The sequence below is a fragment of the Rhizobium leguminosarum genome (assembly GCF_010668065.1).
GTDB lineage: Bacteria > Pseudomonadota > Alphaproteobacteria > Rhizobiales > Rhizobiaceae > Rhizobium > Rhizobium leguminosarum_S.
The window spans coordinates 169,702-227,372 of the sequence record NZ_WUEN01000006.1 but is presented as its reverse complement, the minus strand read 5'-3'; the positions used below and the strand labels follow the sequence as shown (position 1 = coordinate 227,372).

Sequence of the window (57,671 nt, the reverse complement as noted above, 5' to 3'; positions counted from 1 at the left end):
GCTCGTCGTCATGCCAGGGACGTTGATGATCCTGGTCGTCATCGGGATGACAGGGGTAGAGCAGTGGCTTTCCGGTTTTGGCAAGACCGAGGCCGCGCGACTGGCATGGGGGCGGGCGGGCATCGCATTGCCCTATGTGGCCAGTGCGGCGATCGGAATTCTGTTGCTGTTTTCGAGCGCCGGTTCGATCAATATCAAGCAGGCAGGTTGGGGCGTCGTCGCGGGATGCAGTGGGACGATCTTGATCGCAGCCATTCGCGAAACAATGCGCCTTTCCGCTTTCATGACAGTACCCGCCGACAAGACGGTCTGGGCCTTTCTCGATCCAGCGACGTCGATCGGCGCGAGTGCGGCGCTCTTATGTGCCTGCTTCGCGCTTCGCGTCGCGCTCATCGGCAATGCGGCATTCGCAAGGGCCGAGCCAAAACGCATTCAGGGCAAGCGGGCGCTCCATGGCGAAGCGGATTGGATGAAACTGACGGAGGCAGCAAAGCTGTTTCCCGATGCCGGTGGTATCGTCATCGGCGAGCGCTATCGGGTCGACAAGGACAGTGTCGGGAGCCAAGCGTTTCGCGCCGACAGCGCTGAGACGTGGGGCGCCGGCGGCAAGTCGCCGTTGCTGTGCTTCGATGGCTCGTTCGGCTCGTCGCACGGGATCGTCTTTGCCGGTTCCGGTGGCTTCAAGACGACGTCGGTGACGATCCCGACGGCACTGAAATGGGGCGGCACGCTGATCGTGCTCGATCCTTCGAACGAGGTCGCACCGATGGTCTCCGTGCATCGCGGCGGAGCCGGAAGGGATGTATTCGTCCTCGATCCAAGGAAGCCTGACATCGGTTTTAACGTGCTGGACTGGGTCGGTCGTTTCGGCGGGACGAAGGAAGAGGATATTGCCTCGGTCGCCTCATGGATCATGAGCGACGGCGGAGGCGTGCGTGGTGTCCGTGACGACTTCTTTCGCGCATCGGCGCTGCAACTGCTGACGGCGCTGATCGCCGATGTCTGCCTGTCCGGCCGCACGGACGAGCACGACCAGACGCTTCGGCAGGTGCGCATGAACCTCTCGGAGCCGGAGCCGACATTGCGCAAACGGCTGCAAGACATCTACGACAATTCGGGCTCGGATTTTGTGAAGGAAAACGTCGCAGCCTTCGTCAACATGACGCCGGAAACTTTCTCCGGCGTCTACGCCAACGCGGTCAAGGAAACACACTGGCTTTCCTATCCGAACTACGCAGCACTCGTGTCTGGAAAGAAGTTCGCGACCAACGAGATCGCGGCCGGCAATACGGACGTCTTCATCAACATAGACCTCAAGACATTGGAGACCCATTCCGGTCTTGCGCGCGTCATCATCGGCTCGTTTCTGAATGCGATCTACAATCGCGACGGACAGATCAAGGGGCGCGCCCTGTTTCTCCTCGACGAGGTCGCGCGCCTCGGCTACATGCGGATCATAGAGACCGCTCGCGACGCCGGTCGCAAATACGGCATCACGCTGACGATGATCTATCAGTCGATCGGCCAGATGCGCGAAACCTATGGCGGCCGCGACGCGGCAAGTAAGTGGTTCGAGAGTGCCAGCTGGATTTCGTTTGCCGCGATCAACGATCCCGAAACCGCCGATTACATCTCCCGGCGCTGCGGCATGACCACGGTCGAGATCGACCAGGTGAGCCGGAGTTTCCAGGCAAAGGGATCATCGCGCACGCGCTCGAAACAGCTTGCCGCCAGACCGCTCATCCAGCCGCATGAAGTTTTGCGCATGCGCGCCGACGAACAGATCGTCTTCACCGCAGGAAACGCCCCACTCCGATGCGGACGAGCCATCTGGTTCCGGCGCGACGACATGAAAGCATGCGTCGGCACAAACAGGTTTCACATGGTCGGGGATACGCCAAAGCCTGCATGATCCAAGCCGGCGCGCGGTGCAACCGAGCAAGGCTGATCCAGAAAAATGAAGAGTATCGGAGAAATCAGCATAGCGACGCCCGGCGGGCGGGATTTCGGGAATTCTCGTTGCGTGACGGGAGGAAAACAGGGCAGCCGCAGGAGCCTCAACATAGTGGCCCGAAGGGGAGGCGGGATCGACTGCCCCCGCCCGTCGCGCACCATTTTGCCGGCCACACCGCAGCCCGGAGCCAAGCTCCTCCGTAAACGCAGATGAAACCGGGTCCGACATAGGTTGAGACGAAACGAGGGGATCGGAAAGTGGCGAAATCAAATGTGATTCCGTTTAGAAAGCCGCCGAAGGCCGGAGGCGGTCGCGACCGGCAGCGCGCGGGTGGAGGACTGCTGAGATCTGGCCGGAACAGATGGCGTAAACGCTCGACGGCAGTTCTATGCACCGTGATCATTGCTGTTGGGGGTTGGCTTGCCTATGGCGGCGCCGACGTTCTTCCCGATCTCGCCACTTTGACCAAGAAACCGACGACGGATTCATTGTCGACCGCATTTTCCGATCTGCGACGGAAGCCATCGAGCGAACTGCGTCGTCGACGGCGACACATTCTGGTTCAACGGCGAGAAAATCCGCATCGCCGATATCGATACGCCCGAACTCGGCCCGCCCCGCTGCGAGGCCGAACGGATAAAGGGTGAGGCGGCAAAATCCCGCCTGCTGACGCTGCTCAACGCTGGAAAATTCTCGCTAGCGGCCGGGTTCCGTGACGAAAACAAATATGGACGCAAACTGCGAACCGTATTTCGTGCAGGCAATTCGCTGGGCGATGCCTTGATCAAGGAAGGGTTTGCCCGATCATGGGATGGTGCCCGACACGGCTGGTGCCAGGGCGGGTGACAGCCATCATCACCTTCCCTGCACGGGAGAGGGAGAGGGATAGGGGCTTGGGGAAAGGGAGGAGGGAACCGTCCCCTTTCTCCATGGGAGGAAGTTTGAAGGAGGGGCATTGCCCTTCCTTCATGGGGTGAGATTGAGAGGGGCGGCAGAGCCCCCTTTCATAGCCGCTCGGCTCGGTCGATCCGGCTGGAGGGGCTCATGTGAATAGGCAAAGACCAGAGGCGACAAGCCGCCTCTGGTCTCGACCTCAGTCGCTCGGATCGAAAGGCTCTTTGTCCTCAAGGCCGATGTGCCATCGTTTGTCGGACCACCGCGACGGGAGGTAGATCTCATCACCGCCGAAGTGCGCAATGATGATCTCGCTGGCCTCGTGGAACAAACCGAAATCGACCTTGTTGTCGACTGCCCAAAGCAGCGCTGCAGACAGAAACTCCCGCGAGATATCGGCGGGAAGATGCACTTCCGCATCAAAATTTCGGCGCAGTCGTTCAAGCCAATCCGGCTGTTGATCCGGCCGCTTCTGATCTTCTTCCACCACACGAGCGAATTGATGCTTTGTCATCAGAGTCTCCTTTTCGTTTTCTGACGAAAGGTGTCGGCACCGTAGTCCGTGAGGGGTCAGGGACCGCGGAACGCGGCCGCCCTGCGGCGAGCGGAGGAACCGATTTTCTCTGTGCCGCTTGCGGCGTTGGGAAAATTGGAGGGGCCGCGATGTCCTTGACGCCGGAACGGCGGGTGCAAAATGGGACGTTAGAGAGAGATAGAACTGCGTCCTGAAGGGACGCGACCGCTTGCCATCTCCGATGGCGACGGGAGGCTCCGGCTGTCTCCGGACAATGAGATTTCGCAGAGGCATGCTTCTTGCTGCGAGAGGATCGTAACCCGGCGGGGCGGAGACCGCGTGCGGGCTCCGGTCGCGGTGCGACCACAGCCGTGCGCCATCGGCGCCTCGCCCAAGCCCCATTCTTCACGAAAATGAATCGGTCGCATCTGTAGGATTCACATATGTCGTTGGACGTAGCGGCGCCGTGTGACGATCATGCCGGCATGATTTCGCAACCATACCAGCTCTATGTCGAACGAACGGATCCAGCCAAGAACATGGCGCGGTATTATGCCATGGAGATCGAGCAGACGATGTTCGGAGAGGCCTGCCTGACCCGGCGATGGGGACGGATCGGCAAGCGTGGACAGGAAAAGCAGCATGTGTTCGAACGGGAGGAGGAAGCGGTTCGCTTGTTCCTTGAGCTGTTGAAGCAAAAACGTGGTCGCGGCTATCGGCCAAAAACAACCTGCCGATATTCGCCGAGCTGACGATGATTGTGTTCCGCGTTCCAGCTGGTAGAGGAGGGGCCGCTGAAGCGGCCCGCGGCGTGTTATTCGCGCCGGTTCCAGTCGGTCTCGAACGACGCCTCGATCTCGACGAAGAACGGAATCTTGATGGCCAGTTTCAGGCCGAGTTTCCCCTTGCGGAAGTAGTGACAGATCACCCTGCCGAGGGTGCGGAGCCGACGGCCGGTGGCGGTGAGGAACTGAGCGAGCTGTTGCACGGTATTTTCTCCTTTCGAAATGCGGATATCGCGGGGATAGGCCGCATGGCGGACAAGGAGGGACGCACCTGAAAGGACGAAACGAGAGTGAAGGACCTGCCGGCGCCAAGAATTTGGCACGCGAGGAGCCGCAATACGGCGGGGAAAATTCTGGCGCCGGCAGGTTGCGGGCGACGGACGGGATGCAGCATCCCCGATGTCGATGACGGTAGATCGAAAGGAGAGTCGCAGCGGATCGCCCCTCTCGGGATCCTGGATGCCGGCGGTCCCCCAGTGCTGGTGGTATGCCGCCCTCAGAAGGGCGGCTCGGCGTCGATGGAACCATCCTGTTCGCCAAGCATCATGATCAGCTCGGCCTGGGCGATTTCGAGCTCGGCTTCGATCTCGCGACGCTCGGCGGGCTCGATGCAAGCGTTCAGCTCGGCGCGCAGTTCTTCGATTTGTTGTTCGATCATCGTCATCTCCTTGATGTTTGAGAAAGATGACGCCCGCCGGCGTGGCGGTGGGTCAGGGTCAAGGATCGCGCATGCGACCGCCAGCGGCGGTGAGTGGGGGAGCCGAAATGCGCCGGCATTTTGGGGGAACCGCTCGTCCTTGAGGCTGTCCCGGCTCCACGGCACGATAGGCCCGATATGAGCAGACCCCCACTTCTCCGTATGGCACCCTAAAAGTCGGCCGCGGGCTCGACGCCCGTTGCCGGCTTTCTTAAAGCGGCCAGTTGGCCCCGCCTCGGTGGCGGGGCCTTGTTGGGATCTCAATCCCGATTGGGGCGGGACCAGATCAACTGGTAGCCGTCCTCGCCTTCGACCTCGGAGAGCGTTGCGTAGATCGGGGCGGGGAAGCTCGGGTCGTCCAGCTTGACCGAGAGATAGTCGCGGTCGCTCTCGCCGGAGCGCTTCTGCCAAGCCGCACCCAGCTCGACATTGCCGGCGTAGATGCGGAAGTGCGGGCCCTTGTCGGAGGGGCTGTCGACGCGGGCGATGCGGGCCTTGACGTTGAGTGCGAGGGTGCGGATCGAGCCGGTGAAGCCGTTTTCGTTTGCGGTGAAAGTGCCGATGGTAGCCATTGTCTGTTCCTTTCGGTTGTTTCGGGCCGCGCCCTTCGCGGCCTCGATGGCTGTCGCAAGGATCGGGGACGATCGGACCGCACCTGGAAGGCCGTAATGAAATGGAGGGCGGTCGGGAGAAACTTTGTTGTCGCGCGAGGAATGCGAACGCAGTTCGCTGGGGAAGAAAGTTGCGGACGGCCGTTGCGGGAGAACGATCGAGGCGAAGCCGGTCTCCGATCAGACATGCCTCATCGAGCCCGCGGAGGGCGTGGCCTATGACAGCGGTGGAAGGAACTTGGTCATGGCCCTCGCCGTGCGTTGCCCCGGCAGAACAGCCCGGCCGCGAAGCCGTTCCCCAGGTCTCTAAAGCATAGCGTCGGCTTCGGATGCGACAAACTCGGCCGTCCGGGCAGTTGTCTCCTCTCATCAACGCAATATTGTCGGGCCGCGATTCGTCGCCTGGAGGATCTATGCGTCAGCAGACAAAGCCGTTTACCGTCGAAATCAAGCAGTCCCGAAAGCTGAAAGCCAACGATCGGAGACCATCGATCTGGGGGAGGCTGGACCTCACGTCCGATGAGCACGCGCTCGCGGAGAGAGCGCCGAAAGAGCTGTCGGCCGTTGCGGGTGACAATGACCGACCTTGACGTCTCCTACGCGGCCGCTCTCTCGTCGGCCTGAATGGGCTGGAGACCGTGCAGGAAGCTGACAGCACGCTGGGCATGCGCCGCGGCTTGGAAGATAGCCCGCTTGTCGTCAGATAGAACCTTCAGCCACGAGTCCAGATAAGACGCATGGTCCAGCCGTGGCTCCAGCTCCGGTGCGATCCCGAGATCGGCGCATAGGAAGCAACTCCCGAGCTCCGCAATCAACTCTTCGCGAGCCCGCTCGGTCTTGTCCTTCGCATAGCGGCTAAGATCGCGATCGACGCGATCGGGGCGCGCAGTCCAATGGCAACTTTCGTGACTGAGCGTGGCCACGTAGGACGCCGCGTCTCGGAATGTCTCGAACGGCGGCATCTGGATGTGATCCGTGACCGGAGAGTAATAAGCCTGCGAGCCGCCATGCCGAATGACGGCGGCCGTGTTCCTGAAAAAGTGATCTGCGTGCTCGACGCGCTCGACAGGATCGAGCACCTGTGTCGGTCGGTGATGGTAGTGTTCGGGCAGCCTGTCGATCTGTTCGATGTTGAAGACCGTGTAAGCCTTCAGAAACGGGATCTCCCGGTCGACTTCTTCACCATCGCCGTCCGCCTCGGACTTGGTGAAGCGGCCGGCGAAGACGACCGTCGAACCGGTCTCGCCCTTGCGCACCGCCGCTCCCAGTTCGAGCGCCTGCTTGAACGTCATCCACGTGGGTGACGTGAAGCCGCGCGCCATTCCCTCCGACCATAACAGAAGAATGTTCATGCCCGAATAGGGCTGACCGTTGTGGCGCAGCGGCCGGGTAATCCGGCCATCCGTGTTGGCCGCGTGCCAGGGTTTCATCCAGGGTTTTACGCCCTTTTCGAGATCGGCAACAATTCTATCCGTGATCCGCGCATAGATGTCGGCGCGTTCGCCTTCGGCTTTCCTGCTCATGTCGTGATCCTCCGTTTGGAGGCCGCCCCGATCGCGGCCCCGTCGCGGAGGTCCGAAGGCAGGAGCGATCAGGTGGTCGGCCGCACCGGAACGGCCGGAACGGAGTGAAGGACGGCAAAGCCGTTGTGGCAGACCGGCGGCTCCTGCAGGACCGCCGACAAGGACGAGGCCGCGTGGCGGGCAGGGCTCTTGTTTTTCCTTCCGTTGACATGGAAAAGGCCGGTCCCAAAGGAACCGGCCCAAGGATCAGTGAGAGGGAGATGGCGGAGCCGAAGCTCCGCCGGAAGCGCCTCAACCGAGAGCCGCCATCTGTGCCTCGGCCGCCTTGCGGTCGAGCGACTGGCCTGGATTGTCGACCGGGCGGTCGAAAGGCTTCCAGGCTTCGCCGATGACGTGGCGATAGGCTGCGACTGCGCCCTCGGCGGCCATCCGCAGCGCGTGGGACTGTATGCCCATGTCGGCAGCGAATTCGCGTTTGCGCTGGGCGGCGCTGTCGTAACCCACCGGGCCATCGAGATCCTCGTCGCGGGGATCGTTTGCCGATTTGGCGGTCGCGTCTCGGGCTTCGGAGACTGCTCGACTGTAGAACTGGCCGGCGCCGTGCGCCGAGCCGACATACGCACCGACGATACGCTGGAGATGGATCTGCATCGCCTTCTCACCGAGACCGTCCGAGAGGCTGTCGGCGGTCTCAATGATCAGGCGCTCGTGGAGTTCACGGATGCCATCGCTGTCGACTACAGCGGTTCCGAAACTCTCAGCGATCAGCATTGCCTGCGCAGTGTCCGGGCATGTGAGCCTGACCATTTCGAGGGTGGTACCCTTGCGGAGCGGCACGACGCGGGCGGCAGGTCGATTGGTTGCGGGCTTGGCCATGGGATCTTCCTTTCGTGGTTTCACCGAAGCGGCTCCGGCCCCTGCCGGTCTGCCCTTCGATGCGGTCGACAGGAACCGGCTAAGGACGGGCGCTTTCACAGGTCCGGGACGGCCGGGCGAGCGAAACGGGTTTGCGGACAAGCGGGGTAAAGCCCTGCGAAGGACGCGAACCCGTTTTGCGAGGGAGGCTGCACCGGCCGCTTCGCGGCGCGCCAGCGGCCTTTAAACGACCGGCCGCCGGTTCAGACCGCAGCGAAAACGAAGGGCAGACCGGCGGGGACGGGTTATGGCTCCGAACCCCCGGAGGAGAGAACCTCTTGCGAGCGACAGCCCGCATCCCTTCCTCCAGCTCGGACCAGCCGCCACGAAAGCCCCCATACGGTCGGACTCACGCCGCCGCACGCCCTGCGACGGTCCCCATGGCGTCGAGCAGTTCATCCGAACAGTCTGCCGGTGAAGTGCCCGGAGCTCGCGGCTGTGCTCGGCCTGTTCGAACATCCGTCCTTGAAATTCCGTCTCATCCGCAACGGCGCCATGATGCGAGTAGAAGTCGTCGCGCTTAAGCTCGGAAAGCGGCCGTGACACGCGCCAGGCGCTGATAGAGCCGATTGGGGCGAGGTCGTAAATCAAAGACGCGGACATGCGTATTCTCCTGTTTTGAGGTGAGGAAACAAAGCCGCCGCCGGTGATGGCCGGCGGCGGTATCGATCAGTACGGAGTTGTGGGGCAGGGTTACTCGGCCGCAATTCCGTAAGCGGTATCGGAATCCTCAGTGCCGGTGTCAGCGTCGGCTTCATCCAGCTCTTCGAGCTCGGTGTCGGCTGCGTTGCCTCCGACCTCGCCTTCCGGATCATGGGGTTTGTCGACCAATTCGGCTTCGATCGAGGGATCAGACTCACCGTCGGCACCGTCCTCGATGCCGCCCATCGGCCCGTCGGCGGGTGCATCGTCGTCATCGCCCCCATGCTCCATGTTCTTGGCCAACCATTCGCCCATCTTCACGTCATCGGGTGCGAAGAGGCCAGACGGATGCACGAAACGCTCTTCCTTGAAGTGCTCGACAAGGGCAGCCCGGGTGTCCCTGACGCGCGGGCGGGGAGCGACACTCCTACCGCCGCAGGACGCTTCCAGTGCCGGACGCGATAGGCACGCGAGGAATTGCTCCGTGCCCATGTTCGGAAGATAGGTGTCGGCGCCTATGGCATCGCCGGCGATCCGGGCGACAATGCCGCTGTCCGTGCGGTTGGTCCGCGCCGACAGTGCGTCGATCAGGGTCGACCTGGCCACGACACGAAGCGTATCTGTATCGAACTGCAGCTTGCCGCTTTCACCGATCAGCCGGACGGCGTGCCGGGCGAAGCGCTTGGAGCCGTAGAGATGGTTGGAGGTTTCGGAGTCGGAATCGACCGAGACGTTCTGCCCGGCGAATGCGAGGACGAGCAGCGCCAAGAGGGTATCGTCTTCGATCGGCGCTCGTGCCAGTGCCTCGTGCAGAGCGTCTGTGCGGAAATCGCCGATCATGTCGAGGCCGTTTCGGGTCACGTCGGGACGGGTCTTCCCTGCAACGTCGATGGCCTCGTTCGTGTCCTCGCCGCCGGGCGCGGTCGGATCGCCCTTTCGCTTCGCCTTCTTGATCTCCGGCAACCGGAAATGGGCGGACTGCACCTTGCCCTCACGATCGAGATACATGGCGGTGCAATCGCCTTTGCCGGGCTTGCCGTAGATACGCTCCGCCTTCGGCGGCAATTGGGGTTGGCCCCAATTGTTGAGCTCGACGATGGAACCCTCCTTGGGAAGATTGCTACTCATCCATTCCTGCTGCGCACCGAGGAATGCTTCGACGTTGGTGGTGTAGCGGTTATCCTCGTCGGCCGGTCCGAACAGGTCTTCTGCCCACTCGATGCCGTAGGCCCGGCGGAGATCATCGCCGAAACTCGCATCGCGCGCGAACATGCGGGTCTTGGTGAGGCCGTTGGCGATCGCCCACCAGGATGCTGTCTCACCCTTCTTCGGCTTGTGTGCCTTCCAGACTTCCTTCTGCTCGTCGAGTGACGCTGCGGAAATCGGGCGAAGCTGCTGCTCGCTCGGCATGTCGCCCTTGGCCATGTGATCGAGCATCGCAGGCAGCACATTGGCGAGCAGACGAAGCTTGCGGATCTGTCTGACCGGCAGGGCCAGCGCAATCGCAATAGCTTCCTCGGTCCAGCCGAGAGCAACGAGGCGCTCGATGCCGCGCCATTGATCGACGGGGTTGAGCGGTTCGCGCGCGATGTTTTCGATCATCGAACGCATCGCGCCATTATCGTTGGCCGCCTCGACGACGATAACATCGATTTCCTCGATGCCGGCGGCGATGGCCATGCGGGTGCGCCGGTGACCGGCTTCGATGACATAGCCGTTGCCGCCGGCTTCGGCGAAAATGACGGGTGGCTGGATGACCCCGACGGCCTTGATGGTCGCAAGCAGCAGCGCGTCGGCCTGGGGCGTCGACTGCGACTGGCGCGTATTGTCGGGATTGTCCTTCAGCGCACGCGGATCGACCTTCATGAGTTGCATGGGAGTGTTCCTTTCCGGGGATGCGGACGCGGCCTTCTGCCGGTCCTTCCTGTCTTCATTTTTTCCTGAAGACATCTCCCGGAGCGCAAAGCGGCCTGACCGGCGCAACTGCGGGCGAGCTGCCCTGCCGCGAAGGACAAGCGGGGCTAACAGCCTTGCGAAGTACGAGTGGCCGGGCTGCGTAGGCCGCGGTTGAGCGCCAGCGGCGACGGGAGGACCGATCTGCGACCGGTTTTTCTTTCACCCTCTTTCCTGTTTTTTCAGACGGGCGATCCCATGCGAAGGTCAGAATTCGGGTTGAGCGGGAACAAAAAAATGGGCCGTCGGAAGAACCGAGGCCCATGAAGTGTGAAGGTTATTTAACCTCCAGAGGGGAACAGCCGTTGCGGCGGCACTGGGAGGAGACCGCCATGTGCATCAGCTGTGTGCACTATGATGATATTTTGATCAGATGGAAAACATTTATTGTGCAATGCACCTATGCACATGCTGCACTGCTTCCAAAATCAGGCTGACTCCCTGGCAGAGGCCCCTGCCTCGCGCGCCTCGGCCGCGAGTTCCGCCTCAACCTCCCGGAGCTGGCGACGCTTTTCGGCCAGCTCACTCGCGAAGGTAAAATCGCCACCCTGACGGGACTGGTAGGAAGCAAGACGCCGGCGCGCATCCTCCAGCCGCTGGCGATAGCGTTCCCGCTCCCCGTCGAAATCATCCAGCGCATGCTCGAGGCGGAAGACGGCGCCGATCGGCGTCACCGTGACGGCGAGATCGATCTCGTAGTCCGCGCCCGTGCGCTGAAGCATGGTGGTGTAGCGATAACCGTCAGACTTGCCGAAGCGCTCGCCATCGTAGACGAAATCGAAGCCACCAATGGAGGCGACGACGATCTCGCTCTCCTGTTGAAGCTGGACGAGGGTGAGGATTTCCTTCATCAGCGCGCGGCCGGCTTCCTTTCGCTCGTCGTATGAAACGCCTGTGACGGTCATCGTAAAGGCATCTCCCGCAGTCGGAACCAGCCGCGCGATGTCCTTGCCGATCTCGCCGATCCGCCGGAGCGATACCTCGATGTCGCGTTCGGCGTCCCGGACCTGGCGGCGCACCGCGAACAGGTCGTCATCATGGGCGGCGCGCAGCCGTTCGAGCCGAGCGATATCGGCTTCGAGCCCGGCCTTCTGCATCAGGCGCTCGTCGCCCGAGGCAATCGCCTTGGCCATGGCAAACTGGTTGGCCTGGCCCTCCCCAAGGTCGTCCAACCTGCGGATCGAGGTGTCGCCGGAAAGGGCGGCGGCGATGAAGCGAGCCTTGCGCTCGTTGTTCTGCCACATCGCAGCATCAAGTGACCCTCGCGTGGCGTAGGCGAAGACGTCGACGACATCGTGCTGATTGCCCTGGCGTACGATCCTGCCCTCGCGCTGCTCGATCTGCGATGGGAGCCACGGCACGTCGAGGTGATGCAGCGCCTTCAACCTGAGCTGGGCGTTGACGCCAGTGCCCATGGTCTCAGACGAGCCGATCAGGAAGCGAACCTTGCCCGAACGGACGTCACCGAACAGTCGCTGCTTGGCCTCGGTCTTCTTGAAGTCCTGCATAAAGGCGATTTCCGACGCGGGCACGCCTAGGCGGATCAGTTCGTCACGAATCCAGCGGTAAGCGGAGAAGCCGCGCGTCTTCTCGACATTGATGGTGCCGAGATCGGAGAAGATCATCTGCGCCGCGCCTGGAAGTTCATAGGGCTTGCCGTCCGGACGAAGATAGGTGTTTTCGCTCGTTTCCGTCCAGATGCGAAAGGCGTTCTCGATGAGGAGATTGAGCTTGTTGTCCGGCTCGTCGTCGTTTGCCTGAATGACCAGGCGCAGGTCGATCGCCGCGTGTCGGCCGTCGGTGATGACGGACAGCAGGATATCGTCGCCGGGCTGCGCTGGCCCCTCTCGCATCTCAATCGCCTTGATGCGGCTGTCGAGGATCTGCTGATAGAGTTTGAAGGCCGGCGTCGGTTGCGCCGTCAGGATCTGCCGCCGTCCGGTCGAGACGTCCGGAACCTTGACATATTGCTTCAGGTCCTCCGGCATCACGACGTCGGCGAACGAGCGGAACATCGCGATCAGCTCCGGCACGTTGACGAAGCTCGCGAACCGGCTCACCGGCTTGTATTTGCCCGACGGCTGGATTTCGAGTTCGGTCGTCGTGTCGCCGAAGGTCGAGGCCCAGGCGTCGAATTCGTGAAGCCCGCGTTCGCGCAGCGCCTCGTGGCCGAGCAGGCGCTGGATCGAGAACATCTCACCGAGAGTGTTGGTGATTGGCGTGCCGGAGGCCAGCACGAGCGCGCGGCCGGGATTCTTGGTCTCGATATAGCGGGACTTGATATAAAGGTCCCAGGCCCGCTGCGATCCGTTCGGGTCGATGCCTTTCAGTGTCGACATATTGGTCGCAAAAGAGAGTTTGCGGAATTCCTGCGCCTCGTCGACAATGATCTGATCGACGCCAATTTCCGAGATCGTGAGAAAGTCGTCCTTGCGGGTTGAGAGCGCTTCCAACCGCTCTTGCAAGCCTTCCTTCAGGCGCTCGAGCCGCTTGCGCGACACCCGATCCTCGCTGTCCACCTTGGTCAAAAGCTCCTCGTAGAGCTCCAACTCTTCTTGGATCATGTGGCTTTCGAACGCCGACGGCACGGCGATGAACCTGAAGGCCGAATGGGTGATGATAACAGCATCCCAGTTGGCCGTGGCGGCTCGCGACAGGAAACGTGCCCGCTTGTCTTTGGTGAAGTTGGTTTCGTCGGCGACGAGGATACGAGCGTTCGGATACAGCGCCAGGAACTCGCGCGCCGCCTGTGCGAGGCAATGGCTTGGCACGACCAGCATCGCCTTGGCGATTAGGCCGAGCCGGCGCTGGTCCATGATCGCGGCTGCCATCGTCATCGTCTTGCCGGCGCCGACAGCATGGGCGAGATAGGTCGAGCCGGAGGAGATGATCCTCCAGATTCCACGCTTCTGGTGCCCATACAAAACAAAGGCGCCGGAGGCGCCGGGAAGCTTTAGATGGGAGCCGTCGAATTTTCGAGGCGCGAGGTTGTTGAAGCGGTCATTATAGACCCGCGCAAGCCGGTCGGTGCGGTCTGGGTCAGTCCAGACCCAGTTCTGAAAAGCCTCCTTGATCTTTTGCAGCTTGTCGCGCACTGCTTCCGTGTCGACGACATTCAGAACGCGGCGTTCACCGCCAACATCCTTGAACACGTCGAAGATCTGCGAAATCCGGCTGTTCAGCGCGTCGGCCAGCAGTTCGCCCGCGTGACGGCGGCTTGTGCCCCATTCGGAGGTGCCGCCGGCGCTATAGGCAAACTGGCGTGCCTCGACGGTCCATGACCCGAGTTCCGGCATATGGTGAATCCTGATGTCCACATCCATCGTTTGCTTGACGAAGGCGACGACATCGGCAGCCGGAATCCAGGGTGCGCCGAGACGGGCGGTGATATCCGACGGTCGGAGGTCGGCAGGCTGGACGTCCTGCAGCGCTCGGACATTGCGCTCAAACGCCGGATCGAACGCAGCCGCCGCTTCGGCGACCGTGAGCTTCGTGCGGACCGGGCCGGAGAGATAGGCGTCGGAGGTCTGCCAGGAGCCATCCGCGGGATCGCGGAAGATGGCGTCACCGAGTTCGTCGATCACAGCATCCGGATCACGGTGCAGCAGCTCGGCAATATGCTCGGGATCGACGCAGCCACGCTCGTTGAGAACGACGGCGAGCGCGTCGGCAGCCGAAGTTATGACCGGCGGCGCGGGAGGAGAAATCACCCGCTCGGTGAAGATCGGACCAGGCTTCGCCGTATCGGTTTCGAGGTCGTAGTCCTCGATCGAGGCCACCAGCCAGCAATCGGGATCGTCCAGGAACGGCTGGAGATTCGGCCGACGATGGGATTCGCGGACCTCGCCGCTTTCCTCGTCCTCAGAGATCGAGACCGTTGTGTGGTTGATCGGCCCGAAGTCGCGGATGAAACTCGACCAGGCGATACGCAGCCGAACCTGCAGATCGCGCCACGGCTGGTCGCGTTCCTGCGCTTTCAGCACCTCGCGGACGGCGTCGCGGATCGGAATCAGCTTCTTGATGATCCGGACATGTTTTTCGGACAGGCCTTCGCCTGACCTGCCTTTTCGCACCGAAACCGCGAGCGGGGCTCCGTCGATCATTTGCATGAGACCGTGGCGGTTATTGAGGAAGAAGCTGCCCTCGCGGACCTTGTCGTTGGCGGGGCGGAGGTCGACGATCTCGCCCAACTCCTCTTCCAGATCAATGTCGACCGACGTCGGCTCGCCGTCATACCGATCCTCAGGGAGAAGAGCGATCACGGCCTTCAGTGCCGTTTGCAGGTCTTCACCGGCGCGTGGCCGGCATGTATAGGTCTCGCCGAACGGGCCAGACGTTGAGGCGTGCTCGCCGAGCACGAAATCCGGGTGCCGCGCGAACCAGCGGTTTACGCGGATCGCCCCCTCGTCGGATGTCGCAGGACGAACCTCTTCGAGTTCGAGCCATGACAGATCACCCTCCGGCTCGCCGGCCTTGCGCTTGCGAAAAAACAGGATGTCCACGACCACATCCGTGCCAGCGTCGCGGCGGAAGCTGCCCTCGGGGAGGCGGGCCGCTGCGATCAGATCGGCAGACCTGGCGATATGCTCTCGCGCTGTGCTGTCCACCTTGTCCATCGTGCCGCTGCTTGTCACGAACGCGGCGAGTGCACCGGGCTTCAAGAGATCGATCGACCGGGCAATGAAGTAGTCGTGCAGCCGCAGACCGAGCGGACGGTACTGCCGGTCCGACCGAACTGTTCGATCGGAGAAGGGCGGATTGCCGATCGCGAGATCATAGATCGCGTTGAGATCGGTGCGCGCGAAGTCGGCGTTGATGATGCGTGCCTTCGGCTGAAGAAGCCGGACAATGCGCGCTGTTACCGGATCGAGTTCGATCCCGGTGACATAGCTTGTGTCACGGAGCGCCGTTGGCATCAGCGCCGGAAAAAGGCCCGTGCCGATTCCCGGCTCCAGCACGCGGCCCCCGCGCCATCCGAGCCGCCGCAAGCCCGCCCAGATCGAGCGGACGATGAACTCGGGAGTGAAGTGAGCATATTGGATGCCGCGCGCGAGCGAAGCATAATCGGCGTCGGTGACGGCGCTTTCCAGCGAACTGCCGAGGTCACCCCAGCCTTCCTGGAAATCGACGTCGCCTGGACGCCGGAACATGCCGTTTGCGAGTTCCGATGCGCCAAAACCGGTAAAGCGGATCAGTTTTGCCTGTTCGTCACTGGTGGCGGGTCGATCCTGCTTTTCGATTTCGTTGGCGGTCAGGATGGCCACAAGGTTCGCCTTCGCCCTTTGCTTCCAGTCGATCGCAAGTCCACGATCGCCATTGTCGAGATAGAAGTTACCCCGCAGGCCGTGTGTCCGCGGCGCCGGCTGCTTCGCAACTGGTGGAGGCAATGCCGGCGCAGGGGAGGGCGGCGGCGGATCGGGATCGTCGTCGTTGGCGGCGAAACCGCCAAACGCGGTGACGCCCAAGCCAAGGCCGGACGACAACGCGCTGCTTACAAACATATCGAGGGTGAAGGGATCGTTGGACATTGAAGACTCCTTTTCGAGGATATGCGCCATCGCCCGCAGGACAGGTCCCGCGGGCGATGGCGGATGAATGAGGTGAGGAATTTGGATCTGGTTCGTCCGGCTGCAGCGATCGCCAGCTACGAGCGCGTGACTACGGAGAACTGCATGGTTTCCGACGTAAACTGCGCCCGCAGATGCGTGGGTTCCGGGGTTGTGGAAAGCATGGCTTCCAGGCTCGCGCCGGCGATGAAGACTATCCCGTCGTCTCCCTCGAAATACCGACGCTTGTAATGCCAGCAGTCCGGATCGGTCTGCGGATCGCACTCAGCGTCCTTTGACCTTCTGCCGGTTTGCCATTGGACAGCAGATAGACGCCTTCGTCGCCGACGATCCACAGACCTGGCCGTTCGTCCTTACCCGGGAGTAGACCATAGTGGGGGTTGCGGAAGCCGCCATTGGCTTCCGCGTCGGTACGTCCGTGCACGATCACCGCACTGACCTCGACCACGCTGAAAGTGAACATGGCCTCCCCCTCACGCGGCGATCTGGGAGGGAAGGTGGCGAAGATGCACCGGCAGCTTCGCAGCAGTCTCCCCGTCCGTGAGTTCGTCGAGCAGCTTCAGCAAGGTGCCTTCGTTGCCGCCATAGAGTATGACGGTGCGCTTGCCGCGAGCGGACTGCGGCCACTCGTCTCCGGCATAGCCGCGGTAATCGCCGGCAGTGATGCTCCAGATATGCTCGAGCCGCTCTTGCCGCGTCATCGCCCGGACCGCTCGGCTTTCGCGCTCGATGATGGCGACGCGCATCGTTTCGACGGATGCCTTACCGGAAAGATCGCAGTAGCCATGGAAATATCGGATGGACGCCTCGATCCTGAGCGCGAAGAATACTGATGTCACCGAGCCAGTCATGAACTCGCGCATCGCAAACGTGGATCCTCGGATCCACAATGGTGGAAGGACCTCGAACATGTAGTCATGTTCGGTCTCGCCGATCTCGAACCATTCGCCCGAGTAGAACGGCGCGGCATCACCATCCCAACGCTTTGGGCGCTCCGCGTGGCGGTCAAACATGCGGAACATCTGTTGGCGGCTTGCGACGCCCTGGAAAACCTTGGTGGTTGCGGGAGAGGGGATCATCTGCGGCTCCTTGCGCGTTTTCGGACCGAAGTGCGGCGCCGTCCTATCGACCTCGCCATCCCCTTCAGTCCTTCATGACCCCTTGCCTGGCGCCGGCATCGCGACTGGCTGGGTCAAGGGCCGGCTCAGCCGGGCGAAGCCTCCCTTGACGCGGGCGGTGCGAATGCGGCACGCTTCCTGCCTTTCTTTCCCCCTTTTCTTTCTCCCTGACCTTCAGGGTTTCGTTCCAGTCCTCCTCGGCCGGGCGCAACCGGGTCCACTCGCAACCGGCATCCTCGGCAAGCGACCGCAATCGCGTGGCAAACAGATCCCCTTGTGCATTGGCGTCCGTCGCAGCGACCAGCCGGGCGTCCGGTCGGGAGGCCAATTCCCGCAGCGCGGCTTGCGTGGCCGGCGACCACCCGCCGCCGGTGCTGAGATAAAGCGTGCCGTCATGCAACCCTTCGATTGCCGCAAGGCTCATGGCATCGATCGCAGCTTCCGTGACGGCCAGGCGCAACGCAGTATCCAACCCTAGACGGAAGAGAACCTTCGCTCCTCCAGAGGCGAAGCCACGGTATTGCGGTCCGCGCGCCTCCCATCCGGTCACCACGCCGGCATTATCCGTATGCGCTGCCCATATGCTGCCACGCGGGCCTTCCCGAAGAAGCCCCGCTTTGATCGCCTCACAGAGTATAGGTGGTGGCAGCCGGCGCTCGCCGTTGAGGTAGCGCCACGTCGATGAACCGGGCCATGGGCTGCGGCGCGCTTGCCAGCGCTCGACAAGAGAGAGGTTGCATCCTCTATCGCGGCTCGCAGGCTGCCACTCCGGTTCCGTGATCTCGAAACCAACGAGATCCGCAACCCTATCGGCGCCTTCGAGAAAACCGACATGATCGAGATGCTCGACAAGCCCGAAGACATCGCCTTTCGCATCGCTGAGCGGATCAAACCATCCGCGCCCCTCATGCGCGACGATGACGATTTCACCACCACGGCGAAACTTGACTGCCCGCCGGGTGCTTTCCTTGATGTCGATGGCGAACCTCGCCTGTTCAAGAACGGCCGCGCAGCTCACCTGCTCACGCAGCGCCTCTATCTCTCTTCTTTTCATTTTGCTCCCGATCGCACTGCGATCGGCCTCCATTGCCTTTCCTTGCCCGTCGCTTCGTGGGCACCGTTCGGCCCACCGCGAAGAGCAAAGACTGCAAGGGCGCGGCTGGCAATTGTCGGATCATGCAATGCACGGCCGCGGCGAAGCCTCCCTTGCGGCCTGCTGCTCGCAAGCGGCACGCCAAAGGCCGGCTCGATGCGCCGGCCAGGGGAAAAATTCATGAGCGATCTCAAGGTCGTCGTCGGCATCGATCTCGTCAGAGGGAAAGACGCTGTATTCACCCTCGACTTCAAGGACGGTGACCGGACCATCAGGTCATGGGAGCTGGAAGGCGCGGGACTGTGCGAGGAAATGATCGAGCGAGTTTAGAAGGGCTCCAGTGGGAGCGGGCCAATTCCCGCTCGATGGCTCCTCAAAGGCTCGGGACGGGCGCGATCACCGCGCCGCGGAGCGGCAGCGGCCGCAGCTTGCGAGCGGACCTTTCAGCGTGTTGTTCGTGGAATCCGGAACTCGGCAAGGACCCATCACAAACGCGCGGATTGGCTTGCTTTCGTGGTCACCTCGGTTCGGCTGCGTTCCGCCGAACGCAGGAGCCATTCTCTCCGTGTTTTCAAACCGATGGCGCGATCTTGCTGCGGGCCTGACGTTGCCAGAACGATGCATTTGCAGGCAGCATGCAAGGCAAGGTGAAAGCGTCCGGCGCCCGCAACCACACTGCGATCAGCCTGATCGCGCAAGCTTCACTTTCTCAAGCGCCTGTTCCACTGATTCGGCGTTGAGCGATTTAACCGCACGCTCCACGCACGCCTGAATTTCAGCGGTATCCTTTCCCTCGATCAACGCGATATCAGCCACAGTCCAGCCTCTCGATATCCAATGGAGACAGGTTCGTTCAAACGGCGAGAGCATTGCTATCTTCATGGGGCGCTGGTTCCACTCAGCTAAAGCCCAGCAGGTTTGCGGAAAACATCGACCTTACCATTGGAGAACCTGTGCAAATTTGATCCGAAATCGCCATGACCGCTTGCCTCAACTTCAACTCAAACTCGGGAGTCAACACCACGAGATCTGCGTCGTCTTCAGGTACAAGCCGACCTTTGTGCTCAGCATGCTCATAGCCTTTGCGGGTTCCGCAAGCGGAGGCTTATTCGTCAGAGCGATCGAGGCTGCGATGACGCGCGTGGCTGCCTCGGCAAGGCAGCGCCGCGACCAAAGCTGAGCTCGATATCGTAGATTGAGGGGAGTGACCCTCGAATCGAAGCGGCGGGCAATTTCGCCCTCAGCTCGATGGACTATTTCAGGGACATAGTCGGACAAGCCGCACGCGACTGTGACGACGAATTCGGAGTCCTCGGCGCGCAAAGCCGCACCGGTGGCAGCGAAGTCTTTCGCTAAGCGATCGAGCAATCTGGCCGCAGCTTCTGGAATTTCGTCGATCTCACGGCGCATGTTCGTTTGCACGGTGGCCTGCATGATAGGATCCTGTCTTGTAAGAGAGCGGTCAGTTTTCGAGAAAGGTGAGCTCGCTGACAAAACCTTCGGCATCGCCTCGAAAAAGTGAGCGGGTGAATTCGATTGCACGGCCCGAAGCAAGATAGGCGACGCGCTTTGTCAAAAGACCAGCCGTTCCAATCGCGACGCCAAGCAAGGTGGCGTCCGGACCTTCGATGTTGGATGCGAAAGTGCGCTGGATCGCACGAACGGGTCTGAAGTTTGCGTCCGCGAGTGTGTTGCAGATAGAAGAGGTAACGGCACGAGCGTGGGGCAGGAACTCCGAGGAAATGCATGTGCGTTCGATCGCAAGCGGCTGGCCCGCCGAGCTCCGCAAGTGGGTGATGCGCACGACGTGACTGTCGCCTGACAAGCCGAGTGTCATCATCTCCTCTGGTGCGGGATGAGACGTGCTGCGCCCGATGCACTCGACTTTCGTGTCCGATCCACGCCAGGAAATGTCACCCGTCAAAGAGTTCGCGCATAACGGAGGCCGATCTGCGCGCACCGCCGATCCGGCAACGAAGGTTCCTGAGCCGCGCCGGCGGACCAGAAAGCCGTCTTGGACGAGATGGTCGATTGCTTTGCGGACCGTTACACGGCTAACGCGGACATGTTCAGCGAGGTCTCGTTCGGGATAAAGAACGTCGCCCTCTTTGAGTTTACCCGACAGGATCGCCTTTTCAAGCGCCAGGCGAAGTCTATGGTAGAGCGGGCCGGCGCCCTTGATGTCTATGCCCCATCCTGGAAGCATGGCCGCAAGCCTGTCGCTCATTCGATCGCTTTCAGATGCCCGAAGCGCGACACAGCCAGGGCCACGGCCCCGCTCAGTGCATCGCCTTCGGGCGTTACCAATAGACTTTGATGCCGTGCAGCGATCCAGGACGAATACAGCGGCCCCAATCCCCCGAGCAGGCAAATCTTCTGCGTTCCTCGCGCGACTAGACGATCAAGTGCTTCGTCAACTGAAAGAGCGGCTTCTTGCAACAGGCGCGCGGCGACGGCATCGCCCTGTTTCATGTGCTCGAATACGCGCGGCGCATAGCGGCCGAAGGCGCCGGGCTTTGCCTGCCGCGCAAACTCGACGATATTGCGTGGGTCATTTTTGAATTCGGCAAGGACGGAGGCGGTCATCGCGGACATGTCGTGAATGCCGTCATATGCGAGCAGCGTTTCTTGCAAAAGCGCATGTCCAATACGAGCGCCGCTGCCGAGGTCGCCCACAGTAAAGCCCCATCCGCCGACGTAGGTCACCGTTTCGCAGTGGCGGGAAATGTAGATCGTGCCTGTTCCTAAAATGGCGACGGCTCCGTCTTTATCACCAAGCGCGCCTTGTAGCGCGATCAGCCCGTCTGACTCGATGTCCGCCTGGGCGAAGGGTAGCCTGTTTTTCACGTAGTGAACGGCCTCGCCGACATTATTGCCCGCGACCCCAAGTACTGCACGCGCCGAGGCGATGCTACGCGCATTGATGCCAGCTGCGTAGAAAGCCGCGTGGGTCGCACTGGCAATGTTGTCGAGGGCCGTATCCGGATCGGAGAGAATGTTGGCTGGCCCGGCTTGAGCCCGCGCAAGGATACTCCCGTTCGCACCGGCGACTGCAGCACGGCAGCTGGTGCCACCGCCGTCGATTCCGATTAGGTAGACAGTCATCCGCGCGTTCCTTCAGGAGGTCATCTGACACAGCGTCGATCGCCTTCGGGCCGCACCAGCTGCGCGCATCTTGTTCGTACGTGCGTCGCACAAACATACCGGATTGTCAACTGGAAACCGGCTAGAGAGAGTATGGGCGACCCAGCTGAAGGAACCCGTAATGCCTTTCGACCTGAATCCTTTCCCCGTCGCGAGTAACCGGCATGCAATTTGGGAAATGCTCGTGCGCAAAGACGTCGGCGGCTTCGTCGCCCAGGATTGGAAGATCTTTGCTCCGTCGTTCAAGTTTGAAGGATTGTGCGGGACGGCCTCGTGTCGAGGCAGGCGCTATCCAAAAACAGCCATGGCACCGAAACTTTGATCTGGATCAACTCGCGGTCCCGGCGAAATCGGTAATCATCAAGCCGCGCCGGAAGAAATCGGGATAGCCGAACCCGCAATCGCGGCGTAATCGTCTGGGGTATGCCCAGCATGCGCAGCCACATCATGGCACACGCAGATTTTGAAGGGATCAGGAAATGGACGTTGCACGCAGTAAGGTTTCCGACGCCGGCGCTCCCGTCGCTTGCGCTTCCTGCCAAGCGCGGCACGGCGTCGTCTGCGGCGCGCTGTGGAGCGGCCAACTCCGAGAGCTCGGCCGCCAGTCGCTGCGCCGCACGGTCGATGCCGGCAGCGAGATCATCGCTCAAGGGTCGGAAAGCTCTTTCTATTCGAACATCATGCGCGGGGTAGTAAAGCTCTGCAAGGTGATGCCGGACGGGCGCCAGCAGATCGTCGGCCTGCAATTCGCCCCCGATTTCGTCGGCAGGCCCTTCGTGCCCGAAAGCATGCTGTCGGCTCAGGCTGCGACCGACGCCGAAATCTGCGTCTTCCCCCGCGACCTGCTCGACCGCATGATATCGGAGACGCCGAAGCTGCAGCGCAGCCTGTACGATCAGGCGCTGAAGGAGCTGGACGCCGCGCGCGAATGGATGCTGACGCTCGGCCGGCGCACCGCCGAGGAGAAGGTCGCAAGCCTGCTCCACCTCATCGCCACCCACGCCGAACCGCAGACCGCCACGACCACCTCTTTCGACCTGCCGCTGTCCCGCGCCGAGATCGCCGATTTTCTCGGTCTGACCATTGAAACCGTCAGCCGCCAGTTGACCAAGCTGCGCAAGAGCGGTGTCATTCGCATCGAGAACTTTCGACATATCATCGTCCCCGACATGGATGAGTTGGAGCGGATGATCAGCGCATAGAACGGGATCAGCTGCCGAATTCGGGGTCAGCGCGTGATCACGACGCGGGTATTGGCGAGGCCAGTCTGTGCGCCAGCGAGAAGAACTGGGCGGCATTGTCGGAGTGCAGGCGAACGCAGGCATGCGAGGCCGGCCGGCCCAAGCGCTTAAGGTCGAAGGTGGCATGAACGGCGTAACCGCCGTAGGCGATCGAAATTGGCTGAATGGGTATCCTGCTGGTGAAATTTGCAGTACCGTTCACCAGATCGATCAGCCGTTAGATGACTGTCGCGCTACCACCTTGCCAACTACAAGGTGGTCTGAAACGTCGTTGGCCAACAGTCGCCGGCGAGGATTTCTGCCTGTTGGAGGATCTCCGCCTATTGATTGACGGCACCGACGTAGCCGACAGATTCTTTGGTCTCGACTGTCCATCCATCTGGACCGCGGAACTGTTCAGGGGTCAACGCTGCTACCGTTGTCACGACGTAGTGGAGGATTGTCGAGGGTAAGCGCATTCGCCATCATGCGCTTTTCCTCTCGCGCGCCTCGGCGACCATCTCCTCGAGCCTAACAGCAACACTGTGAGCGCGGCGATAGTAGGCGGATTCTGGAATCCCATACCGGTCCATTGGCGTCTCGAAGTTGAGCGGAGTCTGATAAGGAGTTGCGGCGATCGCCGAGGTGATCGTGTGCCAATCTAATCGTCCGTCGAATGGCAAGAGATGGTTATCCATTGCTCCGAAATTGTCGTGAATGTGAGTAGCGATGAGGCGATCCGCGAAACGCTCTAGCACGCTGAGCTTGCCTGGCTCGATCAGTTCCCAGTGGCCACAATCGAAGCAGACGCCGATGAACTCCTTGCCGTATCGAGCGAACAGCCGATCATAGAGGTTGAGGAAATTCTGAGCGTTGGCGCAAAGAAGAGTTTCCGCGGCAATCTGGATGCCCTTTTCGACGCAGTAAGGCCTGATCTCGTCGAGAGACTGGAAAAGGGGGTCGAAGAACGCTCGTTCGGCGGCTTCGCTGCCGAAGACGTTGTCGTTGATATCGATGTGCAGAACAATATTGGGGGACTGGAACGCGGCCGCCAGGTCGACACGGTTACGCAACAGCTCGACTCCGCTGCGGCGCTGCCATTCATGCGGCGACAGGAAGTCCTTGCGCGTCTCCATCGCGAAAGGGCCAGGGTTTTTGTGGCCGATCTCGGTGATAGGATTGCGGCCATTGCTGCCATGAACCGAGTGTACTTTCAGCCCAGCATCGGCCACGATCCTGCTTGTAAACTCGATCTCGGCGTCGGCCAGCCAGTACGAACTGCCGGAGTCGGGATTCCAGTTGATGTGTGTGAAGCCAGCTTCCTTGATGAGGGTGAGCGAGTTGCGAATGCCTTCGTCGTACCAACGCTCCTGGTGCGGCCAATGCCAGACGGTGATGCAGGTATCCAATGGATCAGTCTCCAGTTCTACAATGTTGTGGTTTCTGGACCTTTGCCAAGGCCGATGCGCTCGGCCAACAGAATGATCGCCAGTGAAAACGCCATGATCAGAGTGACATAGACAAGGTTGAGCGCGGCCTGCTCAGGATCGACAGACAGCGAGCTGTCTACGATTGCAATCGGCAGCGGTTTGTTGTTGACGTTGTATAGAAACGCCGACAGGGGGTATTCCGACAGGAGATCGTTGAACGCCATCCCGGCGACGAGGATTACAGTCGGCGCCACTATCGGCAGAATGATGCGGCGATAGCGATAAAGACCAGTGGCGCCCATCGAGCGGGCCGCCTCGTTATAGGCCGGATCGATTCCTACGAAGGCTGCCCGCAGGAACCTCACCATAAGCGGCAAGGCGACGATGGCGTAGCCAATCGGCAGGAGCCAGTAGCCGCCGAGGAGGACTGCGTTTCCAACGAGCGGGTTTGGCGTGTCGAAGGTGACGATCAGCCCGACAGCGAGCAGAATACTAGGAACTACCCATGGCAGGAAGAAAGTGATGTCTAGAAGGCGCGTCAGCCAACTGCGCCGGCCAAGAATAACCGGGACAGCAAACAGCGTAACGACCAGCGCCGCCGATACCGCGGCAAGGCTCATCACTATGGAGTTGAAGAACGGAAGAAAGGCGGTGCCTTCGGTAAAGACGCGGGCATAGTTCTTCAGGGTCAGGCTGGATGGGATCACTTCGATGCCGATGCTCGCGGCCGGGGCGAAGGAGAAGAGTACGACAAGAGCGATCGGCACCGCATAAATAGCCACAAGAAGATAGGCAAAAAAATGTAGCACTGTATTGCCGATCGGGCTGCAAATTTTGCGTAGCTGGATGGGCGCAGTCGCTTTCGCGCCGCCGACATAGGAACCGCGCGCTTCGTAATATTGAGACAGCAGGATAAGCGCCATGAGACACAGTCCCATCATAAGCGCCAGTAAGGCGGCCATGTCGGGACGGCGCAGGCTGTTCAGAGTCAGCACCATCTGGCTCAGCATGTGGAAATCGCGACCGCCCAGCACCTGAGGGGCGGCGAAAGAGCTGATCGCGGTGTAAAGGGTGAGAAGGGTGACAGCGAGGAGCGTCGGCATGATTGCGGGCAGTACCACACGCCACAGGATCGTATATTCCCAGGCACCCATACTGCGCGCGGCTTCGATGGTTGCGTAGTCGACGCGGCGCATCGCAGCACGCAGAAAAAGATAGTAAAAGTTGGTCATCAGAAAGGTATGCGTGAAGAGCACGCCAAACCAGCCGATGAACCAGTCTTGCGGGAGGCTGGAAACGATCGCCTTCACCAGATGTGTCACCGCACCGCCGGGACCATAGGTGAAGTTATAGCCCGCCGCCGCAACGACACCGCCGAAGACCAGCGGCGTTGCATAGGCGATTTTCAAGAGTGCGCGACCGCGTACGTGAAAATATTCAAGGACGACCACCTGGAAAATCCCGACAATGGTCACCGTGACCATGGTCGCTGACGTCATCCAAACCGTGTTCCAAAGGGCAGCGCGCACTCTTCGTGATCTTGAAAGTTCGCTTAGGGTCTGACCGACCACCAGGCTGCCGTCCCTGAAAAATGCCGTTTGAAGTGACGCGACGAGCGGCAGTATCAGGAAGGTGACGACGATCCAGATCAGGGCCGCCAACCCGATCCAATAGACTACGCGCTCGACGGCAGCCGCGCGGTTCATCTGTCCGCTTCCTCGAAGATATGCACCGAGCCCGGCCGGATCGTCCAGGACACGGTCTCACCGATTTCGGGTAACTCGTGCCCCATCCTGGCGGCCGAAATGAAGTATCCGCCGGTATCCAGGTCGATACGGCTGTGGGCGCCAAGGAATTCTACATGACGGACGGTCGCCGGCAACCCGGCTGGTATCACTTTCCCAACGAGTACATCTTCGTGGCGAACAAAAATGCGCCCCCGAACGTCGCTGCCCAGGATTTGCCCGGCAAGCGGCGTGGGCAGTTCGTTGGCGGTGCCGATGAACTCGCAGATAAACGGCGTCGCCGGCTCTCGATAAAGAGTACGTCCGTCACCGATCTGTTCAACGCCACCGTTCGCCAGCACGACGATCGTGTCGGACATCGTGAGTGCATCTTCCTGATCATGCGTGACAAAGACTGCCGTGAAGCCAAATTCCTGCTGGAGCCTCTTGATCTCGCGGCGCATCGTCACTCGCACCTTGGCGTCGAGATTGGACAATGGTTCGTCGAACAAAAGCACCTTGGAGCCCGCGACAAGCGCGCGCGCAATCGCGACCCGCTGTTGTTGCCCGCCTGACATGGTCGCTGGCTTCTTGTGCAGCTGCTCCGTAATCCCGGATGTTTCGGCGATCTGGGCGACGCGCTTGCCGATCTCGCTCTGCGGCATCTTCGCCACACGCAAAGCAAAGGCGATGTTTTCGAACGCCGTCATCGTTGGAAACAGCGCATAGTTCTGGAATACCATACCGACATTACGGCGCTCCGGCGGCTCGTTGGTGATATCTTTTCCTTCAAGAATAATCCGCCCGCTCATGACCGGATGAAAGCCGGCGAGGGTCCTTAGAACGCTGGATTTGCCGCTGCCGGAGGCCCCGAGCAGAGCAACGAACTCTCCCTCGTGAACCTCAAGCGAGAGGTCGCGGATGACCACCTTGTCGCCATAGCCAATATGCAGTTTATCGATGATGAGGATCGGGGTCGGCATGATCATACTCCTGTGAAGCCTGGCGATCTGTGTCGCCCGGTCCTGCATCCTCACCGGATTTCAAGCTCGATCTTCTGCAACCAGCCGTCCAGTTTGGGCGCGACGGCATCCCAGTCGATAGGCTGCGCCTTGACTAGTTCCGCATTCGCCTGCACCTCTGGCGGTGATTTCGCCAGCGCCGCCGGTAGCACCGGAACCTGACCGAACTTTTTGGCGTAGCCGGCCATGACATCGGCAGAGCCGAACCAGTCGACGAATGCCTTTGCCTGCTCCAGCTGATCGGTTCCCGCCATGATCGCCACGCCTTCGGAGATGACGGGCGTGCCACCTTCCGGGTCAATGACCTTGACTTGCATGCCGAGCTCCTTGGCGTCTTTGATGACGCCGCCGAACCAGTTCAGATTGATGATCGCACCGCCCGATTTGAAGGCTTCTTTGCGCGCATCGGCGTCATCGACAACGATGGCGTTCGCATAGAATGCGCCAAGAAAATCCCATCCAGCCTGAGTGACTTCGCCCTTGTCGTCGAGGAACCGGGCCAAGATGCCGGCAAGATAGACCCTTGTCGTCTGCCAGGCGGTGTTGCCGATGACGTATTTGCCTTTGTATTCGCCCCTTGTCAGGTCCAGCCAGCTTTTCGGCGCCCGCTCAGCGGCAAGCTTGTCGGAATCATAGGCGATGACAACCGGTGTGCTCCAGAATTTGTAGACAATGCCTTCTTTGTCCTTGTATTGCGCAGGGAGGTCCGCTGCCCAGGCTGGTGTGTATGGTTGGAACAGGCCGTTCTTTTTGAGCAGAGCCATAGACGTGTCGACCATGCCGAGTACGACATCGGCCTGGGGGTTGTTCTTCTCGGCGACCAGCCGATCAAAAAGTTCTCCTCCGGGTGCGCGCAGAAACTGCACATCGTGACCGGCGGCTTTAGCCTGGTCGATTATCCACTGAACGTTCTCTTCTCCCTGAGGTGAATAGACGACAAGACTATTGGCCAAGGCCGGAGAGGTGACCGCGATCAGGACGGCTGCGAGGGTCAATAAACGTTTGATCTGATGCATGGTGTTCCTCTCGTTTCAGTTTGGCCGGTCATCCCCGGCTTGGCGCCTTATTACCGGAGCTACATGACAGTTTAATTACATTGCGTAATTTAATATATATTGCAATAGCTCTTTGGCTACTAACGATTTGAGGCACTCTTGGAACCAATGGACCTTTCACGGAACGAACGACGACTGGTCGAACTGATTTTCGTGGGCAAGAAGATTGCGCGCGTCGACCTGGCCGAACGGTCCGGCATGACAGGCGCTTCTGTCACTCGGCTGATAGGTCGCTTAATTGAGATCGGACTTCTCATCGAGGTGGTCGAGCGGACCGGCGCCCAAGGCCAGCCTCGGCGCTTGCTGAGCTTGCGGGCTGACCGGTATCTTTCCGCGGGGATAACATTCTCGGTCTCCCGAATGGAGGTAGCAATTGTTGATCTAGCAGGTAAGATTCTTACCTCCCGATCAGTCGACATCGAGACCAGCACGGCTTTGTCTGTGGCAGGCGCCGCGCAGGCTGCTATCGCGGCGATGCTGACCGACCTGGGTACGCCTAAGGATCGCCTTCTCGGGGTCGGCTGCTCTGTGCCCGGCAATTTCGGCACGATGTCGAACATCCTCAAGGCCCACAGCTTCTTCCCGGCTTTCGATGATGGTGAGGTGGACCAAGCTTTTAAAGCGACTTTCGAAGCGCCCTATTACATCGAGAATGATGGAACAGCTGCAGCGCTCGGAGAGTATGTGTTCGGCGGACGCATCCCGCAGCCTGATCCGATGTTCTTCATTCACATTGGACACGGTGTCGGGGGAGGGGCGGTTATCGACGGACGGCCGTACCGCGGTGTCAATGGAAACGCCTGCCTGCCCGGAGTTCTCTACCCGTACGACCAGCCGCGCCCATCCGGCCAAGACCTTTTTGCCACCCTTAACGGTGCCGGCTTCGCCATCCACGACTTCATCGACCTCGATCGGTTGCCAGATAGCGCCGGAGCGGCGTTAGAAATCTGGGTTGAACGCGCCGGAAAGCAGCTCAGCGAGACGGTACGTGTAGCAACGGCGATGTTCGACCCCGCGCTGATTGTCCTTGGGGGACGGCTGCCAGAACTCGTGACAGACAGGCTGGTACGCGCAATTTCCAGTCAGCCAATCCTTGGCCCGTCGCGCGGCTTGGAGGCTGCCGCAGTCGAGGCCTCTCGACTTGGCCCTCGCGCCGGCGCGATCGGGGCGGCCTGCATTCCGTTCTTTGCCTCTCTCTTTTCCGCCGCCGTCGCAGACGATGGCAGTCCTTACCTTAACGGTCGCAAGCCCAAATCCCGACCTTAGAAAATTTGATTGCGCGCCTGAGTCTCTTTAAGAAGTCAACCGGGGCAGGCCCAGGCGCGAACCGCACCTTGCAGGTCCGCAAGCCCTTCCTTGCAGATCGGTGCCGCTACAAAGCCTCAAATGACCAGCTTGAGGTGGCTGGATAAAACCAGACCCGCGGCGCCGCGCAGAGCCGTATGGCCTTCGCCGATACCATTCACCGTGATCGATATCTCCTGACCAGGTCTCTTCACCACCAGTTGCTCGACATGGTGCCTGATCAGCTCTGCTGCCTTCAATCCGCCTCCGGCGACGTCTCCATGAAGGACATAGGAGTTGAGGGAGAGTGTTTGCTGCAGATTGACGATGCCGAAGGCTACGTTCCGCGTATAACGGCCGAGAAGCTCCTCTGCCGCCTTCGAGCCTTCGTCTGCTTCCTTGACAAGCCTGGCACAGGTGACGCTCTTGGGATGCGGAAAGCTCAATCGGGCGGCTTCTTTTCGTAACCAAGGAAGGGCAGCGACGGTCTCCCAGCAGCCGTGCTTTCCGCAATTGCAAAGGGCACCATCGATCTGCACCACGCTGTGACCGAGCTCGCCGCCGGATCCGGCGAGTCCACGATAGACCTTGCCGTCGATGAAGAAGGCGCCGCCGAGAACCTCGCCAGTATAGACTGCTGCGAAATTTTGTTGGCCGCGACCGGGTCCGAACCATCTGTCCCCAACAAGCAAGGCACGGGGGTGATGATCGATGACAACCGGAAGAGAGAAGCGTTCTTGTAGTATTGCTACAAGGGGAAGTCCCGTTAGAACGGGAGCAAGGTTGACGGTAAGAATGGTTCCATTGTCACTGTCGATCATTCCAGCAGAGGCCACGCCAATGCCAAACGGCGCCTGCTGGGCCTGAGACAGTGTGGCAGTAAGCGTCTCCGTCATGACCGCGATGAATGCTTCTGTCTCGCCATGCGTATCAAACTCAGCTTTCGCAACGGCCTTGATCTCACCGGTTAGCGCCACGAGGCATGTTTGTATCGTGCCGGGCAGAAGGAGGACTGCGCCAAGCATCGGTGCATCGGGGTTAAAATAAAGCGGACGAGCCGGCTTGCCGCCTTTGACGTCGGAAGGCGACGCATCTCCCTCAACAAGAAGCTGGTCTTCGATCATCGGCTGCACAATACCGGTTATCGTGGTCCGGTTGACACCTGCAAGTCGAGCGAGATCTGCCCGGCTTTTGGGTCCGTTATCATATAAGGCCTGAAGGACGCGACCGCGGTTTATCGCGCCAAGTGCCGATTGGGAGACAAGTGTCACGTTGCCGCCGTTCTCGCCGGTGGCGACTTCTCTGCTGGCAGGGGTGCGCTGGCCCAACGAATAGGACGGCTGGCTCTCAAACTTCAATTCTCTTCTCCAATCTACCGGATCCTTTTAGCCCGTACATTATCGAACGGCCATACAACATAAGGCCCTTTCCGGTGATGCAAGCAGGACGTCGATGACAACCGCGGTACAGCGCGGAAATTTTTCGCCGCGACAACTTCTTGACACTAACATAAGTTTGTGCGAGGTACAAACTAACTGCTTACAAAAAGCACATTAGGGGTAACAATCTCAGTATCGACAAGCGGAAGCCCAGGGCTGCGCTGAAGGGCCGGGGTTGGGATACGAAGCAACTGAGGAGGCTGTTTATGACAATCGATATCGGAAATATGTCGCGACGTGACCTGCTGAAAAGCGCTTCCGTCGCAGCTCTTGTGGCTGGCGCGGGATCATTGGCCGTGCCACGGCGAGGAGCAGCACAGGATGCGAACACGGTGCGCGTCCTGTCCGTTGAAGACCCATTCTTTTTCTCAATGAAGGCGCTGGTGCCAGAATACGAGAAGGAAACCGGCATCAAGGTGGAACTGGAAAGCCTCTCGTATGACGCCCTGCAATCGCGCCTCGTGTCTGCTTTTGTCGCCAAAACCTCAGACGCCGACGTCATCGTTGTCGACCAGATGTGGCTCGGGCAGTACCTCGACAATGGCTGGATCATCGCGCTGAATGATTTTATTGCCAAGGACACCGAATTCGATCTCTCAGACTTCATCCCGGAGGTCCTCTACTCCTCGAATATGTGGCGCGGCCAGGTCGGCACATTGCCGGTCGCCGCCTATGCCCAGGGGGTTATGTACCGCAAGGACGTCTTTGACGAACTCGGCATTGCAGCACCGCCGACCGAGACATCGGAAGGCTGGACCTGGACGAAATACGTTGACACCCTGAAGTCGATGGAAGGCAAATCATTTGGCGGCAAGCCGCTCTTCCCAACCGTCGTTTGCGGTTCCCAGCCGTCGCCGATCGTCCACATGTTTACGCAGGTCTCAGCAAGCCACGGGGCGAACTGGTTCAAATCGTTCCCGGCCGCTCCGTGGGATTTCTCCCCGCAACTGACAAGCCCCGCCTGGATCAAGTCTGTCGAAGTCTACAGGCAGCTCTACAAGTTGTCTCCGCCTGAAGCCATCAATTATGTCTGGTTCGACGCCGGCACCCGTTTCGCCAAGGGCGACATCGGCATGTTCTACTGGTGGACCCCGTACTTCTATCTGATCAAGAATTCCGGCTACATGACCGGCAAGAAGTCGGACGTCATGGAGAAGTATGCAACCGCAGCCTTGCCGAAAGCTGAGGGCGTGCCTCAGACGGTCAGCCTCGGCGGCTGGAGCCTTGGCATCCCGTCCAGTTCCGAAAGGCAAGAGGCAGGCTACGCCTTCATCAAATGGGCGACCTCGAAGGCCACGCAGAAGAAAATGGCTCTTTGGCCGGACCTCAACTACCAGTTCTCCGACTTTGCGCGCGTTTCGCTCTATCAAGACGAGGAAGTCAAGGCGATCTATCCGTACCTCGATGTGCAGTATGCGATGATGAAGCAGGGCAACGGCAAGGTCACACGCCCACCTGTACCTGGTTACACGGCTGTCGAAAGCGTGTTGGGTCTCACATTGAACCAGCTTCTGACCGGCAACGAGGAGCCGAAGACCGGCCTCGAGCGCGCCAACAGCCTGTTCGAGAGCATCCTGAAGGGCAATCTCATGATCCCTTATCAAAAGGACAGCTACGCGGATTCTCTTGACGGGGCCAAAGCCCTGATCGCCAAGAAGTAACAGAGTTCTCCTCGGGCCGGCGCGACAGCGATCGCGCCGGCATCCACTTGAAGAAGAACTGGATCTGGCAATGCACACGACAACTGTTCGCTCTCCGCGAGCCTTCGGGCCTGCCCGGAAGAGCTTTATCCGACGAAACTTGCCCTACTTTCTGATCGCGCCTTCGGTCGTGATGCTGCTCGCGCTCATCGCCTATCCTTTGCTGTTTGCCCTCAGATCGAGCTTCTACTTCTGGAACCTGCAAATCGGCCCGGAACCGCTCCAGTTCGTTGGGTTCGAAAATTATGTGCAGGCCTTCAACGCATTCGACTTTCGCGCCGCGCTCACCAACACCCTGATCCTGTCGATCCTTGGCACGGCACTTGAGTTCACATTCGGCCTGGCGATCGCGCTCATTCTGCTCAAGGCCTTGCCTGGCATGAACATCGTGCGGGCCCTGCTGATCCTGCCCACAACGATCGCACCCATCGTCGTCGGCTTTTTGTTCCGCTACCTCTATGATCCCGGCGGTGGACTGTTGAGTTGGCTGTTGCAGTCGCTCTGGCTCCCCGTTCCCGCAGAGGGAATTCTTGGCTCGCCATCGACTGCACTCGCGGCCATCCTCTTCGTCGACGTCTGGCAGTGGACGCCGTTCTTTGCAATCGTTCTCTATGCGAGCCTTTTGGCCGTGCCCGACGAGATTTTGGAGGCCGCACGCCTGGATCGCGCGTCTGCATGGACGATCCTGATGCGGATCAAGCTGCCGCTGATCAAACGCACCGCAATCATTATCGTCATGCTGCGCTTCATGCAGATCTTCAACACCTTCGACACGGTGCTTGTGCTCACCCGCGGCGGACCGGGCACGTCGACGCGCACCCTTGGATACTCTCTCTACGAACAGGGCCTTGTGAACTTCAACATCGGTCTGGTCAGCGCCATGACCTGGATCACCGTATTGATCGTCAACGTCATCGTTGCCCTCTACGTCTTCTTCGCGTTCCGAAACGAGGAGTGGTAAAATGTCCCGGCGCCACACGAGCTTCAACACGGCACTCACCTACGCCGCCGGCCTCCTCTTCCTGGCAATCTTCGTCGGTCCGATCCTCTGGTTCATCGCCCTTGCGATCCGGCCGGCCGAGACGGCGTTCACCATGCCGCCGCAACTCACATTCGAGCCCAATCTCGACGCATTCCGGCACATCCTCGTCGATCCGGGCACCAATGCGCGGCAACTGGTCAACAGCCTCATCGTCGCGATTGGTGCTGTGCTACTCAATCTGCCCTTTTCGGTTCCTGCGGCCTATGCGTTGTCCCGTTTCAAGCTCCGCGGCAAGAAGAACATCATGTTGTGGTATCTCGGGCTGTTGATGGCCCCGCCGGTCGCATTCCTGATCCCTTATTTCATCCTCATCACGCGCATCGGTCTGCAGGGTTCCTATTTCTCCATGATCCTGGTCCTGCAAACGCTGACGATCCCGTTTTCCGTCTGGTTGATGAAGAGTTTCATCGATGAAGTGCCGGTGGAACTGGAGGAGGCTGCCCGGGTCGACGGCGCCCGCTGGTACACGATCATGTTGCGGATCACGCTGCCCATCGTACGTCCCGGCATCATTGTCACGTCGATGTTCGCCTTCGTGTTCGCATGGAACAATGCCGCTTTTCCGCTGGTGCTGAGCTCACGCTCGACCGCCACTCTTCCGATCGGAACACTTGGATATTTCGCAACGAGCGGAGTGACCTGGAACTACATCGCCGCCGCCGCAGTGCTCGCGATGATACCTCCGATGATCATCTTCCTTGTTTTCGATCGATACGTCGTACGAGGCCTCACCTTTGGTTCGGTGAAGGGCTGAGCTTTCCCTTTATGAATGGAGTAATGAAATGAGCAGACTGCGAATGGGCGTCATTGGCGCCGGTCTTTGGGGCGGCAATCACGCCCACACCTTTAATGTCTTGCCGGAGACCGAGCTGGTCGGCGTCTGCGACCTCGATGAGGGCAGGGCGCTGAAGATGAAGGAAACCTACGGCGCAACGCGGGCCTTCACCGATTATCAGAAGCTGATCTCCAGCGATCAGATCGATGCGATCTCGGTTGCGACACCCGACTTTACCCACACGCCGATAATCCTCGCCGCTCTGAAAGCTCACAAACACGTGTTGAGCGAAAAGCCGCTTGCGACGACGGTGAGTGAAGCCGAGGAAATTGCCGCGGCTGCCGCAAAATCCAAGGGCAAGCTGATGATTGATTTCCACAACCGTGTGAATCCGATCCTCGCCCAGGTTCGCGACATGATTCAGGACGGTCAGATCGGCTTGGCAAAGCACGGGACCGCGCGTCTTTCGAATACGACATTTGTTCCATTCGAAATGCTGAGCTGGGCTGCAAAGTCTTCGGCACTCTGGTTCCTGGGAAGCCACCTCGTCGATGTCCTGCGTTTCATTCTCGCAGACGAGGTCGTGCGTGTTTATTCCGTCGCCCGCTCTGGGACACTGTCTGCCGGCGGCGTGGATACGAAAGACTTCCATGCGTCGATCCTTGAATTTTCCAAGGGCACGGTCGTGACCATGGAGAACAGCTGGATCCTGTCGCGCGACAATCCTTCGCTCGTCGATTTCAAGGTCGAGTTCGTTGGTGAAAAGGGCCAGATCCAGGCAGACCCGACCCATAGCGGCGGCCTGCGCCGTATCGTCGACGGCGGACTGAAATACAATGACTATATCGGCATAACGCCCACCGGCGCGACGCGTATCGGCGGCTTTGTCCTGGAGTCCATTGCTCGCTTTGTCGATAGCGTCCTGCGTGACGCTCCGCTGCTGGCAGATGCGCAGGACGGCCTGGCAAACACCAAGATCCTGGCCGCCATCGAGGAATCCGTTGCGACCGGCAAGGCTGTGAACATCGGCTAAAGCCGGAACCAAAGGCGCGGGGCATGTCCGCATAACGGTGCGGCTTGCCTCGCTTGAATATACGGGGAGTACATAAAAATGGCGTCCATGACCTTCGACGGGATCGGCAAGACCTTTCCGGACGGAACCGTTGCCGTTGCGAATGTAAGTTTTTCGGTCGCGGACGGAGAATTCGTCGTGTTGGTCGGCCCCTCGGGTTGTGGCAAGTCGACATTATTGCGGATGGCAGCGGGTCTTGAAGCGCTCAACAGCGGCCGGCTGCTCATGGATGACGCTGATGTGACGGAGACAGAACCCCAGGACCGGGATATTGCGATGGTTTTTCAGAACTACGCGCTTTACCCTCATATGACTGTTTACGACAACATGGCTTTTGGCTTGCAGCAGCGCAAAATGCCCAAGGACAAGATTGACAAGCTGGTGCGCGATGCAGCCGAAATGCTTGATCTCGCGCGCTATCTCGAGCGCAAACCGGGGGCATTGTCTGGTGGTCAACGCCAACGCGTGGCGATGGGTCGAGCGATCGTTCGCCATCCCATGGCCTTCTTGATGGACGAACCTCTTTCCAACCTGGATGCCAAGCTCCGCGTGCAGATGCGCGGTGAACTGAAGCTGCTTAATCAGCGGCTCGGCGTCACAACCCTTTATGTGACCCACGATCAGGTCGAGGCTATGACCATGGGCGATCGCGTGGCTGTGCTGAAGCCGGTGTTTAACGGACAGGAGAGTAATCTTCAGCAGATCGACACGCCGCAGAAGCTTTACGACAAGCCGTCCAATCTGTTCGTCGCGGGGTTCATCGGTTCGCCCGCCATGAATTTCGTACGCATCGAGCTGACAGCGGAAGCCGGGACGCTGAAAGCTGCGATTACCGGGACGAATATATCCTTCTCCATCCCCGCCCAGCCAGCATTGTCGGTCTTTGCCGGGCGACAAGTCATTGTTGGAATTCGCCCGGAGATGTTCAAGGTTTGTCCCGAGGCCGAGGCGTTGTTCAATGAGCAGATCCCGGTTGCCGAAGCGCTTGGAGCCGACACTTTCGTGTTTTTCGACATCGCCTCACCGCCGGTCAATATCAACGATGCTGAAGATACCGAAGACTTTCCCAATAAGGGTAAGAACCGGCTTGTGGCGCGTATACCACCGGCGCTGACACCTCGACCCAATCAGGTGCTGCCATTGACAGTCGACCTGGAGAAATTGCACTGGTTCGACCCAGTAACGGGGGCTGCGATCCGCGACTGACAGAACGTGCACGAAATATCGCCAGCTGGGGTTTCAACTCTTTTCTCCTGCCCTCCCAGGCAACTTGGCTGTCGTCGATTACGAGGTCGGCGGCAGCCATTTTTTTAAAACTCGAGACATCAAACCATCAGAATCTGAACATCCATCCGCCGTAAGTGACACCGAGCTTAGAGGAGTGGCCCGTGAAACACATTTCCATTGTCGGTAAGTTCTTTATCATCATGGCCGTCTTTGGCGTCATGGCACTCGGTCTGACGTTCTATCAGAGCCGGCAAATGTTGAAAGTTAACGACAGCTATCAGGAGCTTCTCGACAAAGATGCATCTGCAGCACTTCGCTTGACCCAGTCGAACCGAAGTCTGGAAATAGCGCGTGCCAGCATCAGCGACATGGTGATGACGCGGTCGAAAGAGGCGAGGGCGCGCGCAGAATTTGGCTTGAATGACGCACGAGAAAACTTCGTCAGGTTCATGGATATGGCGATTGCCGCAGTTCCTGAGCAGAGCGAACTGCCGAAGTTGAAGGCGGATGGATTCTCCGTCCTGACCGATACGTGTGGTGCAGCCATCGCTGTTGGTCGCGGCGCAACTAGTGAAGCCGAGCTTGCCATGGTGCAGCAACTCTATCTCACTCTTTGCCAACCCGCCTTTGCTGCCATCTCACCAAGATTCACATCCGTCACGGAAAAACTCGCTTCCGACGCAGGTCAAAAGCGTGCTGGCGTTTCAAACGTTGTCCGTGACACGTCCGTGCTGAGTTTGGGAACAGCTATTGTGGCACTCTTCGCTGTCTCGTGTTTCGGCTTTCTCGCAATTCGCGCCTGGTTAGTCAAACCGATCAAACAGATGGTTACGACGATGAAGGTCATAGCCGACGGCGATCTTACTTCGACTGTTGAGGGAACGATTCGCCGCGACGAGATCGGATCGATGGCCCGGGCAGTACAGATCTTCAAGGACAACGAGTTGAGGGCGCGCGATCTCGGAAAGGATGCAGAGACAAGTCGTGGCGCAAACGAGATTGAACGTGCGCGTCTCGCCGAGACCGATCGTCAGCGGGCGCGGGATATGGCGGAGGCAACGACCGGGCTTGCAGAGGGCCTAAGGCATCTCGCCGACGGGAACCTCGTGTTCAGCCTCGACGACAAGTTCGCCGAGGACTTCGAACCGTTGCGGGCGAACTTCAATGCTGCTGTTGCCCAGCTCGCCGAGAGCTTGAGAGCTGTGTCGAACGCAACCGAATCGATAGATGATGGCGCGCAGGAAATCAGTTTGAGCGCGCAGGACCTGTCACGCCGCACAGAGCACCAGGCTGCTTCACTGGAGCAAACCGCCGCCGCGCTGGATCAAATTACCCAGAACGTCGCCAGTTCCTCAAAGCGCACAGCGGAGGCGCGACATGTTGCGATCGAGGCAAACAAGTCGGCGCGCCACTCCGGGGGAGTGGTCTCCAGCGCTGTCGCGGCAATGCAACGCATCGAACGGTCATCCTCGCAGATCTCCAGTATTGTCGGGGTCATCGACGAAATCGCGTTTCAGACCAATCTTCTGGCGCTCAACGCAGGCGTCGAGGCGGCACGATCCGGCGAGGCAGGAAAAGGTTTCGCAGTGGTTGCCCAGGAGGTGCGGGAGCTTGCTCAACGCTCTGCGCATGCAGCAAAAGAGATCAAGGATCTTATCCTCAATTCGGTTGATGAGGTCAGCAGTGGCGTCAAGCTGGTCCGCGATACCGGCGAGGCGCTCAAGATCATCGTGGACCAGATAGTGCTGATTAACACTCAGCTTGATGCCGTCACGGCCGCTTCCAACGAGCAGTCCGCAACCCTTTTTGAGGTCAACCGGACAGTCAATCGAATGGATCAGGTTACGCAGCAAAATGCAGCCATGGCCGAGGAATCCACGGCTGCAAGCACGGCACTTGCCCTTGAGGCAAAACAGTTGCGCGGGATTGTGGCGGAGTTTCAGATTGAGAATGCACTCTCTGAGCAGCAGACCAGTCAAAGCAACCGTGAAACAGCGTCAATATCTTTGCCAGCACGCCGGATGCTGGCAAAGGTCGCGAACGAACTCGGCAAAGTGAGTGACGGTCGAGTTGCAGATAGATCCCGGCAATGACCGCGGACCTCCCGCAGGAACGTATTGCGGATGTCCTTAGATGACGAAATTCAGCAATTCAGAAAGAAGCAGACTGGCGGCACCGCGTAAAGCCGCCAGGCATTCGCTATCTCCGAAAGCAAGGGCAATTTCATCGCCCGGGCGATGGAATACCAATTCCCGGAAGCTTTCCTGGATTAAATGAAGCATGGGGTTTCCCCCTCGTACGATGTCGCCGTGAATAACGATAAAATTGGGCGCCATGAACTGCTGGAGGTTCGCCAGGCCGACCGAAATGTTGAACGCGTAGTCGCGAAGTAATTCTCGTGCGCCTGGGACGTCGTCGTTGGCCAGAGTCAATAATCGGCTCACATCCAGGGAGTGCGGTTGTGGCAACCGCCTAACCTTGGCCTCGTCCGTTAACCACTTCGAGCCGGCGATTGTTTCCCAGCATCCACGTCGGCCGCACTGGCATATCCGACCTTTGATGTCTACGGTCGTATGACCGATTTCGCCGCCTGCACCTGCGGGTCCCCGATAGAGATGCCCATCAAGGTAAAGCGCTCCACCCAAAGTCTCGCCGATATGGACGGAGGCGAAGTTTCTCCGGCCGCGGCCTTGTCCAAACCATCGGTCCCCAACCAGCAAGGCTCTGGTATCCTGATCGACACACACGGTAACGCCGAACCTTTTGTGCAACTCGGCTTCGAGCGGTAAGCCGTCCAGGAATGGCCCGAGACTGGCGGTCACAATTGTGCCCGTCTCCGTATTGATCATTCCTGCAACTGCTACACCTATCCCTAAGATCGGTTTGCCAGATGCGATGGTTTCTTCGACACAGGTGCTTATAATTCGGAATGCGTCGGTGGGGTGTGTAAGGTTCTTCGGAAAATCGGCGGCGTGTTGAGCATAGACCTTGCCCTCCAAAGAGACCAAACAAGCACTCACGCGGTCGTGCATCAGGAGCACCGCGCATATTGGCCTTGCATCCTTGGAAAACCACAACTTGGTAGCCGGCTTGCCGCCTGCTTCGTTGGGAGGTATCACCTCTCCTTCCGCAAGAACACCCTGATCGATCAGGGGCTGCACAATCCCTCCGATAGTCCCTCGAGTCACACCCGCAAGGCGGGCCAGGTCCGCCCTGCTGGATGGCCCTATGTCGTACAAGGCTTGCAGCAATCGGCCCCGATTCGCAGGGCCCAAGGTTCGCGTTGGAATCAGTTTTTGGGCCGGTACTATACCCTTAGCGCTCTCATCTTTATGGCGATCGTCAGAACTGCCCTCACTTTCTCCCAGTCGGTGAGCTTCGAGTCTTCTTATCAAAGAGTCCATAGCATCCAATCCTGTTGGCCGAACCAATTGCGCCGCCAACGGCCAGCACTATCAGGGGGCTAACCGCTTCTTCGCAATCTGGTGAGGCTCGGGTTATGATCTGGGGGCCATGTGCTGTTCTTCCAACGCATCTTATGATCGGCACCTGGCGTTTACGGGAAACTTTGGCCGGTTCCCTTCCCAAGCCTTCATTCAGTGATCTTAGTGTCCGCCCAATCGTTAAAAACTATTGAAATATCCCAAGCGCTCCGTGCAGAAGCTGACCAAGGTGACGCCCAAGCGGCTGCCTGACCATACACGACAGAATCGAATATTATACTTATTTTATCTCGCGTATCTTGAATATAATTTAGCATATACTTTTTTATATACTTAGTTTGAGCTATCATACCGGGGAAAGCAGTGCTAGCGTTTGTGTGGGCTGATCAGCATTCTAATGAGCATGATTGGAGATCGAGATGAACAGATTCGGTGCACTACGGCTCATCACTCGCAACGCAACTGGTGCTTTCTCAGTCGAGAAGCTCGCCGTTTTCGGTGGGAAGCCTGTGGTCCCCCAGGGACGTGTTACACCTTGGCCCGCCGCGGAGAAGAAGCACTCGGATGCCCTGCGTGGAGTTGTGGATGGTGGAAGATATCACCGCGTTAATCATCCAATTGTGAGCGGTTTGGAGGAAAGCCTTGCAAGGTGGACCGGGAAGTGGCAAGTGCGCGCTGTCGGCAGCGGAACGGCAGCCATTCACATCGAGCTCGACTACGTCAAAGAGCGAGGCGAGCAAGTTGTTACCGCAGCATTGAATTGGCCGGGAGCGGTAGGGCCAATCACGATCAGCGGTCTTCAACCCGTCTTCGTTGATGTCGACATGAACTTGGCCGGGATTGATCAGCGCGCCGCCGCTGAAGAGTTCGGCCCCAACGTGGCCGCAGTTTTAGTCACTCACCTTTTCGGAAACAATGTTCTCGTCCCCGACGCGAGGTCTGCAGCGCGAGCTCAAGGCATTGCTGTGATCGACGACATCTGCCAATCGATCGGCGCCGCGAAACCAATCGTCGACGGTGCGCATCTTGATGCAGACGCACTCGCTCTATCCGGAAACGGCGCCAAGCACCTTGGGGCTGGGGAGCTAGGATTTGTCATCACGGAAGACGCCAACTTGATTGCACATGTTGATCGCGTATCGCTGTCCAGCTCGTCTCGGAGCGGAGCGCGAATATTCTCGCCCTATTCCCAAGGGTACAACTACAGGCCCAACGTATTCTCTTCATCTATAGCGAACTTGCGGGTCACTGAGATGGATACGCAACTGCAAATCCGAAGAGACAATAGCAAGCTTTTATGGGAGATGATCAGCGAGCTTGTGGGTATATTTCCTCTTTTCAACCCATCTGACTGCGACCATTCGATGCTCAACTTTCCCCTCCGGATCGAACCTGCGGCACTTGGCTTCGCGCCAGGCCCGGCTGCAAGGGATTTCGTGGTGAAATCGCTGCAGGCCGAAGGCGTGCCTATCTGTGTTTGGCTCACGAAGCCCGTATTCGAATATCTTCCAGACATTCGCGACAACTGGAAGGCCGCCGATTTTCCAAATACAGTGAAACTCTTGGATACGATGTTTTACGTTTCCGAGATTGCGCCACCCAACGATGGCGAATTGATGAAGCTTTATGCAGAGGCGTTTCACAAGGTTTGGAATGCTCTTCATAAGCAAGGTCCGAAGGTCGCCGCAGGAGCAATTTCTGGCTGAGCCCCGCGCGTCGCACCAATTTCCCAGTGCCGCAATGGTCAACATCCGATCCTTTTCAATCATACTTTGCTCAATGCCCGGAAGATTGAAAGCTGCGCTGGGACAAAACTCAGAGTGATTCTACAACGAGGACTCCTTGTATGTCTTTTTCGAAAAGTCCGGAATTACTGATCTTCGACTGCGACGGGGTTCTCGTCGATAGCGAGCTTATCGCAACCAGGGTGCACATCGAAGCTTTGGCGAAATGTGGCTATATCATATCCGCTGAAGAGTATAACGATCGCTTCATAGGAATGACTGACCAGCAAAGTTATTCAGTCATAGAATCCGAGGGCGGCTTGCGCCTACCGGAGGATCATCATGAACGTGTGATGGCCGAAGTTGCAAATCGATATGCTCGTGATCTGCGTGCAACCAGCGGCGTTCGGCAAACCTTGGAAGCTATCAATTTAAGGAAGTGCGTGGCGTCGAACAGTGATGCTGCGAAGCTCTGCTTGGCTCTTAAAGTCACAGACCTGCATGATTTCTTTTGGCCCCATGTCTTCAGCGCTTCGCAAGTTGCGCGTGGTAAGCCAGCGCCGGATCTCTTCCTGTTTGCAGCACAGAATATGAGCACACCGGCTGGCAGTTGTCTCGTTATTGAAGACAGCGTTGCTGGAACTCAGGCGGCAGTGGCAGCCGGGATGATGGTGATTGGCTTCGTGGGTGGCTCTCATTGCCTTGCTGGGCATGGAGACAAACTGATGGAGGCAGGTGCCACAAAGCTGTTTAGCCGCATGACGGCGTTGCCACAAATCTTAGCAGCTTTGTGATCACGCAGTTGCGCTCAGGCGAAGCGTCTTGAATCGCAGCGTCACCGTCCAGGATATATCGTGGGATCCGATAGCATCGGTTGGTGCACGGGCTTCACCTCAAATTGACCGATCCTCGCTCGATTGCTCGGCCCGCCAGAAGAATGGAGATACTATGACCGCGAAACCAATGGTAGCTGCAACTCCGGTAACGATCGAGTACCTAGAAAGACTTCCGAAATTCATTTCCATTTGCGCAAGTTGGACTTTCGGACAATGGGGTTGTCAATCAAATGGCTCGTACGAACAAACGCGGGGCGAGTTTGAAGCAGCAACAAAAAATTCGATACCGCTAACATTGATTGCCATTGAAAACGCATTGCCGGTTGGGATGGTCACGTTGGCTGATCGTGATTTCGATGGAAAATCTCATCTATCCCCGTGGCTTAAGTCGCTCTTTGTCCATCCATTTCACCGCAAGAAAGGAATAGCCACGTTGTTGATCGAGCGGCTGGAGCACGAAGCATCGCGCCTCGGTTACAAAAGCCTTTTCTTGATAACGGAGGACGCGCGAGTTCTTTACGAAAAGAGCGGCTGGCAGGCAATTGATTGCGTCCAAACACCCTATGGCGCAGCAGCTTTGATGGAGAAAACCCTGCCAACGCCTCCTCACCTGAGAACCGCTGCACCAGGATGAAAATAATCGTGTCGAGCTCCAAGCTGCTTTCACCGAAACTCTCTCAACCCTTGAGCACGCTATGTCGCGACCCGGCAACGCAACGCCTTTGTTAGGCTCCGCTTTTATGGATCATCTTGATGTCGAACAGCCTGTTATTACAGCCATAGAGCAAGGGGGGAACCAGGCGGTCGGCTAACAAATCCCATCGCGTAGCGAGGCCATCTCCCCTCTTTCGTTCCCAGCCCAGGCCTTAGCCACTGCTGAGGCGGTTCGTGCTGTTGCAAGAAGCCCCAGGAACAGGCCGTACAACGTAGCGAGCTACCCAAATTCTCATCGAAAGGTTCTGAAACCTTATGCACACCAGCAACAACGTAGCATCAGCGATCCTAAATTCTTACGCCTCGCGTTTTGGTTACCTCGGCGGCCGACGGGATCTGCGGGCATCGCTCATTTTGACTTCTTTTTTTGCTTTCGCTATTCCATCCTATGCCGAAGCAGAGGCGCTGCTTCCGGTAAAGCCTTCACCATATCTTGTAAGTGCGATTACAAGAAACATGTTTAAGCTGCCGAAACCCGACGATGACTTGGTCCTGCTATCTGCGCACCGCGGATCTTGGGAGATCTATCCCGAGAATTCAGCCTATGCCTTGCAAGACGCCTGGAATTCGCAGATCGAGAGCGTGGAAGTCGATGCCCGCTTCACCGCTGACAATGAAGTCGTTCTATCTCACGACTACAGGATTGAGCGCGAGTCAACTGGAAGCGGCCTATTATATAATCAGAACTTTTCGCAGCTACGACAGGCCGATCTACGGGACCGACATGGCCGCGTTTTTACGGATTCACAAGGGCGAAAGGCGAAGTTCCTAACGTTCTCTGCCGCGCTCGATCTACTCGCCCGATATGTCTCCGATGATGGTCATGGCTACGTGATGATCGTCGATATCAAGGCGGCAGTCGATGATCAGGACCCTACTGATCCCATCGAGCTCATGCAACGCTGCCTTGACATTCTCGCGACCAAGGGAAATGCGAAACTCAGCAAAGCCGTTGTATTCAAGCTCAAAGCAAAGGATGCGGTGGATGTCGGCACGATTTTAAATCGGACGACCTACGACCCCAACCTCATTGGCGGGCTAATTGTCGTCGAAAACCCGGATGACGAGAATGTGAAGGATTCCAGCTACGATCCCCACGAGGATCCAATCTACGATCAATGGAATGTGGCGCCGTTCTCCATTCAGTTTGAAATGAACCAATTCTATAAAGGTGACGGTCTGCAGGCATATTTCGACTATATCGACCAGAAGCAGGGCTTCGCCACCTATCATGAAAGTAACTACTTTCCAGAGGGCGTCGCCAACAGCGCCGGAAAATGCTGCTTCGACCACAACACGGATCCGAAATCGACCGCTCAACGAGGGATCGTACCAGATTACCGAGGAGATCCGGAGATGGCGATCGTCAATCGTACCAATCTTATCACCACTGATTGGCCCGACGTAGTCGGCGATATGTTGCGCCAGATAGGGCGCCGCAACACCACCGAGCTCACGCGCTAGAGCAAGACCTCCGCTTCCAAAAACGGGATTGTTTTGATGAATAATGGAATGAAATTCTTCCTATTGTTTTCCACGCTGGGCTGTCTTGTCGCTGGCGAAGGGCAAGGGGCATCATGCACCAATGAAGCCAATTGTCTTAGAAGCGCGTCGGACAAAGTATCTCAGACGCTCACACCGAAGGTAGTGCCAATTTTCTGGGAATTTCCAAAGCTGTACATCCACGACTCGGCGGCAGAAGCGGATTATCCGGTGCCCGAAGATACGAGGCAGGCATTTGACTTCTATACCAACAAGACTTCCTTCAACTTTCCACCGCACGCGTCAATCGTGACTAGTCAAAGCGCGTCGATCAGACCGGACACGGGGTTCACTGTCCTTTTGGTCGAAAAGACCCGTGAAAATACCGCTCCTAATGGCGGTAGCGCCTTATCGCTTCTAAGTTCTAATTCGAACGATGCTTACCTATCATTCGCGTTGGGAGCCACGCCCAATCCGAATGGTCAAAAGTGGTCTTTTGCGAAAAGCCTGCTTCAAAGCGACATGGCGTCTATTGCATGGTGGCAGAAGCCCTGGGATATGAACGTCGTGGGGCCAACAGGGGCATTCGCCGGCACAGAGTGGATTTACTATACCTTTACTCCAGACGGCAAAGTGCGCATCGACCGTTTTGCTCCGTATACCTATTTTCTAGCTTTTACAGCTTACCAATGGGATGAGGCAGTGCTCGACAGTGGGTTCCCGCATTCTCCTTTCAGCTCTGGTACGCCAGCCGATCGTCCGAAATCCGTGATTTTCGGATCGGTTGGACCATGGGTTATTGGCGCTGCAGCCGCGCCCGGTCAGGCGTCGCCCATGATTGAGCCAATAGAGGCGTTGCCGGGATTTGAGGGAGCGACGATCTTCTCGACCCCGATGTCGATAAAAGAAGTTGTAGCGTATCAGAACTCCCTGAAGAGGAGCGACTTTCTCGACGTCAACATGCTACCCTGCAACAGCGGCCAGTACCTTTCCGGCGAGATAAGGACTCCCTGCGGCACGGCTCGTCCTGGTAATCCCCCGTCGAATGTAAAATCGGTGGCTGGTGATGGGATCCGCACCAATATCGAACGCTATGACTAGCGATGTTGGACGACTCTCATTTGTTCCGACGGCGATTAGACGGCATCAGATTCAGCTACCGCGATGCCGCAATCCCGGCCGCTTGCGTAGCGAATGTCTGAGCCAGATCGAGCAAAGATGGTGACCACTCAAGCTGTGACATGCCCGCGCTAAGATATTCTAGAACCAAAGCAGGATTAAGCCGTCTTGAATTTCTCGAGCATTGCAGCAGTAAGATTTTCTCCGGCGCGGCCCCAGGTGGCCGGCGTACGATCACTCAAAATCGTATCGCCTGCGAGATCCGTTTTGCGAAATGCCATTTGAACTCGCTAAGCGACTTGAGCGTAGGTCCTCGTCCGGCCCTTATTCATCTTTGGCCCAGCCCTTGCTGTCGGCTGTCTTCGCGAGGAGGAATGCATAACACCTGCTGATCTCGTCGAGCTTTCTCACTAACTCGCCGTCCGATCCACCGAGCAAAGTTTGATAGCCCTCGCCTCTTGTTGACCTCTGCCAATCATTCCCAATAAAGCGCGCGGTCGCATTGCCGAGGGAAGAAACCATTGGTTTGGGGCCGCCAAACGATACGGCTGCGCGTCTCAATCCGTCTTGGAAGCTTGCGTCATCGAGTCCGCTATAAGGCTTTCCTTCGGAATTCGTTGCATTAAGAAAGATCTGCTCGTCACCGAACACGGCATATCCGCCGCCCAAGCCTTTTTTCGTTGCGTCCGCTGCCTCGAAGAATCTCTGCGCGACGGTGGCGTTAAGGCTGCCCTGCGGAAACCGCACGACAACAAAGCCTGTCTTACCTGTCATGTCGTTGAGGCGAGAGGTAAGGACGCGATATTGGCGGAAGACGTAGCCAAGGGAGCCGGCAAGTCGATCCGCCGCGGCGTCATCGAGATCACCCTCGGTCTGAAGCGATGCATTCGTTTTGACGAGATACCCGCCTGGCGTAACCTCTGTCCTCAAGGTCGCAGCGTCGATCCCGTTGGCTGTTATTATCTTTGGCACAATGTCTTTTGAGACTTCGGCTGAAAACGTCGCTCGATCATCATAGCTGGCCTGGGCAAGCCGCGGCAAATGGAAACCTGCGGAGGGCGTTGCCCGATAGGACACGAGCAACTTTCGCTTTGCCAGCGCTGTATTCTGGAATGCTGAAGGGATGGTGGCAGCCTCTTTGATTTGGCAACATAATTAAAATGCTGGTGGGTAATGCCGACGTCGGCTTTTGGATTGCCCGCAGCAGCCGCAGATATGCGCGGCACTCGACAAGATTCATCGGGTTCGTTGATTAGAATCATTCGTCGAGATGACGGTATGCGATGTCACAAACTTCTCGCAGGCCCCGGAAAACCTGTTAATCCACGTTCGTTCACCTCTTGTACAATCCTTGAGACGGCACCCTGTTCTAGATCAAGGTGGTTCACCAACGCGGACTCCACCAGGGTCGTCGCCGTGCCTAGTTCAGACATTGCGGCAATTAGCTTCTCGAGGCTTTCGACAAACGCGGGCCGAAGTTCCGACGCAGTTATTTCCATTCGTAGAGGGTGAGTGCAAAAACAGAATCGGTGGACGATTTTGCAAGCCTCGCAATTCGATGCTTCTTGGGCGACTTTAGTGAATATCGCTTCTGCCCTTAAGGCGAGTTCGTCAGGGGACAATTTATCCGTCACGGTCCAGCTCTCTGGGACCTGCGGCCGCATTCGATTTAATGCCGAGATCAGGGTCTCACGTCCGACAACATAAAGATCTAACAGAGTTCTTTCCGACATCGGTCTCGTGAAAAAGCCTCTTTGAGGGATGTATTGGATCTTCCCTTCAGCTGCAAGCCGCTGAAGTGCTTCGCGAACTGGCGTTCGACCAAGATCGAGCTTAGACGCTAGATCCTGTTCCCTGAGATGTTGCCCCGGCACACGACCGTTACTGTGGAGAATTCGTCGAATAGCCTCGTAGGCAATATCGGCCTTTGCAGGTTCTGGTTCAGTAGAAAAATTTGGGTCACCCCCACGACCTTGGGGCGCGTTCTTGCAACACCGCATTTGATAGTTTTCCTCTGTCGATATCCTTCAAGGACCCTACAGGAGCTTCTTGCATTGAGACCGGACGGTCGCTTCGAATTGAAGGTCGAACTAGTCGGCCCTTCCAACACCGGCACCGCGTTTCGCGCCCGAACCAGATACGGCATCAACCACCTGTATTACAGCCGCGGCCGTAATTGGCAGCTATCGCATTCTGCCACTAATTTCAATGCCATAGGCACAAGGCTGCGTCGGGATGGCGCGCTGGTCCGATGTCTACCGGCTGTCGTATTTCGCGTAAGCGGCCGGCTTTAAGCGAACCGTGTCTCCAAGGCCTGCAAGTGCCATCAATGTGGTGGCAGTTTTCGAAATCAACATGTTCATGATAGTTCTTCGGTGGACGTGTGTCGGCCTCATCGTCAATGAGCAATTTTTCCGATCGGTTATTCCTATCAACCAGCCGATAATAGGCATCGGGGGTGTTGGAGTATCCGCGGTTCGCGAGAGCCTCGACGTGTCCATCAGTAGCGATGGTTTCGCCGTTGTCAGAATCACCTCCAGCGCAATCAAAGACACGTTCAGATTTTGAAAGAGACCATGTGATCTGACCCATTCGTTCCGGTTCGTGTTTCGTGGCGAGAAGTGCCTTGGTTAGGCCCAGGCCTATGCTTGCCTCGTATTCGGCAGATGGTTGTTGCAATGTCGGCAATTTTTCAAGGCTCGGCCCCGTGCCGGTCACCACGGGACGGTTAATCCGATAATATCTTCCGCTATCTGCGACTTCGCGAAGCGCATTCAGATGGTCGTTCCGTGCGGCCGGCCAGCGTATAGCACCCCGTGGAGCAACCACACGTACGCAATCGAGGAAGGCGAGCCTCATTTCCGGGCTATCACGCCTGGCTTTGTTTGGATGCATTTTGTCACGTCGGTTCATCTAAGCCTCCCGTCGCTGACCAGGGTAGTCCCCCTGGCGCGTGTTGAGCAGGTCTAGACGGCGCTCCGCCATAGATCAATATATAGCAATAATATATTTTTTTATATATTTGGACAATCGCACTAGCGTAATTTTATACTTTAACCGTCAAATACAAAACTCGAAACGATATAGTCTTTCTCATACGAGCTGAAGGTTTGATTGAGTCCGCGAATGTTCGAGCTGACAATCTCCGTTGGTGATGGCCAAAGCTCGAAGTGGTCATGTACGGCTATGACTCCCTCAAGCAGCACGAAAAGTTCCCCTCTATCTGACAACTCCGAAAAGTTGGTCGGATTGAGTATTTCGTCACCATCGCGCCGATCGCCAGTGAGTTGAATTTATTGGCAGAATCGGAGTCTCGAAGACACTTCCTTCGCTCTTGTATTGAAGTCGAACACAGATCGCTGACAGGAGAACGCGTGGGAAGAACACCGGTTACGCCGAAGTCGGTTTACTCGGGCCACCATTATATTCGGCCGGCACAAAAAGCGTTCTCGGCAGGTCGGAAACGATGACATTCTGGCTCCCTTGCGGTGGATCCGACTAGTTTCGCTGGGCGAGCGACACACCGCAAAGCAAAAACGAACGGCATTCTTATCGCGCCAGTCACCGGCGCTCGCTCCCGGACCATTGATACTTTTATCCCCGCGACACAGGCGGTCTCATAGCCACAACACGTGGCTGCCGTCGAAACAAGTTCGACGACAACCACGCTGCCTTGGGAGGCGAAAGGTTTTCCCGAGAATCTGGTCTTCCGGATGAGGTAGCAGGGTCAGCTACTATTCGTGCACATTCGACGAACGCAATTGTCGCCGCGAGAATCGTTGGGCGCGCCACGCTAGACTATCGCGCCGGCGGTTGCGTACCTACAGAGGTGAACAGTCTCGCAGCAGATTCAGCAAAGGTACATCCGATTAATGTCCTACTCCCCATGGCAGCTACGAGCCGACGCACATTCGCCGATGTCGAGAAAAATACCGGTCATTTTCATAATTTCATTGCGAGTGACAGAAAGCGAGGCGTGTTCGTCGGGCCCATATTGCCCACAATCGGCGCACGAATGAGGTATCCAGATTGTAGGTAGTCCGAGGACATCGGCGAAGAGGTCGTGGCAGCGAGCCTCCCAGATTTGGCAGGAGTGAGGGCTCTTGCGCATGGTTTTCTCAATCGAGTCACAAACGAAATGCACCCCGTGATGACTAGGGGAAAGACGGATGGCCATGATGACGATACCAGTCCGCATTCCAAAACAAGCGCCCTGGTGTCGCCAATGATCGGATGACAAGCGCGGACAGGTGCTGCGACAACTGCTGATCTACAGGGCATGATCGCGATCATCGCCTCGGCCGTTCAATAGGCGGTGTTTGTCGTGCGTGGGCTGGTGTGACGGCGGGCTACCGCTTCGGTTCCACCCGATCGTAACTTTCGCAGGAAAGCTCTTGTCCTGTCGATCTGGCAGACCGTAGTGCCGCTGACTCATCGAGGAATCTCGATTTTTTCGTGCGTCGGTGGACGCCCATCCCAATGTCGCAGTGTGCTCCGGGTCAAGGATCAGCTTCAACTTGAACCGTGTGCACCGCATTTCTCGCGTCAGTCAGCGGCTGTCCCTCCCCAAATTCATCCGTGCACCGACATAACAAGATATTCTGGCCTGATGTAGGGGTCCATGGCAACTCGAACCGCTGCCAACTCCTTCCCTCGCGCGGCCCTACTGAGACAGTCCGCCATGAGCCTCCACCGTCCACGCTGACCTCGACGCTGGAGATCTGGTGATCTCCCCAAGCCCAGCCCCATATCTTCGTTGGCATGTCCGCTGGCAGCAGATCATTTGGGGACGGCGATACGATAACGGACTCCGGGGCGACGCCCCAAACCGGCTTCATCCCCGACGCCGTAGGGTCATTGTAGAAGCGCGTCGTATAGGCGCCGCTTGCGCGCCGATCCGCAGCCGTGATCGAACCAACCCATTTTACGGAGTTTGTGCCATACCAACCTGGCACGACCAATCGAACCGGTCCTCCGCGCTCTGGAGTGAGTGGCCGACCGTTGATCTCAAGCGCGAGGATAACTTCTTCTGCAAGTGCTTTGCCTATCGGCAGGTCTTTTTGATAGGCTTCTTCAACATCTGCGTATTCGCCCCACTCGAGGCCGGAAGTCCAGATGTAGGACGCATGGCTGCTGATCTTTGCGCGTTCCAGAACAAGCGACAGCGGCACACCTTTCCAAACTACATTTCCGATCCTGCGTTTAGCCACTGTCGGAGCAAGCGGACTTCCAGCGCATTCGTGAAACGACATGTACTCGCGCTGTGGCATGGCTTGAAGGTCAGACAGATGCAATCTCGTCGGGTTACCCACGAGGCCATCGACATCCAAATGCCAATGCTCGGGGTCGATCTCCAGGAACCCCATATGCGTGACCAGAAAAAGATCATCTTCAGGGGTGATCCACGATTTAAGGGCATGAACGCCGTCGGCAGGGCCCTGGAAGGAGAAACCCTTCTTGGTCATGTGCATACCCGCCCGCGCCATCACCTTTACTCCGGCATGGCCACGGCCTCAGGGCTCGTTAGAGCGTCCTCAGCGCGGCCTTCCAAAAATCTGATTGGGTTTCGACGCATCCGGTTCACGGTGACGTCGAAAATATCGAATCGGTTGTAACCAGCAACGACGTCGTGAAATCGTTTCGGCTCAACACAGTCGTCGAGATCGATTTGGGCATAGCCGATACCTTCGTCGGTCATTTCGTCACCAGTTGCCGCTCCAGTCGGCCCTAGGAAAAAGCTAGTGGCCCGCGGACTGGCATCTATGATCGCTTCGATCGCAGGATCATCCAAAGCAATGGATTTGCGTGCGACTTCGTCCAGGTGCCCCGCCACGATGATCCCGAAGCACTTGGCCTCGAAGCAGTGCGCTGAGGCACGGATGCGGTTGGCTGCTCGGTTGTCGTAGTTGTCGCTTTCTGTGGGAACGCGAGTGGGCCAGATCGGTGGATAGCTACTTATATGAACTTGCTCACCCTGCGTCATCAGGCTGTAGCGCGCGAGCGGATTTGTATTTTCCCCGCAAATCAGGCCGCCAATGCGACCGATTCTCGTGTTTGCGACGACCAATCCTGCGCCATCGCCCGGATCCCAAACTAGTTTTTCGAAGAAGGTTGCGACCAGTTTTCGATGGTGGATCAGGATTTGGCCGGTATCGGAAATCAGAACATTACTATTCCACAAACCTCCGACACTTGCCGGGTTGCGCTCGGAAAAACCGATTGAAACGAAAACACCGTTATCGGAGGCGGCCTTTCGCACACGCTCAATTTCCGGGCCGTCAATGTACACCGAAGCTTTCAAGAAGCGTTTAAAATGTTCGTGCGATTGAATGGGCGGGTAAAGTGCTGCCCAGACAGGGAAACCGGGAAGAAAGCTCTCCGAAAATACCACGAGCGACGCGCCGTTTCGGGCAGCCTCTGCTATCACCGAGCAAGCTTTTTCCGCGCTCGCCCCAGGATCGAGATAGACGGGGGCAATATGAGCAGCCGCGGCCCAGAATTTCATGTTTCCCATCGACATTCCTCTACAGATCCAGGCTCGCCATCAGCCATCTCGACTAGCTCGGCAAAGGCAGGCTCAAGATTGCCGCTTTGCTGTTAGACCGATTTCAATGCGTGCTCCAAGCGGCAGGCTGGCGCAGCCGATTGTGGTGCGGGCCGGGTAGGGCGATGAAAAACGCGTCGCGTAAATCTCATTCATCTGGCCAAAGTCCCCCATGTCGGTGAGATAGACATTGACGGATACGACATCATCCGACCCCAGGCCCGCTGCCTCAAGGACTTGAAACAGATTATCGAAGCACTGGCGTGTCTGGTCGGCTACATTTCCGTCGACAAGTTTGCCGGTGCCGGGGTCTAGCGGTGTCTGGCCGGAGCAGAACAGAAGATCGCCGGCCCATGTCGCGTGCGAATACGGTCCCACTGCCGCAGCGTTTGAAGCATTCACAGTTCGTCTGGACATGCGTTCTCCCAAGGTAGGTTCAAGTAGTGCGACCTGCTGGCGATAAGCGTTTCCGCAAGATATTTTACTTCACCGCACACCACACATAGCGGCACAGCACGTTTGAGACTATCAAAACGAATTTGCGAGCCAACCCGAATAGGATGCACTACCCTGTGCAAAAATAGACGGAGGTAGCATGGCGACTGCAATCGATCATCTTGATTGGGACGATCTCAAACTCTTCCTCATCGTCGTCCGGTGCAAGAGCGTGACCGGCGCCGCTCGCGAACTAAAAGTCAGCCATTCCACCGTATCTCGCCGGCTTGCTCGTCTGGAATATACGGTTGGCGGTGCACTCGTCGAGCGGACCAAGGACGGACTTCTGCTGACACCGGCCGGCCTGGTTACAATGCGGCGAGCGGAGGAAATCGAGAACGGCGTGAATGCTCTTCGCAGCGACGTAAGAAATCGTGACGAAATACGCGGCACAGTCAGATTGGCCACCATGGAAGGCATCGCAACGCTTTATCTCTCCGAGCGCCTCGTTGAACTCAGTAGCCGGCACCCTGATCTTGACCTCGAGCTTGTAACGTCGCCGCAAACGGTTCGGGTCGCTCGCCGGGAAGCGGATTTATTCCTAAGCTTCTTCAAGCCCCATGGAACTTCTCTGGACAGTCAGCTGATCGGACGTTTCAAGACTGGCTTATTCGCTTCGCAGGCTTATCTTGAGCGCAATGGAGTTCCCTCTCAAGCGGCGGATCTTAGCGAGCACCGCTTTGTTGGCTATATCGAGGAGCTGATTCAGCTTGAAAGCGTGCTCTGGCTAGAGGAACTCGTACCCACCCCAAAAATAGCGTTCAGCTCAAATAGCATGATGTCGCAGATGTTCGCGGCGTCTGCGGGCGCAGGAATTGTAGCCCTTCCCGAATTCGCACTCAGTCTAAACCTGGGTCTCGTTCCAGTGCTCGACGAACTGAGCGGCGAGCGCGAGATCTGGATGTCAGCACACCAGGATCTAGCTTATCTTCCAAGAGTGAGAGCCGTAAAGCAATTCGTGAAAGAGCTGGTACGTCGAGACGAACAACGCCTTCTGAGAAACTCACCTTGGTCTTCGTGAAGTTTCGCAAATCGGACTGTGCGGAGCGCTCTGGCCGGCTGAATTGGCGGACGCTTACGCCCCGTCGCTCAATTCTGCACATCGGGTTGCGAAGTTGTCAGCTTCCGTGACAACGCCGATTGCGTCAACAAGATTGACGCTCGATCAAAGGAAGGAATCCCTCATGTCGCAAATCAGCCGCAACGCTCGCAAAACTTTGGACCTTCTTCGCTTGCGTGCTGATACCCCCGGCACAAAAAACAGAAACCACCTTAACAATGCTGGCGCTGCGCTGATGCCGAGCCCTGTTATTGAAGCGGTGGTTGGGTACCTAAGGCGGGAAGGGGAGATCGGCGGATACGAAGCCGCAGCTGAGTCCAACTCTCTACTGGAGGGGACATATGACAGCTTGGCTACATTCGTAAACTGTGGCCGCGACGAGATTGCGATAGCTGAAAATGCGACGATCGCCTGGCAACGAGCCTTCTATTCCCTCTCTTTCCGACCTGGAGACCGGATCCTGACGGCAAGTGCCGAATTTGCAGCCAACTACATCGCCTTTCTGCAGGTTGCCAAGCGCACCGGCGTATCGATCGAAGTCATTCCGAATGACGCTTCTGGGGTCCTCGATCCGGACGCACTAGCGAAAATGATCGATGATCGCGTTCGGTTGATAGCGGTTACCTGGATCCCGACCAACGGCGGGCTTATCAATCCAGCAGCAGCGATCGGTCGAATAGCGCGAAAAAACGGCATCCTCTATCTTCTCGACGCATGCCAAGCTGCGGGTCAAATCCCGATCGATGTCAACGCGCTCGGGTGCGACATCCTGACTGCTACCGGCAGGAAGTTTCTCCGAGCGCCACGCGGAACGGGATTCATGTACATGCGTAAATCACTCGTGGATAAGATCGAGCCAACGATGATCGACCTCTATGGCGCGCCCTGGACTGGTCCGGATCGATACGAATTGCGACCTGATGCCAGGCGTTTTGAAACATGGGAGAAGAACTGTTCGGTTCGTCTCGGCCTGCGGGCAGCAGTGGACTACGCGCTCGACATTGGGCTCGAAAATATCGAAGAGCGCTGCAATCACCTTTCCTCAAAGCTTCGCGAAGGCTTGCGGGGTATACGAGCCGTGTCCGTGCATGATCTCGGGAGGCCCCTTGCTTCCATCATCTCATTCACTGTCAACGACTGGGACTCGTCATCCGTCATGGCTTATCTGACTGGCAAGGGAATCAACGTCTCAGTTTCCCCTCCTTCTAGTACACCCGTCGACGCCTATACGCGACAACTCCCGCCCGTGGTGCGAGCGTCGCCACATTATTACAATACCGAGGAAGAGATCGATGCATTCCTGGAGGCGATTGCTGGTATTGCCTCGTAGCTGATTTGCTCGCCTGACGAACGAGCGGATCTTTTCAAAAGGCAAAGCAGTTGATGCGACCTTACATCAAGTCGTGACTGCATGCTAAGATCAAGCCCTAACTGTTCGGTCCTGTTAGGCAGATCATGGCAGGCGCATCTGCCAATCCCGCCCACGCAACGCCATAAAGCAATGGCAAATGTTCATATAAGTCTCGCTCCAGAAGCCCGACATTTTCAAAGTGCCGGCGAACCCATCCGCCTTGTTCCGTGGCGATACACGGATTTCTAATTGCAGGCGTGTTGAAGTCCCCGCTGCGTTAGCGGGTGATCTCCTTCAAGTTCCGTCAATTCGCCGAAGCATGTGTTCAACGTTAATCGCGTGGAAGACAGAGCCGAGCTCGCTAAGCGGAGAATCGCATCGGATGTCGTCTATTGTGGCGATTAGGCGGTCAGCATCGATCAGTCCCAGTTCATGCAGCAGGCAACGACGGGATAATTGACTAGTGATCTCGCTAGCACCGATAATCAGCGAGCCGGTCAGATAGTGTTCGAAATTTTCTCTTATAGAAACGCCGAAGAACCGTTTGGGATATCCAAGCCGTTCCAACATCCGGCGATGCAGCGCCTTTTCGTGCCTCCAGGCTAAAGGTAAACTCCGATAAAATCGTACGGCTTCCGGCTGGGCGAATGGGCTAATTGGCCATATGCCATGGCTCGCAAACAAAGGAGCCCGCGCGGCGTGTGCCTCCAGTACCGAAATCGGCAGAATAGGAAAGGGTGCCCGATCGCAGCTTGCTGCATAGTCGGGCAATCGGCTTTTGAGCACCAGTGTCATGGCGGAGGGAAGGATCGCAGGAAGGAATGCATCGCTAATATTACGAGCGAATTGCTCGTGATTTTGCTCGAAAGCATGGGCCATTAGCAACTCATCACCGCCTGTACCAGTTGCGACCGCCCGTGGGGCTGAGGCAGTTGCGAGCGACTTCAATAGTTGATGGAGAGGCCGCTGCAGATCGGCATTGTAGGGAGCTGGGACGTAGTCGCTACTCACCTCGAACCCACACGGAACCAATGGTATCGTGTCAACACGCAGCGTTTGATCGTGGAAGCCAAAGTGCTCGATTGCTATTTCGCGCCTCGAAGTCTGTTGACTTCGAGCTGGCCCCTCGACCTCCAAGGCATAGGTTTGCAGGGCGTCAGGATGCTGCTCCGCCAAAATGGCGGCAACGACTGCCGAATCCAATCCTCCGCTGAATTCGCTAGCCGTGAGGGCGGGCGTGAGCGGCCAGCGACGCAGCAGGGCGTCGATCAAACGGCATGCTGCGGCGGCAACATCGGCCCCATCCACAAGCGGGGTCGGGATGAAATACGGTGCCGGAGGGGGATATTTCGTCTCGACGGCTCCCGTCCTGCTGATGCAAAGTGACGCGCGCTCCGTCAGCATGAAAACACAGCGAAACATCGTGGTTGTTGCATAGGGGAGCGTCCCGACAAGACGCAGGCCAGTTCGGTCCGTGTCGACGTCAGCGAGAGTCATGCCCGAATAAAAGTCCGCTATCGACCAGGAGAGATCAATGCGCTCACCGCTGACCTTCAGATAAAGTGGCGCAACACCTCCATGTCCGGCGCTGAAGGTCACCGTGCCGGAATGGCGATTGATCGAAATTGTCTGATAGTCCAATGGCCATTGCCCAAAAGCACAGAAATCATGTGCTCGTTCTATCGGCCAATCCCTGAGTGCCACAACCTGCCCACTCGCTTCGGCGGAACGCTCGCGGCAGATCAGGATGATTTGATCAGTGGTGTCCCAACGGAAGCTTTCGAGTAAAGGATGGTCCAGGATCTTGATAGAGATGTTGGGATATGACGACGGGATCAGCGGTTCATCCACGCACTCGAGATGACCTCGGTCAATCGTTCCCTTGAACATGGGTGATCGCCTAGTTGATGAAAATCTAAAGGGGCAGTGACCGCCGCCTTGGCGACGGTCACACGGATGAGACTTAGACGTCGAGTTTGTCCATGTCGCCCGGTTTTCCCCCCTTGATCATGGCAGCAATTTCTGTGGTCGAAGGGGTCGGTCCGACGCGTGGCGCCTTGGCAAACACGCTCAACTCGCCACCGATGAGTTTAACGGGCTTGCGGGTAGTTATCGTTTCCATGTTATGATTCTCCGTTGGTTACTTTCCTCGCCGTTCCCCTAAAGGGGTGCCAATGACGCGAGTGACTGAGTTACACTGACTGTCCCATACCGTTCTAGGGTGGCATAGGCTGCGGAATCATTAGGCTACAATCGATCCGGGCGGCTACGTGACTGGCTCTCTGACCTAAGCATTGATTGCGATGTAGCACCGCTTGTGCAAAAGAATTCCAGGCGGTGACTTGTGTGCGCTTATGAGCCGGACTGGCGGCGAATTGGTGACCAAAACTTCCTGAGCCGTAAGGTTCAAACATCGAGCGGAATTTCCTGTGCTAGCTAGTTGCCTACAACGTCTGCGGGGCGGACGAGGGGATGACTTCGAGTGGCACGACTAATTCGTTTT

At 58.0% G+C, this 57,671-nt stretch carries 49 protein-coding genes and 3 pseudogenes (2 of these 52 only partly in view); 20 read left to right on the top strand and 32 right to left on the bottom strand.

The genetic code is table 11. The features are described 5' to 3' along the window. Both traG and GR198_RS19080 read left to right on the top strand, forming a co-directional pair. Positions 1 to 1,912: the 3' portion of a Ti-type conjugative transfer system protein TraG gene (traG, locus tag GR198_RS19085; protein WP_018482044.1), read on the top strand. It extends 20 nt beyond the left edge of the window; only the last 1,912 of its 1,932 coding nucleotides appear in the window; its start codon lies off the left edge, out of view; the stop codon is at positions 1,910 to 1,912. 525 nt (positions 1,913 to 2,437) lie between these two features. After that, entirely contained in the window at positions 2,438 to 2,800 is a 363-nt protein-coding gene (locus GR198_RS19080) for a thermonuclease family protein (RefSeq protein ID WP_409514057.1), read from the top strand. A gap of 247 nt (positions 2,801 to 3,047) precedes the next feature. Here the strand turns inward: GR198_RS19080 and GR198_RS19075 are convergent, their stop codons facing one another. After that, the gene (locus GR198_RS19075) at positions 3,048 to 3,362 is read right to left on the bottom strand and encodes a hypothetical protein (RefSeq protein WP_064251367.1); all 315 of its coding nucleotides are present in this window, start codon (positions 3,360 to 3,362) and stop codon (positions 3,048 to 3,050) included. A 443-nt stretch (positions 3,363 to 3,805) separates the two neighbouring features. Between GR198_RS19075 and GR198_RS19070 the strand changes: the two genes are divergently transcribed. Next, a complete protein-coding gene (locus GR198_RS19070; protein WP_018482047.1) occupies positions 3,806 to 4,114 on the top strand; it encodes a WGR domain-containing protein in 309 nt (102 codons plus the stop codon). A gap of 62 nt (positions 4,115 to 4,176) precedes the next feature. Here GR198_RS19070 and GR198_RS35440 read toward each other — a convergent pair whose 3' ends face one another. The 11 genes and pseudogenes from GR198_RS35440 to GR198_RS19025 all read right to left on the bottom strand — a co-directional run bounded on the left by GR198_RS35440 (position 4,177) and on the right by GR198_RS19025 (position 18,260). Beyond that, the gene (locus GR198_RS35440) at positions 4,177 to 4,350 is read right to left on the bottom strand and encodes a hypothetical protein (protein WP_312876457.1); all 174 of its coding nucleotides are present in this window, start codon (positions 4,348 to 4,350) and stop codon (positions 4,177 to 4,179) included. Between the two features lie 293 nt (positions 4,351 to 4,643). Next, complete coding sequence (locus tag GR198_RS19065; protein ID WP_018516739.1) at positions 4,644 to 4,805, bottom strand: hypothetical protein; 162 nt, start codon at positions 4,803 to 4,805, stop codon at positions 4,644 to 4,646. 299 nt (positions 4,806 to 5,104) lie between these two features. Further along, the gene (locus GR198_RS19060) at positions 5,105 to 5,416 is read right to left on the bottom strand and encodes a DUF736 domain-containing protein (protein ID WP_018482050.1); all 312 of its coding nucleotides are present in this window, start codon (positions 5,414 to 5,416) and stop codon (positions 5,105 to 5,107) included. A gap of 635 nt (positions 5,417 to 6,051) precedes the next feature. Then, on the bottom strand, positions 6,052 to 6,978 hold the full coding sequence (locus GR198_RS19055; protein ID WP_131646237.1) for an ArdC family protein: 927 nt from the start codon (positions 6,976 to 6,978) through the stop codon (positions 6,052 to 6,054). 291 nt (positions 6,979 to 7,269) lie between these two features. Further along, a complete protein-coding gene (locus tag GR198_RS19050; protein WP_018482054.1) occupies positions 7,270 to 7,854 on the bottom strand; it encodes a hypothetical protein in 585 nt (194 codons plus the stop codon). Positions 7,855 to 8,256: 402 nt separating this feature from the next. Beyond that, positions 8,257 to 8,454 (bottom strand): annotated as a pseudogene (locus tag GR198_RS35895) (DUF7007 domain-containing protein); the annotation flags it as partial. Positions 8,455 to 8,586: 132 nt separating this feature from the next. Beyond that, positions 8,587 to 10,410 carry a ParB N-terminal domain-containing protein gene (locus tag GR198_RS19045; RefSeq protein ID WP_164069379.1) on the bottom strand — a complete coding sequence of 608 codons (1,824 nt, stop codon included), beginning with the start codon at positions 10,408 to 10,410 and terminating at the stop codon, positions 8,587 to 8,589. 506 nt (positions 10,411 to 10,916) lie between these two features. Continuing rightward, positions 10,917 to 16,016: a DEAD/DEAH box helicase family protein gene (locus GR198_RS19040; RefSeq protein WP_164069378.1), complete on the bottom strand. Its 5,100-nt coding sequence runs from the start codon at positions 16,014 to 16,016 to the stop codon at positions 10,917 to 10,919. Positions 16,017 to 16,132: 116 nt separating this feature from the next. Beyond that, positions 16,133 to 16,518, bottom strand: a pseudogene (locus GR198_RS19035) (DUF3085 domain-containing protein). 10 nt (positions 16,519 to 16,528) lie between these two features. Next, positions 16,529 to 17,134 carry a DUF1419 domain-containing protein gene (locus GR198_RS19030; protein ID WP_028755880.1) on the bottom strand — a complete coding sequence of 202 codons (606 nt, stop codon included), beginning with the start codon at positions 17,132 to 17,134 and terminating at the stop codon, positions 16,529 to 16,531. A 64-nt stretch (positions 17,135 to 17,198) separates the two neighbouring features. Beyond that, positions 17,199 to 18,260 carry a DUF3991 and toprim domain-containing protein gene (locus tag GR198_RS19025; protein ID WP_108565351.1) on the bottom strand — a complete coding sequence of 354 codons (1,062 nt, stop codon included), beginning with the start codon at positions 18,258 to 18,260 and terminating at the stop codon, positions 17,199 to 17,201. Between the two features lie 186 nt (positions 18,261 to 18,446). Here GR198_RS19025 and GR198_RS19020 point away from each other — a divergent pair, with 186 nt between their 5' ends. Next, positions 18,447 to 18,596: a hypothetical protein gene (locus tag GR198_RS19020; protein ID WP_157633263.1), complete on the top strand. Its 150-nt coding sequence runs from the start codon at positions 18,447 to 18,449 to the stop codon at positions 18,594 to 18,596. Between the two features lie 351 nt (positions 18,597 to 18,947). Here GR198_RS19020 and GR198_RS36135 read toward each other — a convergent pair whose 3' ends face one another. The 4 genes from GR198_RS36135 to GR198_RS19000 form a co-directional block, all read right to left on the bottom strand. Next, positions 18,948 to 19,082, bottom strand: coding sequence for a hypothetical protein (locus GR198_RS36135; protein ID WP_259664032.1), 135 nt, complete (start codon positions 19,080 to 19,082; stop codon positions 18,948 to 18,950). 198 nt (positions 19,083 to 19,280) lie between these two features. Then, complete coding sequence (locus GR198_RS19010) at positions 19,281 to 19,700, bottom strand: hypothetical protein (RefSeq protein ID WP_131588157.1); 420 nt, start codon at positions 19,698 to 19,700, stop codon at positions 19,281 to 19,283. Between the two features lie 28 nt (positions 19,701 to 19,728). Further along, on the bottom strand, positions 19,729 to 20,493 hold the full coding sequence (locus GR198_RS19005; RefSeq protein WP_018482062.1) for a GntR family transcriptional regulator: 765 nt from the start codon (positions 20,491 to 20,493) through the stop codon (positions 19,729 to 19,731). Beyond that, a complete protein-coding gene (locus tag GR198_RS19000) occupies positions 20,490 to 21,371 on the bottom strand; it encodes an N-acetylglucosamine kinase (RefSeq protein ID WP_028755883.1) in 882 nt (293 codons plus the stop codon). Before GR198_RS19000 ends, GR198_RS19005 begins: the two co-directional genes overlap by 4 nt. Positions 21,372 to 21,531: 160 nt before the next feature. Here GR198_RS19000 and GR198_RS18995 point away from each other — a divergent pair, with 160 nt between their 5' ends. Beyond that, on the top strand, positions 21,532 to 21,732 hold the full coding sequence (locus tag GR198_RS18995; protein ID WP_018482064.1) for a hypothetical protein: 201 nt from the start codon (positions 21,532 to 21,534) through the stop codon (positions 21,730 to 21,732). A 157-nt stretch (positions 21,733 to 21,889) separates the two neighbouring features. Beyond that, positions 21,890 to 22,612, top strand: coding sequence for a Crp/Fnr family transcriptional regulator (locus GR198_RS18990; RefSeq protein ID WP_018482065.1), 723 nt, complete (start codon positions 21,890 to 21,892; stop codon positions 22,610 to 22,612). A gap of 26 nt (positions 22,613 to 22,638) precedes the next feature. On the opposite strand, the pseudogene GR198_RS18985 reads toward GR198_RS18990, so the two are convergent. From GR198_RS18985 to GR198_RS18965, 5 genes and pseudogenes are all read right to left on the bottom strand, one after another. After that, positions 22,639 to 22,793 (bottom strand): annotated as a pseudogene (locus GR198_RS18985) (L,D-transpeptidase); the annotation flags it as partial. Positions 22,794 to 23,115: 322 nt separating this feature from the next. Further along, the gene (locus GR198_RS18980; protein ID WP_018482066.1) at positions 23,116 to 24,039 is read right to left on the bottom strand and encodes a sugar phosphate isomerase/epimerase family protein; all 924 of its coding nucleotides are present in this window, start codon (positions 24,037 to 24,039) and stop codon (positions 23,116 to 23,118) included. A 17-nt stretch (positions 24,040 to 24,056) separates the two neighbouring features. Continuing rightward, positions 24,057 to 25,766, bottom strand: a complete 1,710-nt coding sequence (locus GR198_RS18975) for an ABC transporter permease (RefSeq protein ID WP_018482067.1) — start codon at positions 25,764 to 25,766, stop codon at positions 24,057 to 24,059. Beyond that, on the bottom strand, positions 25,763 to 26,767 hold the full coding sequence (locus GR198_RS18970; RefSeq protein ID WP_026236765.1) for an ABC transporter ATP-binding protein: 1,005 nt from the start codon (positions 26,765 to 26,767) through the stop codon (positions 25,763 to 25,765). The genes GR198_RS18975 and GR198_RS18970 overlap by 4 nt, the downstream gene beginning before the upstream one ends. Positions 26,768 to 26,817: 50 nt before the next feature. Further along, entirely contained in the window at positions 26,818 to 27,822 is a 1,005-nt protein-coding gene (locus tag GR198_RS18965) for an extracellular solute-binding protein (protein WP_018482069.1), read from the bottom strand. A gap of 147 nt (positions 27,823 to 27,969) precedes the next feature. Here GR198_RS18965 and GR198_RS18960 point away from each other — a divergent pair, with 147 nt between their 5' ends. After that, positions 27,970 to 29,127: an ROK family transcriptional regulator gene (locus GR198_RS18960; protein ID WP_028755886.1), complete on the top strand. Its 1,158-nt coding sequence runs from the start codon at positions 27,970 to 27,972 to the stop codon at positions 29,125 to 29,127. 116 nt (positions 29,128 to 29,243) lie between these two features. On the opposite strand, the gene GR198_RS18955 is transcribed toward GR198_RS18960, so the two are convergent. Continuing rightward, positions 29,244 to 30,503: an ROK family transcriptional regulator gene (locus GR198_RS18955; protein WP_164023987.1), complete on the bottom strand. Its 1,260-nt coding sequence runs from the start codon at positions 30,501 to 30,503 to the stop codon at positions 29,244 to 29,246. Between the two features lie 287 nt (positions 30,504 to 30,790). Between GR198_RS18955 and GR198_RS18950 the strand changes: the two genes are divergently transcribed. From GR198_RS18950 to GR198_RS18925, 6 genes are all read left to right on the top strand, one after another. Continuing rightward, positions 30,791 to 32,245, top strand: coding sequence for an ABC transporter substrate-binding protein (locus GR198_RS18950; protein WP_164023993.1), 1,455 nt, complete (start codon positions 30,791 to 30,793; stop codon positions 32,243 to 32,245). A gap of 70 nt (positions 32,246 to 32,315) precedes the next feature. Continuing rightward, the gene (locus GR198_RS18945) at positions 32,316 to 33,245 is read left to right on the top strand and encodes a carbohydrate ABC transporter permease (RefSeq protein ID WP_026158466.1); all 930 of its coding nucleotides are present in this window, start codon (positions 32,316 to 32,318) and stop codon (positions 33,243 to 33,245) included. A 1-nt stretch (position 33,246) separates the two neighbouring features. Next, a complete protein-coding gene (locus GR198_RS18940; RefSeq protein WP_018517040.1) occupies positions 33,247 to 34,080 on the top strand; it encodes a carbohydrate ABC transporter permease in 834 nt (277 codons plus the stop codon). A gap of 28 nt (positions 34,081 to 34,108) precedes the next feature. Next, a complete protein-coding gene (locus GR198_RS18935) occupies positions 34,109 to 35,134 on the top strand; it encodes a Gfo/Idh/MocA family protein (RefSeq protein WP_164023994.1) in 1,026 nt (341 codons plus the stop codon). A 78-nt stretch (positions 35,135 to 35,212) separates the two neighbouring features. Beyond that, a complete protein-coding gene (locus tag GR198_RS18930; RefSeq protein WP_017958598.1) occupies positions 35,213 to 36,379 on the top strand; it encodes an ABC transporter ATP-binding protein in 1,167 nt (388 codons plus the stop codon). A 182-nt stretch (positions 36,380 to 36,561) separates the two neighbouring features. Continuing rightward, on the top strand, positions 36,562 to 38,493 hold the full coding sequence (locus tag GR198_RS18925) for a methyl-accepting chemotaxis protein (RefSeq protein ID WP_164069377.1): 1,932 nt from the start codon (positions 36,562 to 36,564) through the stop codon (positions 38,491 to 38,493). A gap of 36 nt (positions 38,494 to 38,529) precedes the next feature. Here GR198_RS18925 and GR198_RS18920 read toward each other — a convergent pair whose 3' ends face one another. Continuing rightward, positions 38,530 to 39,804, bottom strand: a complete 1,275-nt coding sequence (locus tag GR198_RS18920) for an ROK family protein (RefSeq protein ID WP_026242369.1) — start codon at positions 39,802 to 39,804, stop codon at positions 38,530 to 38,532. A gap of 458 nt (positions 39,805 to 40,262) precedes the next feature. On the opposite strand from GR198_RS18920, the gene GR198_RS18915 reads away from it, so the two are divergent. From GR198_RS18915 to GR198_RS18895, 5 genes are all read left to right on the top strand, one after another. Further along, positions 40,263 to 41,549, top strand: a complete 1,287-nt coding sequence (locus GR198_RS18915; RefSeq protein WP_017958600.1) for a DegT/DnrJ/EryC1/StrS family aminotransferase — start codon at positions 40,263 to 40,265, stop codon at positions 41,547 to 41,549. A gap of 140 nt (positions 41,550 to 41,689) precedes the next feature. Further along, positions 41,690 to 42,361 carry an HAD family hydrolase gene (locus tag GR198_RS18910; protein WP_164069376.1) on the top strand — a complete coding sequence of 224 codons (672 nt, stop codon included), beginning with the start codon at positions 41,690 to 41,692 and terminating at the stop codon, positions 42,359 to 42,361. Between the two features lie 154 nt (positions 42,362 to 42,515). Beyond that, a complete protein-coding gene (locus tag GR198_RS18905; RefSeq protein WP_244666026.1) occupies positions 42,516 to 43,037 on the top strand; it encodes a GNAT family N-acetyltransferase in 522 nt (173 codons plus the stop codon). Between the two features lie 335 nt (positions 43,038 to 43,372). Beyond that, on the top strand, positions 43,373 to 44,581 hold the full coding sequence (locus tag GR198_RS18900; RefSeq protein ID WP_246705871.1) for a glycerophosphodiester phosphodiesterase family protein: 1,209 nt from the start codon (positions 43,373 to 43,375) through the stop codon (positions 44,579 to 44,581). A 48-nt stretch (positions 44,582 to 44,629) separates the two neighbouring features. Continuing rightward, positions 44,630 to 45,700, top strand: coding sequence for a hypothetical protein (locus GR198_RS18895; protein ID WP_018517068.1), 1,071 nt, complete (start codon positions 44,630 to 44,632; stop codon positions 45,698 to 45,700). Between the two features lie 342 nt (positions 45,701 to 46,042). On the opposite strand, the gene GR198_RS18890 is transcribed toward GR198_RS18895, so the two are convergent. The 6 genes from GR198_RS18890 to GR198_RS18865 form a co-directional block, all read right to left on the bottom strand. Next, positions 46,043 to 46,795: a hypothetical protein gene (locus GR198_RS18890; RefSeq protein WP_312876456.1), complete on the bottom strand. Its 753-nt coding sequence runs from the start codon at positions 46,793 to 46,795 to the stop codon at positions 46,043 to 46,045. Positions 46,796 to 47,004: 209 nt separating this feature from the next. After that, positions 47,005 to 47,718 (bottom strand): GntR family transcriptional regulator, encoded by a 714-nt coding sequence (locus GR198_RS18885; protein WP_018517071.1) that lies wholly within the window; start codon positions 47,716 to 47,718, stop codon positions 47,005 to 47,007. A 205-nt stretch (positions 47,719 to 47,923) separates the two neighbouring features. Then, positions 47,924 to 48,631 carry a hypothetical protein gene (locus tag GR198_RS18880; protein ID WP_164023997.1) on the bottom strand — a complete coding sequence of 236 codons (708 nt, stop codon included), beginning with the start codon at positions 48,629 to 48,631 and terminating at the stop codon, positions 47,924 to 47,926. Positions 48,632 to 50,217: 1,586 nt separating this feature from the next. Continuing rightward, on the bottom strand, positions 50,218 to 51,204 hold the full coding sequence (locus tag GR198_RS18875; RefSeq protein WP_131714256.1) for a molybdopterin-dependent oxidoreductase: 987 nt from the start codon (positions 51,202 to 51,204) through the stop codon (positions 50,218 to 50,220). Positions 51,205 to 51,209: 5 nt separating this feature from the next. Beyond that, positions 51,210 to 52,232 carry a carbon-nitrogen hydrolase family protein gene (locus tag GR198_RS18870; RefSeq protein ID WP_131588172.1) on the bottom strand — a complete coding sequence of 341 codons (1,023 nt, stop codon included), beginning with the start codon at positions 52,230 to 52,232 and terminating at the stop codon, positions 51,210 to 51,212. Between the two features lie 63 nt (positions 52,233 to 52,295). Beyond that, positions 52,296 to 52,679: a RidA family protein gene (locus tag GR198_RS18865; protein WP_131714257.1), complete on the bottom strand. Its 384-nt coding sequence runs from the start codon at positions 52,677 to 52,679 to the stop codon at positions 52,296 to 52,298. A gap of 178 nt (positions 52,680 to 52,857) precedes the next feature. On the opposite strand from GR198_RS18865, the gene GR198_RS18860 reads away from it, so the two are divergent. After that, positions 52,858 to 53,778 carry a LysR family transcriptional regulator gene (locus tag GR198_RS18860; protein ID WP_164021379.1) on the top strand — a complete coding sequence of 307 codons (921 nt, stop codon included), beginning with the start codon at positions 52,858 to 52,860 and terminating at the stop codon, positions 53,776 to 53,778. A 163-nt stretch (positions 53,779 to 53,941) separates the two neighbouring features. Continuing rightward, on the top strand, positions 53,942 to 55,147 hold the full coding sequence (locus GR198_RS18855; protein ID WP_018484258.1) for an aminotransferase class V-fold PLP-dependent enzyme: 1,206 nt from the start codon (positions 53,942 to 53,944) through the stop codon (positions 55,145 to 55,147). Between the two features lie 315 nt (positions 55,148 to 55,462). Here GR198_RS18855 and GR198_RS18850 read toward each other — a convergent pair whose 3' ends face one another. The 3 genes from GR198_RS18850 to GR198_RS18845 form a co-directional block, all read right to left on the bottom strand. After that, positions 55,463 to 57,058 carry an asparagine synthase-related protein gene (locus tag GR198_RS18850; protein ID WP_164069375.1) on the bottom strand — a complete coding sequence of 532 codons (1,596 nt, stop codon included), beginning with the start codon at positions 57,056 to 57,058 and terminating at the stop codon, positions 55,463 to 55,465. Between the two features lie 73 nt (positions 57,059 to 57,131). Beyond that, on the bottom strand, positions 57,132 to 57,290 hold the full coding sequence (locus tag GR198_RS35435) for a hypothetical protein (RefSeq protein WP_018484260.1): 159 nt from the start codon (positions 57,288 to 57,290) through the stop codon (positions 57,132 to 57,134). A 322-nt stretch (positions 57,291 to 57,612) separates the two neighbouring features. Continuing rightward, on the bottom strand, positions 57,613 to 57,671 hold the final stretch of the coding sequence (locus tag GR198_RS18845; RefSeq protein ID WP_028734672.1) for an acyl-homoserine-lactone synthase. It continues 496 nt past the right edge of the window; 59 of the gene's 555 nt are visible here — the last part of the coding sequence; the start codon falls outside the window, past its right edge — the gene reads right to left on this strand; its stop codon occupies positions 57,613 to 57,615.

Excerpts from the sequence above, each read along its gene's own strand:
- GR198_RS19060 (WP_018482050.1), bottom strand. The coding sequence starts at position 5,416 with ATGGCTACCATCGGCACTTTCACCGCAAACGAAAACGGCTTCACCGGC.
- GR198_RS18895 (WP_018517068.1), top strand. The coding sequence starts at position 44,630 with ATGAAATTCTTCCTATTGTTTTCCACGCTGGGCTGTCTTGTCGCTGGC.
- GR198_RS18950 (WP_164023993.1), top strand. The coding sequence starts at position 30,791 with ATGACAATCGATATCGGAAATATGTCGCGACGTGACCTGCTGAAAAGC.
- GR198_RS19030 (WP_028755880.1), bottom strand. The coding sequence starts at position 17,134 with ATGATCCCCTCTCCCGCAACCACCAAGGTTTTCCAGGGCGTCGCAAGC.
- GR198_RS18860 (WP_164021379.1), top strand. The coding sequence starts at position 52,858 with ATGGCGACTGCAATCGATCATCTTGATTGGGACGATCTCAAACTCTTC.
- GR198_RS18915 (WP_017958600.1), top strand. The coding sequence starts at position 40,263 with ATGAACAGATTCGGTGCACTACGGCTCATCACTCGCAACGCAACTGGT.
- GR198_RS19050 (WP_018482054.1), bottom strand. The coding sequence starts at position 7,854 with ATGGCCAAGCCCGCAACCAATCGACCTGCCGCCCGCGTCGTGCCGCTC.
- GR198_RS19020 (WP_157633263.1), top strand. The coding sequence starts at position 18,447 with ATGAGCGATCTCAAGGTCGTCGTCGGCATCGATCTCGTCAGAGGGAAA.
- GR198_RS18910 (WP_164069376.1), top strand. The coding sequence starts at position 41,690 with ATGTCTTTTTCGAAAAGTCCGGAATTACTGATCTTCGACTGCGACGGG.
- GR198_RS19055 (WP_131646237.1), bottom strand. The coding sequence starts at position 6,978 with ATGAGCAGGAAAGCCGAAGGCGAACGCGCCGACATCTATGCGCGGATC.
- GR198_RS19025 (WP_108565351.1), bottom strand. The coding sequence starts at position 18,260 with ATGGAGGCCGATCGCAGTGCGATCGGGAGCAAAATGAAAAGAAGAGAG.
- GR198_RS19045 (WP_164069379.1), bottom strand. The coding sequence starts at position 10,410 with ATGCAACTCATGAAGGTCGATCCGCGTGCGCTGAAGGACAATCCCGAC.
- GR198_RS19000 (WP_028755883.1), bottom strand. The coding sequence starts at position 21,371 with ATGACTGTCTACCTAATCGGAATCGACGGCGGTGGCACCAGCTGCCGT.
- GR198_RS18905 (WP_244666026.1), top strand. The coding sequence starts at position 42,516 with ATGACCGCGAAACCAATGGTAGCTGCAACTCCGGTAACGATCGAGTAC.
- GR198_RS19005 (WP_018482062.1), bottom strand. The coding sequence starts at position 20,493 with ATGAGCGACAGGCTTGCGGCCATGCTTCCAGGATGGGGCATAGACATC.
- GR198_RS18875 (WP_131714256.1), bottom strand. The coding sequence starts at position 51,204 with ATGGCGCGGGCGGGTATGCACATGACCAAGAAGGGTTTCTCCTTCCAG.
- GR198_RS19040 (WP_164069378.1), bottom strand. The coding sequence starts at position 16,016 with ATGTCCAACGATCCCTTCACCCTCGATATGTTTGTAAGCAGCGCGTTG.
- GR198_RS19070 (WP_018482047.1), top strand. The coding sequence starts at position 3,806 with ATGTCGTTGGACGTAGCGGCGCCGTGTGACGATCATGCCGGCATGATT.
- GR198_RS18865 (WP_131714257.1), bottom strand. The coding sequence starts at position 52,679 with ATGTCCAGACGAACTGTGAATGCTTCAAACGCTGCGGCAGTGGGACCG.
- GR198_RS18850 (WP_164069375.1), bottom strand. The coding sequence starts at position 57,058 with ATGTTCAAGGGAACGATTGACCGAGGTCATCTCGAGTGCGTGGATGAA.
- GR198_RS19010 (WP_131588157.1), bottom strand. The coding sequence starts at position 19,700 with ATGCAGGCCACCGTGCAAACGAACATGCGCCGTGAGATCGACGAAATT.
- GR198_RS18975 (WP_018482067.1), bottom strand. The coding sequence starts at position 25,766 with ATGAACCGCGCGGCTGCCGTCGAGCGCGTAGTCTATTGGATCGGGTTG.
- GR198_RS19065 (WP_018516739.1), bottom strand. The coding sequence starts at position 4,805 with ATGATCGAACAACAAATCGAAGAACTGCGCGCCGAGCTGAACGCTTGC.
- GR198_RS18945 (WP_026158466.1), top strand. The coding sequence starts at position 32,316 with ATGCACACGACAACTGTTCGCTCTCCGCGAGCCTTCGGGCCTGCCCGG.
- GR198_RS18930 (WP_017958598.1), top strand. The coding sequence starts at position 35,213 with ATGGCGTCCATGACCTTCGACGGGATCGGCAAGACCTTTCCGGACGGA.
- GR198_RS18935 (WP_164023994.1), top strand. The coding sequence starts at position 34,109 with ATGAGCAGACTGCGAATGGGCGTCATTGGCGCCGGTCTTTGGGGCGGC.
- GR198_RS18920 (WP_026242369.1), bottom strand. The coding sequence starts at position 39,804 with ATGGACTCTTTGATAAGAAGACTCGAAGCTCACCGACTGGGAGAAAGT.
- GR198_RS18965 (WP_018482069.1), bottom strand. The coding sequence starts at position 27,822 with ATGCATCAGATCAAACGTTTATTGACCCTCGCAGCCGTCCTGATCGCG.
- GR198_RS18960 (WP_028755886.1), top strand. The coding sequence starts at position 27,970 with ATGGACCTTTCACGGAACGAACGACGACTGGTCGAACTGATTTTCGTG.
- GR198_RS18990 (WP_018482065.1), top strand. The coding sequence starts at position 21,890 with ATGGACGTTGCACGCAGTAAGGTTTCCGACGCCGGCGCTCCCGTCGCT.
- GR198_RS18870 (WP_131588172.1), bottom strand. The coding sequence starts at position 52,232 with ATGGGAAACATGAAATTCTGGGCCGCGGCTGCTCATATTGCCCCCGTC.
- GR198_RS18855 (WP_018484258.1), top strand. The coding sequence starts at position 53,942 with ATGTCGCAAATCAGCCGCAACGCTCGCAAAACTTTGGACCTTCTTCGC.
- GR198_RS35435 (WP_018484260.1), bottom strand. The coding sequence starts at position 57,290 with ATGGAAACGATAACTACCCGCAAGCCCGTTAAACTCATCGGTGGCGAG.
- GR198_RS18995 (WP_018482064.1), top strand. The coding sequence starts at position 21,532 with ATGCCTTTCGACCTGAATCCTTTCCCCGTCGCGAGTAACCGGCATGCA.
- GR198_RS18880 (WP_164023997.1), bottom strand. The coding sequence starts at position 48,631 with ATGAACCGACGTGACAAAATGCATCCAAACAAAGCCAGGCGTGATAGC.
- GR198_RS18940 (WP_018517040.1), top strand. The coding sequence starts at position 33,247 with ATGTCCCGGCGCCACACGAGCTTCAACACGGCACTCACCTACGCCGCC.
- GR198_RS18970 (WP_026236765.1), bottom strand. The coding sequence starts at position 26,767 with ATGCCGACCCCGATCCTCATCATCGATAAACTGCATATTGGCTATGGC.
- GR198_RS18900 (WP_246705871.1), top strand. The coding sequence starts at position 43,373 with ATGCACACCAGCAACAACGTAGCATCAGCGATCCTAAATTCTTACGCC.
- GR198_RS19075 (WP_064251367.1), bottom strand. The coding sequence starts at position 3,362 with ATGACAAAGCATCAATTCGCTCGTGTGGTGGAAGAAGATCAGAAGCGG.
- GR198_RS18885 (WP_018517071.1), bottom strand. The coding sequence starts at position 47,718 with ATGCGGTGTTGCAAGAACGCGCCCCAAGGTCGTGGGGGTGACCCAAAT.